At 68.9% G+C, this 52,776-nt stretch carries 61 protein-coding genes, 1 other RNA gene and 2 pseudogenes (1 of these 64 only partly in view); 27 read left to right on the forward strand and 37 right to left on the reverse strand.

All coding sequences use genetic code 11. The features are described from left to right. Window positions 1–780: pseudogene (locus ACK4K7_RS14840) on the forward strand (coproporphyrinogen III oxidase); the annotation flags it as partial. A gap of 261 nt (window positions 781–1,041) precedes the next feature. Next, window positions 1,042–1,215: pseudogene (locus ACK4K7_RS14845) on the forward strand (5-aminolevulinate synthase); the annotation flags it as partial. 198 nt (window positions 1,216–1,413) lie between these two features. Here the strand turns inward: ACK4K7_RS14845 and ACK4K7_RS14850 are convergent. Then, window positions 1,414–3,093 carry a hypothetical protein gene (locus tag ACK4K7_RS14850; RefSeq protein WP_431867185.1) on the reverse strand — a complete coding sequence of 560 codons (1,680 nt, stop codon included), beginning with the start codon at window positions 3,091–3,093 and terminating at the stop codon, window positions 1,414–1,416. A 161-nt stretch (window positions 3,094–3,254) separates the two neighbouring features. Here ACK4K7_RS14850 and ACK4K7_RS14855 point away from each other — a divergent pair, with 161 nt between their 5' ends. Continuing rightward, window positions 3,255–3,752: a GNAT family N-acetyltransferase gene (locus ACK4K7_RS14855; RefSeq protein WP_431867187.1), complete on the forward strand. Its 498-nt coding sequence runs from the start codon at window positions 3,255–3,257 to the stop codon at window positions 3,750–3,752. Between the two features lie 2 nt (window positions 3,753–3,754). On the opposite strand, the gene ACK4K7_RS14860 is transcribed toward ACK4K7_RS14855, so the two are convergent. After that, window positions 3,755–4,039: a hypothetical protein gene (locus ACK4K7_RS14860; RefSeq protein ID WP_431867188.1), complete on the reverse strand. Its 285-nt coding sequence runs from the start codon at window positions 4,037–4,039 to the stop codon at window positions 3,755–3,757. Window positions 4,040–4,111: 72 nt separating this feature from the next. Then, window positions 4,112–4,454: a transfer-messenger RNA gene (ssrA, locus tag ACK4K7_RS14865) on the reverse strand. An 81-nt stretch (window positions 4,455–4,535) separates the two neighbouring features. Between ssrA and ACK4K7_RS14870 the strand changes: the two genes are divergently transcribed. The 4 genes from ACK4K7_RS14870 to ACK4K7_RS14885 are packed head-to-tail and all read left to right on the forward strand — an operon-like array spanning window position 4,536 to window position 7,197. After that, window positions 4,536–5,126: a LemA family protein gene (locus ACK4K7_RS14870; RefSeq protein ID WP_431867190.1), complete on the forward strand. Its 591-nt coding sequence runs from the start codon at window positions 4,536–4,538 to the stop codon at window positions 5,124–5,126. 13 nt (window positions 5,127–5,139) lie between these two features. Further along, window positions 5,140–5,985 (forward strand): TPM domain-containing protein, encoded by an 846-nt coding sequence (locus ACK4K7_RS14875; RefSeq protein WP_431867192.1) that lies wholly within the window; start codon window positions 5,140–5,142, stop codon window positions 5,983–5,985. A gap of 1 nt (window position 5,986) precedes the next feature. Further along, window positions 5,987–6,658, forward strand: a complete 672-nt coding sequence (locus ACK4K7_RS14880; protein ID WP_431867193.1) for a TPM domain-containing protein — start codon at window positions 5,987–5,989, stop codon at window positions 6,656–6,658. Beyond that, window positions 6,655–7,197 carry an NUDIX hydrolase gene (locus ACK4K7_RS14885; protein ID WP_431867194.1) on the forward strand — a complete coding sequence of 181 codons (543 nt, stop codon included), beginning with the start codon at window positions 6,655–6,657 and terminating at the stop codon, window positions 7,195–7,197. Before ACK4K7_RS14880 ends, ACK4K7_RS14885 begins: the two co-directional genes overlap by 4 nt. Before the next feature lie 55 nt (window positions 7,198–7,252). On the opposite strand, the gene metK is transcribed toward ACK4K7_RS14885, so the two are convergent. Together metK and lnt are read right to left on the reverse strand one after the other, a co-directional pair. Continuing rightward, window positions 7,253–8,428 (reverse strand): methionine adenosyltransferase, encoded by a 1,176-nt coding sequence (gene metK / locus ACK4K7_RS14890; RefSeq protein ID WP_431867195.1) that lies wholly within the window; start codon window positions 8,426–8,428, stop codon window positions 7,253–7,255. A gap of 58 nt (window positions 8,429–8,486) precedes the next feature. After that, window positions 8,487–10,034: an apolipoprotein N-acyltransferase gene (lnt, locus tag ACK4K7_RS14895; protein ID WP_431867196.1), complete on the reverse strand. Its 1,548-nt coding sequence runs from the start codon at window positions 10,032–10,034 to the stop codon at window positions 8,487–8,489. Window positions 10,035–10,212: 178 nt separating this feature from the next. Here lnt and ACK4K7_RS14900 point away from each other — a divergent pair, with 178 nt between their 5' ends. The 3 genes from ACK4K7_RS14900 to gltX all read left to right on the forward strand — a co-directional run bounded on the left by ACK4K7_RS14900 (window position 10,213) and on the right by gltX (window position 14,907). Further along, window positions 10,213–13,044, forward strand: coding sequence for a putative bifunctional diguanylate cyclase/phosphodiesterase (locus ACK4K7_RS14900; protein WP_431867197.1), 2,832 nt, complete (start codon window positions 10,213–10,215; stop codon window positions 13,042–13,044). 39 nt (window positions 13,045–13,083) lie between these two features. Beyond that, window positions 13,084–13,503 (forward strand): VOC family protein, encoded by a 420-nt coding sequence (locus ACK4K7_RS14905; RefSeq protein ID WP_431867198.1) that lies wholly within the window; start codon window positions 13,084–13,086, stop codon window positions 13,501–13,503. Window positions 13,504–13,566: 63 nt separating this feature from the next. Next, window positions 13,567–14,907, forward strand: a complete 1,341-nt coding sequence (gene gltX / locus ACK4K7_RS14910; protein ID WP_431867294.1) for a glutamate--tRNA ligase — start codon at window positions 13,567–13,569, stop codon at window positions 14,905–14,907. A gap of 189 nt (window positions 14,908–15,096) precedes the next feature. On the opposite strand, the gene ACK4K7_RS14915 is transcribed toward gltX, so the two are convergent. The 16 genes from ACK4K7_RS14915 to ACK4K7_RS14990 all read right to left on the reverse strand — a co-directional run bounded on the left by ACK4K7_RS14915 (window position 15,097) and on the right by ACK4K7_RS14990 (window position 27,974). Continuing rightward, a complete protein-coding gene (locus ACK4K7_RS14915; protein ID WP_431867199.1) occupies window positions 15,097–15,276 on the reverse strand; it encodes a hypothetical protein in 180 nt (59 codons plus the stop codon). Between the two features lie 34 nt (window positions 15,277–15,310). Then, window positions 15,311–15,520, reverse strand: coding sequence for a hypothetical protein (locus ACK4K7_RS14920; RefSeq protein ID WP_431867201.1), 210 nt, complete (start codon window positions 15,518–15,520; stop codon window positions 15,311–15,313). A gap of 65 nt (window positions 15,521–15,585) precedes the next feature. Continuing rightward, window positions 15,586–15,849: a translation initiation factor IF-1 gene (gene infA, locus ACK4K7_RS14925; RefSeq protein WP_431867202.1), complete on the reverse strand. Its 264-nt coding sequence runs from the start codon at window positions 15,847–15,849 to the stop codon at window positions 15,586–15,588. A 434-nt stretch (window positions 15,850–16,283) separates the two neighbouring features. Beyond that, window positions 16,284–18,659 carry a polyribonucleotide nucleotidyltransferase gene (gene pnp / locus ACK4K7_RS14930; protein ID WP_431867203.1) on the reverse strand — a complete coding sequence of 792 codons (2,376 nt, stop codon included), beginning with the start codon at window positions 18,657–18,659 and terminating at the stop codon, window positions 16,284–16,286. Between the two features lie 145 nt (window positions 18,660–18,804). Beyond that, window positions 18,805–19,074 carry a 30S ribosomal protein S15 gene (gene rpsO / locus ACK4K7_RS14935; protein WP_431867204.1) on the reverse strand — a complete coding sequence of 90 codons (270 nt, stop codon included), beginning with the start codon at window positions 19,072–19,074 and terminating at the stop codon, window positions 18,805–18,807. Between the two features lie 14 nt (window positions 19,075–19,088). Further along, entirely contained in the window at window positions 19,089–20,072 is a 984-nt protein-coding gene (gene truB, locus ACK4K7_RS14940; RefSeq protein WP_431867206.1) for a tRNA pseudouridine(55) synthase TruB, read from the reverse strand. Window positions 20,073–20,086: 14 nt separating this feature from the next. Beyond that, window positions 20,087–20,710 carry a thymidine kinase gene (locus tag ACK4K7_RS14945; RefSeq protein ID WP_431867207.1) on the reverse strand — a complete coding sequence of 208 codons (624 nt, stop codon included), beginning with the start codon at window positions 20,708–20,710 and terminating at the stop codon, window positions 20,087–20,089. Window positions 20,711–20,733: 23 nt separating this feature from the next. Further along, window positions 20,734–21,288, reverse strand: a complete 555-nt coding sequence (locus ACK4K7_RS14950) for a GNAT family N-acetyltransferase (RefSeq protein WP_431867208.1) — start codon at window positions 21,286–21,288, stop codon at window positions 20,734–20,736. Continuing rightward, window positions 21,285–21,680, reverse strand: coding sequence for a 30S ribosome-binding factor RbfA (gene rbfA, locus ACK4K7_RS14955; protein WP_431867209.1), 396 nt, complete (start codon window positions 21,678–21,680; stop codon window positions 21,285–21,287). Before rbfA ends, ACK4K7_RS14950 begins: the two co-directional genes overlap by 4 nt. A 1-nt stretch (window position 21,681) precedes the next feature. Beyond that, complete coding sequence (locus tag ACK4K7_RS14960) at window positions 21,682–21,810, reverse strand: hypothetical protein (protein WP_431867211.1); 129 nt, start codon at window positions 21,808–21,810, stop codon at window positions 21,682–21,684. Beyond that, entirely contained in the window at window positions 21,807–24,338 is a 2,532-nt protein-coding gene (gene infB, locus ACK4K7_RS14965) for a translation initiation factor IF-2 (protein ID WP_431867213.1), read from the reverse strand. The genes ACK4K7_RS14960 and infB overlap by 4 nt, the downstream gene beginning before the upstream one ends. A gap of 1 nt (window position 24,339) precedes the next feature. Further along, window positions 24,340–25,071: a DUF448 domain-containing protein gene (locus tag ACK4K7_RS14970; RefSeq protein WP_431867214.1), complete on the reverse strand. Its 732-nt coding sequence runs from the start codon at window positions 25,069–25,071 to the stop codon at window positions 24,340–24,342. A gap of 52 nt (window positions 25,072–25,123) precedes the next feature. Then, window positions 25,124–26,737 (reverse strand): transcription termination factor NusA, encoded by a 1,614-nt coding sequence (nusA, locus tag ACK4K7_RS14975; RefSeq protein WP_431867216.1) that lies wholly within the window; start codon window positions 26,735–26,737, stop codon window positions 25,124–25,126. Window positions 26,738–26,742: 5 nt separating this feature from the next. Next, entirely contained in the window at window positions 26,743–27,252 is a 510-nt protein-coding gene (gene rimP / locus ACK4K7_RS14980) for a ribosome maturation protein RimP (RefSeq protein WP_431867296.1), read from the reverse strand. 159 nt (window positions 27,253–27,411) lie between these two features. Further along, on the reverse strand, window positions 27,412–27,738 hold the full coding sequence (locus ACK4K7_RS14985; RefSeq protein ID WP_431867218.1) for a type II toxin-antitoxin system RelE/ParE family toxin: 327 nt from the start codon (window positions 27,736–27,738) through the stop codon (window positions 27,412–27,414). Next, window positions 27,735–27,974 (reverse strand): ribbon-helix-helix domain-containing protein, encoded by a 240-nt coding sequence (locus tag ACK4K7_RS14990; RefSeq protein ID WP_431867220.1) that lies wholly within the window; start codon window positions 27,972–27,974, stop codon window positions 27,735–27,737. Before ACK4K7_RS14990 ends, ACK4K7_RS14985 begins: the two co-directional genes overlap by 4 nt. A 93-nt stretch (window positions 27,975–28,067) precedes the next feature. Here ACK4K7_RS14990 and ACK4K7_RS14995 point away from each other — a divergent pair, with 93 nt between their 5' ends. Continuing rightward, on the forward strand, window positions 28,068–28,499 hold the full coding sequence (locus ACK4K7_RS14995; RefSeq protein WP_431867222.1) for a rhodanese-like domain-containing protein: 432 nt from the start codon (window positions 28,068–28,070) through the stop codon (window positions 28,497–28,499). A 7-nt stretch (window positions 28,500–28,506) separates the two neighbouring features. Here the strand turns inward: ACK4K7_RS14995 and ACK4K7_RS15000 are convergent, their stop codons facing one another. From ACK4K7_RS15000 to ACK4K7_RS15025, 6 genes are all read right to left on the reverse strand, one after another. Further along, complete coding sequence (locus ACK4K7_RS15000; protein WP_431867224.1) at window positions 28,507–28,698, reverse strand: hypothetical protein; 192 nt, start codon at window positions 28,696–28,698, stop codon at window positions 28,507–28,509. Between the two features lie 73 nt (window positions 28,699–28,771). Then, entirely contained in the window at window positions 28,772–29,497 is a 726-nt protein-coding gene (locus tag ACK4K7_RS15005; RefSeq protein WP_431867226.1) for a Crp/Fnr family transcriptional regulator, read from the reverse strand. After that, complete coding sequence (locus ACK4K7_RS15010; protein ID WP_431867228.1) at window positions 29,494–29,751, reverse strand: DUF6894 family protein; 258 nt, start codon at window positions 29,749–29,751, stop codon at window positions 29,494–29,496. The genes ACK4K7_RS15005 and ACK4K7_RS15010 overlap by 4 nt, the downstream gene beginning before the upstream one ends. A gap of 88 nt (window positions 29,752–29,839) precedes the next feature. Continuing rightward, window positions 29,840–30,424: a hypothetical protein gene (locus ACK4K7_RS15015; protein ID WP_431867230.1), complete on the reverse strand. Its 585-nt coding sequence runs from the start codon at window positions 30,422–30,424 to the stop codon at window positions 29,840–29,842. A 27-nt stretch (window positions 30,425–30,451) separates the two neighbouring features. Then, window positions 30,452–30,940, reverse strand: coding sequence for an isoprenylcysteine carboxyl methyltransferase family protein (locus ACK4K7_RS15020; RefSeq protein ID WP_431867231.1), 489 nt, complete (start codon window positions 30,938–30,940; stop codon window positions 30,452–30,454). Continuing rightward, a complete protein-coding gene (locus tag ACK4K7_RS15025; protein WP_431867233.1) occupies window positions 30,937–31,968 on the reverse strand; it encodes a type III polyketide synthase in 1,032 nt (343 codons plus the stop codon). Before ACK4K7_RS15025 ends, ACK4K7_RS15020 begins: the two co-directional genes overlap by 4 nt. Window positions 31,969–32,082: 114 nt before the next feature. On the opposite strand from ACK4K7_RS15025, the gene ACK4K7_RS15030 reads away from it, so the two are divergent. Beyond that, on the forward strand, window positions 32,083–33,282 hold the full coding sequence (locus ACK4K7_RS15030) for a PQQ-dependent sugar dehydrogenase (RefSeq protein WP_431867235.1): 1,200 nt from the start codon (window positions 32,083–32,085) through the stop codon (window positions 33,280–33,282). Between the two features lie 13 nt (window positions 33,283–33,295). Here ACK4K7_RS15030 and trmB read toward each other — a convergent pair whose 3' ends face one another. Further along, window positions 33,296–33,991 (reverse strand): tRNA (guanine(46)-N(7))-methyltransferase TrmB, encoded by a 696-nt coding sequence (trmB, locus tag ACK4K7_RS15035; protein ID WP_431867237.1) that lies wholly within the window; start codon window positions 33,989–33,991, stop codon window positions 33,296–33,298. Window positions 33,992–34,070: 79 nt separating this feature from the next. Between trmB and ACK4K7_RS15040 the strand changes: the two genes are divergently transcribed. Next, the gene (locus ACK4K7_RS15040; RefSeq protein ID WP_431867239.1) at window positions 34,071–34,451 is read left to right on the forward strand and encodes a hypothetical protein; all 381 of its coding nucleotides are present in this window, start codon (window positions 34,071–34,073) and stop codon (window positions 34,449–34,451) included. 6 nt (window positions 34,452–34,457) lie between these two features. On the opposite strand, the gene ACK4K7_RS15045 is transcribed toward ACK4K7_RS15040, so the two are convergent. After that, on the reverse strand, window positions 34,458–34,739 hold the full coding sequence (locus ACK4K7_RS15045; RefSeq protein WP_431867241.1) for an ETC complex I subunit: 282 nt from the start codon (window positions 34,737–34,739) through the stop codon (window positions 34,458–34,460). A 103-nt stretch (window positions 34,740–34,842) separates the two neighbouring features. On the opposite strand from ACK4K7_RS15045, the gene ACK4K7_RS15050 reads away from it, so the two are divergent. Further along, window positions 34,843–36,432 carry a lysine--tRNA ligase gene (locus tag ACK4K7_RS15050; RefSeq protein WP_431867297.1) on the forward strand — a complete coding sequence of 530 codons (1,590 nt, stop codon included), beginning with the start codon at window positions 34,843–34,845 and terminating at the stop codon, window positions 36,430–36,432. Between the two features lie 145 nt (window positions 36,433–36,577). Here the strand turns inward: ACK4K7_RS15050 and ACK4K7_RS15055 are convergent, their stop codons facing one another. The 4 genes from ACK4K7_RS15055 to ACK4K7_RS15070 form a co-directional block, all read right to left on the reverse strand. Beyond that, window positions 36,578–38,410: a DUF885 domain-containing protein gene (locus ACK4K7_RS15055; RefSeq protein WP_431867243.1), complete on the reverse strand. Its 1,833-nt coding sequence runs from the start codon at window positions 38,408–38,410 to the stop codon at window positions 36,578–36,580. Window positions 38,411–38,444: 34 nt separating this feature from the next. Then, on the reverse strand, window positions 38,445–39,146 hold the full coding sequence (locus tag ACK4K7_RS15060) for a prolyl hydroxylase family protein (RefSeq protein WP_431867245.1): 702 nt from the start codon (window positions 39,144–39,146) through the stop codon (window positions 38,445–38,447). Between the two features lie 82 nt (window positions 39,147–39,228). Further along, on the reverse strand, window positions 39,229–40,065 hold the full coding sequence (locus ACK4K7_RS15065; RefSeq protein WP_431867247.1) for an RcnB family protein: 837 nt from the start codon (window positions 40,063–40,065) through the stop codon (window positions 39,229–39,231). A 128-nt stretch (window positions 40,066–40,193) separates the two neighbouring features. Next, entirely contained in the window at window positions 40,194–40,763 is a 570-nt protein-coding gene (locus tag ACK4K7_RS15070) for a (2Fe-2S)-binding protein (protein ID WP_431867249.1), read from the reverse strand. Window positions 40,764–40,792: 29 nt separating this feature from the next. Between ACK4K7_RS15070 and ACK4K7_RS15075 the strand changes: the two genes are divergently transcribed. The 4 genes from ACK4K7_RS15075 (at window position 40,793) to ACK4K7_RS15090 (ending at window position 42,911) form a co-directional block, all read left to right on the forward strand. Continuing rightward, the gene (locus ACK4K7_RS15075; RefSeq protein ID WP_431867251.1) at window positions 40,793–41,608 is read left to right on the forward strand and encodes a crotonase/enoyl-CoA hydratase family protein; all 816 of its coding nucleotides are present in this window, start codon (window positions 40,793–40,795) and stop codon (window positions 41,606–41,608) included. Window positions 41,609–41,793: 185 nt separating this feature from the next. Beyond that, window positions 41,794–42,000, forward strand: a complete 207-nt coding sequence (gene rpsU, locus ACK4K7_RS15080; RefSeq protein ID WP_107967830.1) for a 30S ribosomal protein S21 — start codon at window positions 41,794–41,796, stop codon at window positions 41,998–42,000. 70 nt (window positions 42,001–42,070) lie between these two features. Then, on the forward strand, window positions 42,071–42,661 hold the full coding sequence (locus ACK4K7_RS15085) for an FKBP-type peptidyl-prolyl cis-trans isomerase (protein WP_431867253.1): 591 nt from the start codon (window positions 42,071–42,073) through the stop codon (window positions 42,659–42,661). Window positions 42,662–42,758: 97 nt separating this feature from the next. Beyond that, complete coding sequence (locus tag ACK4K7_RS15090) at window positions 42,759–42,911, forward strand: DUF3309 family protein (protein ID WP_431867255.1); 153 nt, start codon at window positions 42,759–42,761, stop codon at window positions 42,909–42,911. Window positions 42,912–42,941: 30 nt separating this feature from the next. On the opposite strand, the gene lepB is transcribed toward ACK4K7_RS15090, so the two are convergent. From lepB to pyrE, 4 genes are all read right to left on the reverse strand, one after another. Then, on the reverse strand, window positions 42,942–43,871 hold the full coding sequence (lepB, locus tag ACK4K7_RS15095; protein WP_431867257.1) for a signal peptidase I: 930 nt from the start codon (window positions 43,869–43,871) through the stop codon (window positions 42,942–42,944). Between the two features lie 18 nt (window positions 43,872–43,889). Then, window positions 43,890–44,309 carry a holo-ACP synthase gene (gene acpS, locus ACK4K7_RS15100; RefSeq protein ID WP_431867259.1) on the reverse strand — a complete coding sequence of 140 codons (420 nt, stop codon included), beginning with the start codon at window positions 44,307–44,309 and terminating at the stop codon, window positions 43,890–43,892. 157 nt (window positions 44,310–44,466) lie between these two features. Further along, window positions 44,467–45,198, reverse strand: coding sequence for a pyridoxine 5'-phosphate synthase (locus ACK4K7_RS15105; RefSeq protein WP_431867261.1), 732 nt, complete (start codon window positions 45,196–45,198; stop codon window positions 44,467–44,469). Then, window positions 45,195–45,803, reverse strand: coding sequence for an orotate phosphoribosyltransferase (gene pyrE, locus ACK4K7_RS15110; protein ID WP_431867262.1), 609 nt, complete (start codon window positions 45,801–45,803; stop codon window positions 45,195–45,197). The genes ACK4K7_RS15105 and pyrE overlap by 4 nt, the downstream gene beginning before the upstream one ends. Before the next feature lie 181 nt (window positions 45,804–45,984). On the opposite strand from pyrE, the gene coxB reads away from it, so the two are divergent. The 9 genes from coxB to ACK4K7_RS15155 form a co-directional block, all read left to right on the forward strand. After that, a complete protein-coding gene (coxB, locus tag ACK4K7_RS15115; protein ID WP_431867264.1) occupies window positions 45,985–47,097 on the forward strand; it encodes a cytochrome c oxidase subunit II in 1,113 nt (370 codons plus the stop codon). After that, entirely contained in the window at window positions 47,097–48,776 is a 1,680-nt protein-coding gene (gene ctaD, locus ACK4K7_RS15120) for a cytochrome c oxidase subunit I (RefSeq protein WP_431867266.1), read from the forward strand. Before coxB ends, ctaD begins: the two co-directional genes overlap by 1 nt. 42 nt (window positions 48,777–48,818) lie before the next feature. Then, window positions 48,819–49,733, forward strand: coding sequence for a heme o synthase (locus tag ACK4K7_RS15125; RefSeq protein WP_431867268.1), 915 nt, complete (start codon window positions 48,819–48,821; stop codon window positions 49,731–49,733). Then, window positions 49,730–49,873, forward strand: coding sequence for a hypothetical protein (locus tag ACK4K7_RS15130; RefSeq protein WP_431867270.1), 144 nt, complete (start codon window positions 49,730–49,732; stop codon window positions 49,871–49,873). Before ACK4K7_RS15125 ends, ACK4K7_RS15130 begins: the two co-directional genes overlap by 4 nt. Then, complete coding sequence (locus ACK4K7_RS15135) at window positions 49,870–50,421, forward strand: cytochrome c oxidase assembly protein (protein WP_431867271.1); 552 nt, start codon at window positions 49,870–49,872, stop codon at window positions 50,419–50,421. Before ACK4K7_RS15130 ends, ACK4K7_RS15135 begins: the two co-directional genes overlap by 4 nt. A 95-nt stretch (window positions 50,422–50,516) precedes the next feature. Next, entirely contained in the window at window positions 50,517–51,341 is an 825-nt protein-coding gene (locus ACK4K7_RS15140) for a cytochrome c oxidase subunit 3 (RefSeq protein ID WP_431867273.1), read from the forward strand. 216 nt (window positions 51,342–51,557) lie between these two features. Then, window positions 51,558–51,935: a DUF983 domain-containing protein gene (locus ACK4K7_RS15145; protein WP_431867275.1), complete on the forward strand. Its 378-nt coding sequence runs from the start codon at window positions 51,558–51,560 to the stop codon at window positions 51,933–51,935. Window positions 51,936–51,945: 10 nt separating this feature from the next. Continuing rightward, window positions 51,946–52,563, forward strand: a complete 618-nt coding sequence (locus ACK4K7_RS15150; RefSeq protein WP_431867277.1) for an SURF1 family protein — start codon at window positions 51,946–51,948, stop codon at window positions 52,561–52,563. 12 nt (window positions 52,564–52,575) lie between these two features. After that, window positions 52,576–52,776, forward strand: the 5' end (the start) of a protein-coding gene (locus ACK4K7_RS15155) for a M16 family metallopeptidase (protein WP_431867278.1). It continues 1,026 nt past the right edge of the window; 201 of the gene's 1,227 nt are visible here — the first part of the coding sequence; its start codon is at window positions 52,576–52,578; its stop codon lies off the right edge, out of view.

Below are 52,776 nucleotides of genomic sequence, written 5' to 3' on the forward strand. Positions count from 1 at the left end.
TGGGATGGGTTCAACCCCGCTGCGGCGGGGCTGCGCCGCGCGAGCGTCGCCTCGCTCAATTTCGACCTGATGTACGGCCTTCCGGGCCAGACCCGTGCCGACCTCGAAGCGACGCTCGCGGCGGCGATCGTGATGCGGCCGGACCGGATCGCCCTGTTCGGCTATGCCCATGTCCCGCATCTCATCCCGCGCCAGCGCCGCATCGAGGCTACGCTGCTGCCGCCGCCCGACGAGCGCTTCCTCAGCGCCGAGCGGGGGTTCGAGATTCTGACCGCCGCCGGCTACATGCCCGTCGGCTTCGATCATTTCGCGCTGCCCGGCGATCCGCTCGCCCGCGCCGCCGCCGAAGGGCGCCTGCGCCGCAACTTCCAGGGCTTCACCGACGATCCGGCCGAGATTTCGATCGGCCTTGGCGCCAGCGCCATCTCGGCCTTTCCCGCCTTCCTGCTCCAGAACGAGAAGAATGCCGGCCGCTACCGCATGCTGGTCTCCGCCGGGGCGCTGCCGGTCGCGCGCGGCCTGATGCGCAGCGCCGAGGACCGGACGCGGGCCGCCCTCATCGAATCGATCCTCTGCCGCGGCGACGCCGACATCTCCCGGCTCGACGACCGGGAGGAGGTCTTCTGGCGGCTCCTTCCCTACGAGGAACGCGGCCTCGTCGGCTGGGACGGATTCACCCTGAGGCTCGCCGACGAGGCCCGTCCCTATGCCCGCGGCATCGCCGCCGCGCTCGACCGCTATCGCCGGCCCGCGGCGCGGCGTTTCAGCAGTGCGATCTGACCGGCCCCTGGCCCTCCTTGCCGCGGCCGCTTGGCTGTTCGCGGCGCCCGCTCCTGCGGCATCCGGCGGCCAATGGCTCCCGACCTGCTCCGGCACGCGTGTCTGGCTCGACCTCCCCCCACCACCCCTGCCCGAGCCGCCCGACCAAGCCGCCTGCCACGGAGGCGCGCTCTGCAGCCGCCGTGAAGCGACTAAGGGGGAATCCCTATAGGTGCCCGCAGGTTCGCTTAGGACGCTCTTCAGGAGCACCGGGAGCTTTAGGTGGGCGATCACCGCATCTTCGCGCAGGCGATCGACCGGCTTCATGCCGAGGGGCGCTACCGCGTGTTCATCGACATATTGCGCAACAAGGGCGCCTTCCCGAACGCCCGTTGCTTCGCCGGCCACAACGGTCCCAAGCCGATCACCGTCTGGTGCTCGAATGACTGTCTCGCAGCTCATACCTAGGCAGCTCAATGCCTGCCCGGAGCGCGCTGCTAGTTCCAAAAGCGCGAGCTGGTTTCGGTCGCTCCAGGACGCATCCGAAGGCGATCCGATGGGCGGGTCGGTCCTGTGGGGCGTTCCATTGCCGTCATTGTCCAGCAAGTCGCCGCTTTTCCTGGCCCATGGACTTGCAGGCGAGGGAGCCTGCGATCACGGTTTTCGCGAGCGGCGAGGTTCGTACCAGATCGGACGATCGCGTTCGCCGAGCGACAGCGAATGGCCGATCGCGATGTCCTGCGCGCCCCGTTTCTCGAAAAAGTCCCGCCAGAAATCCTGATGTGCCTCACCCTGCGTCTTCAGCCCGCGTCGGCGGACATATTGAACGCGTATCGCGGCTTCCGACATGTCGGCCTGTGCATCCGCTTCCCCGTCCAGCGCCCCGGCGCCCCGCCGGAGGTGCGCGACACCACGGCCATAATGGCTGAGCAAGTCGCTGTGCTGCATCATGTCGGAGAGGAGGACGAGACGACGCTCGGTTATCTGGCGGTCGAAATCATCTCGCTGGAAGCGGGTCAGATCGGCTCCGAAGTCGCCTCTCCGGTAATCGTCCGGCTTGGGGAAAACCGCGAAATAAGCAGGTGCGGGATTCGAGCCACGAACCTCCTGATTGATGTCGCGGTAGGTTCGGAGAAGCTGCGTTCCACCGGCGACCCATTCCCGCTCGCTGTCGCGTACTTCCTGTTCCCTCTGGCCGACGAGGTTGAGCAGATCCGAGATGGCGTTCGCGTCTCGCCGGCCCTGGTCGGCGAGACGCTGGGCTTCGCGGACGACCGTTTCGGCCGCAGCACGCGCATCGGCCCGCATTGCCACGGACGCATTTTCGAAATCAATCTCTGCTTGCTTGGCCCGACGATCATACTTGGCATAGTCCGGGTACCGGTCACCGATGTCGTCCCATCCCTCGCGAGCGGCGAAGAGGTGGATCAACATGCCCAGGCCGAACAATGCCCAAGCGAAGATCGTGCTGAGGCCGAACCATCCGTTCGTCGTCATTTGCGTGGCGGCCGCGTCGGCAAGGGCCAGCGGATCGAAATCGTAGAGCGGGTCCCGTGCCGCGGCTTCGGCGACTTCTCGAAAATGCGCGACCAGGAGGTTCCAGTAGAGCGCGGCGCCGTGCAGGACCACCGAGCCGATCCAACCGATCACACGTTTCAGCAGCAGGACGTGGCCGGCATAGCTCCAGCACAACCCCGCGGCGACGCCGAAGCCGACATTGAGGATGCTCACCAGCAGCGCCAGCTGAACGCCTTGCAACCAGCCGCCACGGACGATGTCTCGGAACAGGACGCCATTGGCCGCGGATTCGATGACGAGCAACGCCAGGATGATGCCGACGACGAGCACGCCCGATTCCTTGTAGGTCGCGGTGCGGGTCAGATTGTTGGCATTTCGGAAAAAGCGGAGGTTCAGGCCCGCTTCCATCTGCTGGCGCCGCGCCTGTCTCAGCGGCCCCCGATGATCGGCGAAAGCCGTTCTCGCTTCGATCGACACCCTTTGGCGCAGGTCGTCTTCGCGAAGCTTCTCCGGCAGCCGCCGCCGCGCGCCATCCAGCGCTGCGCCCATTTGCTCCGCCAGAAACTGGTTGAGCATCAGGATGCCGGCGAAAACCCGATTGCAGATATCCAGCTGCGTTTCGTTCAGCACCGTGTCGTCGGAAGCGGGCTGCAGCAGATAGGCGTCCGTCCGCGCGCGCTCTTCCAGCCTCATGTCCTTCTTCAGCCGGTCGATACGGACCCGGTGCTCTTCGGAGATCTCGGGAATCCAAATCCTGGACTCCTTGGTCCAGCGCGACCCTCCGGCAAACTGACCCACAGCTTTCGGCAGCTTCATGGACGCCCCTCCTCCACGACTGCAGGAAACCACCCAAAGATCAGCGCGAGAAGATGGAACATCCTCCAAAACGGATGATCATTGATCCAACTTGGCGGTGGCAATGCACCATTTTCCAGTGCCGAGTGGCGGATCATGCGGACGGCGGCTAGAAAGCGGGAATGGTGGAGATCCGGACCGAGAGGCTGTTGCTGCGTGCCGCGCGGGAGAGCGATCTGGACGACTTCCATGCCGTGCTGGGCGACGCGCGGGCGATGGCCTACTGGTCCAGCCTGCCGCACCGCGACCGCGGCGAGACCGCCGCCTGGCTGGCGGAGACAATCGCCATTCCGCCGGGCGAGGGCGAGGATTTCGCCGTGGAATTTGAGGGCCGGGTGATCGGCAAGGCGGGGCTGCACCGTTTCCCGGTCGTCGGATTCATCTTCCATCCCGACGTCTGGGGCCGCGGGCTGGCGGCGGAGGCGCTGCGGCCGGTGCTGCGGCGCGCGTTCGAGGTGCATCGGCTGGCTTATGTGGAAGCGGACGTCGATCCGCGCAACGCGGCCTCGCTGCGGCTGCTGGAACGGCTCGGCTTTCGCGAGGTGCGGCGCGCGGCGCGGACCTGGCAAATCGGCGGCGTCTGGGCCGACAGCGTCTATCTCAGGATCGAGGCCGGCTGAGCCTATTCGGCGGCGTTCGCCGCCTCGGCCTCGTTGCCGGCTTCGGCGCGGTTCTGCTCCGCCTGGTTGCGCAGCGCCTCGAACTCGGCATCGAGCCGCGCCTCGATGCCGGCGGCGGCATTCTCGGCCTGCGCCTCGAGCAGGCGGGCGCGCTCCTCGATCTCGGCGGCGCGCTGTTCGAACTGGTTTTCGATCGATTGCGCTTCCGGCGCCTCGCGCGCGCCGCAGCCGGCAAGGGCGAGAGCGGCGAGGCTGGCGGCGGCGGCGAAGGAGAGGCGGAGGGGCATGGCGGCTCGCCGGCACGAGAGGGGACGAAAAGGTCCAGGGGGTTCTGTTGCCCGGCCCCCCTGGCGGCCGCTGGTCTCCCTTTCTGTTGCCCGGCAGGGTCCAAGCCGCGCTTTTGTCTGATGTAACCTAAACCGTGAGGTCCGGGTTACGCAGCAATCGCAAGAGCCTCGTTATCGTTGGCACTTGTGTGATGGGCCGTTGCGGTGGTCCCATTCCGGGCGAAGGCAGCGCTTTTCAACACACGTCGATCCTGGTTCGGCCCCATCAGAAGTCCCGCACGTGACGGGAGATTTGGTGGAGCCGCCGGGTACTGCCCCCGGGTCCGCTGTGCCTATGACACGCCACGATTTATCGCCATAGCCGGGCAAGCCCGGCACCAACGGATATAGCGCGCCCGCCGCGAAATTAAAGGGGCCGGTCCGGGTCGTGGCCGTTGCGGAGCCGGACCGAAGCCCCTACCTCAGGTGCCGACGTTTCGAAGAGGGAGGGGAGAGGATGACCCGCTTTCGCCTGATCGCCGCCTTGGCGCCGGCGCTGCTGATGCTTTCCGCCTGCGGAATCAACACCATCCCCGCCGCCGAAGAGGAGGCGAAGGCCGCCTGGGCCAATGTCGAGAACCAGTATCAGCGGCGCGCCGATCTGGTGCCCAACCTCGTCCGCACCGTGCAGGGTTTCGCCACCCAGGAGCGCGAGGTGCTGACGCAGGTGACGGAGGCCCGGGCCCGCGCGACGCAGGTGACCGTCGATCCGTCCAACCCCCAGGCGATGCAGCAATTCGCCGCCGCCCAGGGCGAGCTCGGTTCGGCGCTGAGCCGCCTGCTGGTGACGGTGGAGCGCTATCCCGAGCTGCGGTCCAGCCAGCTGTTCGCCGACCTTCAGCAGCAGCTCGAAGGCACCGAGAACCGCATCGCCATCGCCCGCAGCGACTATAACGAGGCGGTGCGCGCCTATAACACCCGCATCCGCACCTTCCCGGACATGGTGGGCGCCCGCATCATCTACGGGGCCGAGCCGATGGTGCCGTTCGAGGCGACGACGCCGGGGGCCGAACAGGCGCCGACCGTCGATTTCGGCAACCGGCCCTAGGGCGCGGCAGGCCGTGCCCCGCGCCTGGCTGACGATCGCGGCGGCTTTGCTCGTCGTACTGTTCGCGGCGGCGCCCGGCCTTGCGCAGAACTTCCCGGCGCTGAGCGGCCGCGTGGTCGACGAGGCGGGGCTGCTGCCGCCCGCCGAGGCGGCGGAACTCGCGGCGCGGCTGGAGCAGCTGGAAGCCGCGACCACGCGCCAGCTGGTGGTCGCCACCGTGTCCGACCTTCAGGGCTATGACATACGCGATTACGGCTACCGGCTCGGTCGCCATTGGGGGATCGGGCAGGAACGGGCGAACAACGGCATCATCCTGCTGGTCGCGCCCAATGCCCGGCGGGTGGCGATCGAGGTCGGCTACGGGCTCGAGCCGATCGTCACGGACGCGCTCGCGAACCGGATCATCGACGAGCAGATCCTTCCCCGCTTTCGCGCGGGCGACATGGCGGGCGGCATCATGGCGGGGGCGGGCGCGCTGATCGATCAGCTGCAGGCACCGCCCGAAGTCGCCGAGCAGCGCATCCTGGAGGCGAGCCAGGCGCGGCAGGCGCGCGGCGGCCGCGACGGCAATTCCATCTTCCCGCTGATCTTCTGGGGCGTCGTGCTGGTCTTCATCGTCATCCCGATGCTGCGCAACGGGCTGGGCGGCGGCCGGCGCTACGATGCGCGCGGACGGCGGCGCCGGCGGCGGCGCGGCATGCCGATCGTGATCTGGGGGCCCGGCATGGGCGGCGGCTGGGGCGGCGGTTCGTCGTCCGGCTGGGGCGGTGGCGGCGGCGGGTTCGGCGGCTTCGGCGGCGGCGGTTTCGGCGGCGGCGGCGGATCGTTCGGCGGCGGCGGCGCGTCGGGAGGGTGGTGAGATGCTGCTGAGCCCGGAGGATCATGCGCTCGTCACCGCCGCGGTCACCCGCGCCGAGCGGGAAAGCGACGGCGAGATCGTTACCATCGTCGCGGCCCAGTCCGACGCCTATCACGACGTCGCCCTTCATTATGCCGTGCTGGCGATGTTGCTGGTGCCCGGCCTGTTGGCGGCTTTGCCCCAGTCCGCTATTCACTGGGTGGAGGGTCTCTTCTTCGGCTGGAACGCGGCCTTCACGCGCGGCGGGCTGATGCTGGCGCTGTTCACCGTGTTGACGCTGGTCTTCCTGATCGTCCGGCTGACGCTCGCTTATCTGCCGCTTCGGATGGCGCTGACGCCGGGATCGACCAAGACGCGGCGGGTCCACCGCCGCGCGATCCAGCTGTTCCGCACCGGCTGCGAATTGAAGACACGCGGCCGCACTGGCATCCTCCTTTACCTGTCGCTCGCCGAGCACCGGGCGGAGATCGTCGCCGACCGCGCCATCCACGAGCAGGTGGAGCCGGAGGTGTGGGGCGAGGCGATGGCGGCTTTGGTGGAGGAAGTGAAGGCCGGCCGGCCCGGTGCCGGCATGGCCGCGGCGGTGGAGCGGATCGGCGCCGTCCTGGCCGAGATCCTCCCCAAGACGCTCGACAATCCCAACGAGCTGCCGGACAGGCTGGTCGAGCTGTGACGGCGGATGCCGACGCGCCCGTCGAGACCGTCTGGGAAGGGCGGTTCATCGCCGCCAAGCGTCGCGGCCGCTGGGAATATGTGTCGCGCACCCGCGGGGTGAGCGCCGCCGTGATCCTCGCGGTGGACGACGGCCACGTCATCCTGGTCGAGCAATATCGGGTGCCGGTCGGCGCCCAGTGTCTCGAGCTTCCCGCCGGCCTGGTCGGCGACGAGGAGGAAGGCGAGGACGCGCACAGGGCGGCGGTCCGCGAGCTGGAGGAGGAGACCGGCTACCGCGCCGGCCGGATGGTCGAGATCGGCCGCTTCCACGCCTCGCCCGGCATGTCGTCGGAAGGCTTCACCCTGCTGCGGGCGGAGGAGCTGGAAAAGGTGGGCGAGGGCGGCGGCGTCGAGGGCGAGGACATCAAGGTCCACCGCGTGCACCTGGCCGACGTGCCCGATTTCGTCGCCGCCAGGCGGGCCGAAGGCTGCGCGGTCGACGTGAAAATGCTGCTGCTGCTCGGGCCCGCCCTGTTCGAGCCTGTCCCGCGCGGCTGAGCGAAAGGCGCCGCTCCCCCGGCCGTGGCCGGGAGAGCGGGCGCCCCTCATCGCATCAGATCGCCTGGCGCAGCGCGTCGACCAGGTCGGTCTTTTCCCAGGTGAAGAAGTCGTTCGCCGGCTGCCGGCCGAAATGGCCGTAGGCGGCGGTCGGCAGGTAGATGGCCTTGTTGAGGCCGAGATGGGTGCGGATGCCCTTCGGCGTCAGGCGGACGAGTTCCGGCAGGACCTCCTCCAGCCGCGCCTCGGTGACGCCGTCGGCCTGGGTGCCGTGGAGATCGACGTAGAGCGACAGCGGCTCGGCGACGCCGATCGCATAGCTGAGCTGGATCGTGCAGCGCCGGGCGAGCTCGGCCGCGACGATGTTCTTGGCGAGATAGCGGGTGATGTAGGCCGCCGACCGGTCGACCTTGGTCGGATCCTTGCCGGAGAAGGCGCCGCCGCCGTGGGGCGACGCGCCGCCATAGGTGTCGACGATGATCTTGCGGCCGGTGAGGCCGGCGTCGCCGTCTGGGCCGCCGATCTCGAACAGGCCGGTCGGATTGACGAAGATCGCGTCCTCGTCGTTCGGCATCCAGCCTTCGGGCAGGACGTCGTTGAACACGCCCTTCACATAGTCGCGCAGCTTGCCCTGGTCGTAGCCCTTGGCGTGCTGGGTCGAAACGACCAGCTTCACCGCGCGGACCGGGCGGCCGTTCTCATATTGCAGCGTCACCTGGCTCTTCGAATCGGGCTCGAGGAACGGAGCGTCGCCGGAATGGCGGTCGTTGGCCAGCCGCTCCAGGATGCGGTGCGAATAATGGATGGTGGCCGGCATCAGCTCCGGCGTCTCGTCGCAGGCGAAGCCGAACATGATGCCCTGGTCGCCCGCGCCCTCGTCCTTGTTGCCCGCTTCGTCGACGCCGACGGCGATGTCGGCCGACTGGCCGTGCAGGTGGCAGGCGAAATCCGCATATTGCCAGTGGAAGCCGTGCTGTTCGTAGCCGATCTTCTTCACCGTCTCGCGGGCGACCTTCTCGATCTCCTCGATCGTCGGGGTCACGTCCTCGCGGCAGCGGACCTCGCCGGCCAGCACGATCCGGTTGGTGGTGACCAAGGTCTCGCAGGCGACGCGCGCCTCGGGATCGCGGCCGATGAAGAGATCGACCACCGCGTCGGAAATCTGGTCGGACACCTTGTCCGGATGGCCTTCCGACACCGATTCGGACGTGAAGAGATAGTTGCTGCGCATCGTGAACCTTCTGTTCCGGGGAGAATATGCGGATATAAAGATATCCTTATATCTACCCCTAACGCGCTTTCCCTTCCTCTGCAATGGGGTGCCGCCGGCGCATCGCGGCCGCGCCGGCCGCGACCAGAGCGAGCGCGAACAGGAAGGGAAGGAGGTTGCCGACCCTCGCAAACAGGGTCGGCGGGGCGGGGCGCGGCAGCCGGGCGTCGATCACCCCCGCCTCGCGCCAGCCGAGGCGGGCGAGGATGCGGCCTTCGGAGTCGATCACGGCCGAAATGCCGGTCGGCGTCGAGCGCAGCACCGGCAGGCCTTCCTCGATCGCCCGCAGCCGCGCCTGGGCGAGATGCTGGGGCGGGCCCCAGGCGCCGAACCAGGCGTCGTTGGAGGGGTTGAAGAGGAAGTTCGGGCGGTTGGCGCGGTCCACCACGTCGCCCGAGAAGATGATCTCGTAGCAAAGCTGGAAGCCGACCAGGCCGAGCTGCGGCAAGGGGAAGCTGCGCGGCCCGGGGCCGGGCACGAAGTCGATCGCGCCGGGAACGAGCCGGGACAGGCCGATCGGCTCCAGCAGCCGCCGCATCGGCAGATATTCGCCATAGGGGACGAGATGGGCCTTGTCGTAGCGGGCGTGGATCCGCCCGCCATCGTCCATGATGTAGACGCTGTTGGTCGCACCGGAGACGCGCAGCCCGTCGTCGGACAGAAGCGAGACGCCGCCGGTCAGCAGTACGTCGTCCGGCCCGATCGAGCGGCCGATCGCCCGGCGCAGATTGGCGGCGTAAGCCCGGGCGAGCGGATCGCGCCGTTCGTCCTCCAGCGGATCGATCACCGCCGCTTCCGGCCAGAGGATGAGGCGCGGCTGCCCTTCCGGACCCGGCCCGCCGGTGAGGGCGTGCAGCCGCTCGAAATTTCGGTCGGCGAAATCGGGATGATATTTGTATTCCTGGCCGATGTTCGGCTGGACGATGCGCAGCGCGACCCCGGGCCGGGTGTCGGCGGGCGAATGGCCGAGATGGACGAGGATCCCGCCGGCCACCACCGCGCCGGCGACGGCCGCGGCGCGCGTCCAGTGCCGGCGGGCGGCGAGGTAGAGCGTGCCGGCGAGCAGCACGGCCGTGCCGGAAAGGCCGTAGGTGCCGTAGAGGGTGGAGAGCTTGGCCGCGGGGGTTCCGACCAGGGTCACGCCGATCGGGTTCCAGGCGAAGCCGGTGAACATGGTCGCGCGCAGCCATTCGGTGACGATCCAGGCGGCGGCGAGGAAGAGGACGAGCGTCAGGCGGTTCGCGCGTCCCCAGCGCCAGGCAAGCCCCGCCGCCATCGCCGGATAGACGGCGAGATAGAGCGACAGCAGCACCACCGCGATCCAGCCGAGCCAGGCCGGCATCGCCGACTGGTAGGTGAAGGCGGTCGCGATCCAGTTCAGCCCGAGGGTGAAGTTGCCGAGACCGAACCACCAGCCGCGCGCCAGCGCCGAGCGGAGGCTGGGCGCCGTTTCGACGAGCGCGAGCAGCCCCGCGAACGCGAGCAAAGTGAGCGGCCAGAGCGACAGCGGTTCGAAACCGGCCGCGGCGACGAGGCCGGCGAGGAAGGCCAGGGCGAGAGAGGTCATCCGGTGAGGCATATCGGGCTTCGCGGTCGGCGGATCAATGCACCGCCGGTGAAGGAAAAGCTGCCCGGCGCGACCGGCCATATGCGGGGGCGACTTTAAAGCATTGCAAAGAATTGCCGTCCTAAGCCTGGAGGCGAGGGGGGTGCGGATGAGCGTTGCGACTGCGGGGGATGGAGCCTTGGCGCGCTTCGCCGCGCGAATCGCGCATGTCCGCCGCGCCGCCGCCGCCATGCGGGCCGAAGCCCTGGTGCTTGCGCTCGCGCTCGCCACCTCGATCGCCATCCATCACGAACGCGACATCCTGGAACGGCGCACCGTCTTCACGCCGTCCCACACTGCCGACTACCGGACCTACGCCTATGGCGACGAAGCCGTCGGCGGCGGCGCCAAGGTGCGGGAGAACGACGCGGAGCCGCTCAGCTGGACCTGCCGGCTCGCCGAGGGGCATCCCCATCCCTTCTGCGGCTACGGCCTCCAGTTCGACCTCGCCGGCGCCGGCGCGGGGATCGACATGTCGCGGGTCGACGAGATCCGCCTCGACGTCGCGTATGAAGGCTCCGCCGGCACGCTGAAGATCGTCGTCAAGAACCGCGACCGGCGCGCCGGCCGCGCGGCGGCACGCGACAAGGTGAACGGCGCCGAATTCCCGGCGAGGCAGGGGCGACAGCTGATCAGTTTCGGGCCGGACGCCTTCGCCGTGCCGCAATGGTGGGCGGCGGGCAACGGCGTCGCGCCGGGCCTCGCGCGGCCGCAATTCGACAATGTCGTCGCCTTCGAGATCCAGACGGGGTCGGACGCGATGGCCGGCGATCACCGGTTCCGGATCCACGGCATCGAACTGCGCTCCCGGCTGGTGCCGCGGGGGCTGTTCTACGGCGGGCTCACCGCCTTGTGGCTGTTGCTCGCGGCGGTGTTCGTCTCCGGCCGGCGCCTGCAGGCGGAGGCGCAGCGCCGCAGCCACGCCGCCGAATGGCGCAAGACGCTCGACACCATTCCGCAGATGGTCTGGACGGTCTCGGCCGACGGCAGCGAATATTTCAACCGCCAGTGGGAGGAGTTCACCGGCACGCGGGTGCTCTCCATCGCCGACATGGGCCGTTACGACCTCGTCCACCCCGACGACCGCGCGACCTCGCTTCAGCGTTGGTCGGACAGCTTGCGCACTGGCGTTGCCTACGAGACGGAATATCGGGTGCGGCACCGGTCGGGCGAATATCGCTGGATGCTGAGCCGCGGCTTCGCCGAGCGGGACGAAAATGGCAGCGTCTGCCGCTGGTACGGCACCTGCACCGACATTCACGACCGGGTGCTGGCGCAGCAGCATCTGACCCGCAGCCGCAACTTCACGCGCCAGCTGGTCGAAGCGACGCCCGACATCGTGCTCGTGATCGAAGGCAGTGGCCGCATCGTCTTCGCCAATCCGGCCGCGCGCCAGAGCCTCGGCACGGCGGCGGAGGAGGACCTTGCCGGCAAGTCGTGGATCCGGCTGGTCGGCCCCGACGTGCGCCGCGCAGCGCGCCAGGCGCTGCGCTCCGCCCAGGGCGGAGCGCCGCAGCATTTCACCACGCAGGGGAACGCGCGGGGCGGCGGGCGCGACTGGTGGGACGTGGTGATCACGCCTTTGTCCGGGCCCGCCGAGCTCGGCCAGTTCCTCGTCATTTCGCGCAACATCAGCCACCAGAAGCGCGCCGAGGAGCGGGCGCATTGGGCGGCGAAGCACGACGCGCTGACCGGCCTTCCCAACCGCGTGCTGCTCCAGCAAGAGCTGGAGACGCTGACGGCGACGCGGGACGCCGGCTTTGCCCTGCTGGTCCTCGACGTGGACGAGTTCAAGAAGATCAACGACACGCTCGGCCACGATGCCGGCGACGCGATCCTGTGCACCTTTTCCGAGCGGCTGCGGCGCGCGGCGCGGAGCGAGGACATGGTCGCGCGCCTCGCCGGCGACGAATTCGCCATCCTGCTGCGCGGCGTGCGCGACGAAGCGGAAGTGGAAGCGGCCGCCGCCAAGATCTTCGCCGGCCTGCGCGCGCCGCACGTCCACCAGGGCAAGATCCTCGACTGCAGCACCAGCATCGGCGCGAGCCTGTTTCCCAAGCACGGCCGCACCAAGGCGGAGCTGCTGAAGAATGCCGACGTCGCGCTCTACGTCGCCAAATCGTCCGGACGGCGCAACCTCAAGATCTTCAACGCCGCGATGCGTTCGGAGCTGGAGGACCGCAACGCGATGATCGGCCGGGCGCGGGGCGCGCTGGCCGACGATCTCATCCTTCCCTTCTACCAGCCCAAGGTGGAGCTCGGCACCGGCCGCGTCTCGGGCTTCGAGGCGCTGCTGCGCTGGCGCGACCCGCGGCTCGGCCTGCAGACGCCCGACACCATCATGGCCGCGTTCGAGGACCTGTCGCTCGCCGCCGAGATCAGCGACCGGATCGTTGGCCGGATGATCGCCGACATGCAAAGCTGGATGGAGCGCGGCTGGGATTTCGGCCATGTCGCCTTCAACGCCGCCGCCGCCGAGCTGCGCGCCGCCGACTTCGCCGAGCGACTGCTCGACCGGCTCTGCCAGGCGCGCATCCCCACCGCCTGCGTGCAGATGGAAGTGACGGAGACGGTGTTCCTCGGGCGCGGCGCCGAATATGTCGAACGCTCGCTCCGCCTGCTGAGCGCCAATGGCGTGCGCATCGCGCTCGACGATTTCGGCACCGGCTACGCCTCGCTCACCCACCTCAAGGAGTTTCCGGTGGATCTCCTCAAGATCGACCGCTCCTTCGTGAAGGACCTGCAATCGGACGCGGACGCCGGCGCGATCGTCGACGCGGTGATCGGCCTCGGCAAGAGCCTGAGGATCGACGTCGTCGCCGAAGGAATCGAGACGCGGGCGCAGCACGACACCCTGCTCGCGCTCGGATGCCGCTACGGGCAGGGCTTCCTCTATTCGCCGGCGGTGGCGGCCGACGAGATCGGCGAGACGTTCCTGCGCGCGGCCGGGGCACGGTCGCTCGCCGCCTGAGGCTTCCCCAAGGCGCGGCGGAAAGCTAGAGCGGCCGCCATGGCCCTTCCCCCGTTCCACCTCGCCTTTCCCGTCCACGACCTCGCCGCCGCGCGCCATTTCTACGGCACCCTGCTCGGCTGCCCGGAGGGCCGCAGCTGCGACCAGTGGATCGATTTCGACTTCTTCGGCCACCAGATCGTCGCCCATCTCCAGCCCGGTCGCGCCGCGCCAGACCACCACAATCCGGTGGACGGCCACGACGTGCCGGTCCCGCATTTCGGCGCGGTGCTGGACATGGCCGAATGGGAGGCGCTGGCGGCCCGCCTCGAGGCGGCGGGCACCGCCTTCGTGATCGCGCCCACCGTGCGCTTCCGCGGCCAGCCCGGCGAGCAGGCGACGATGTTCTTCCTCGATCCGTCGGGCAATGCGCTGGAGTTCAAGGCGATGCGCGATCCGGCCAATCTGTTCGCCGCCTGAGCGAGCGGGGCAGCGCCGCGATTGCCCGCACCGGCCGCGGTGCCTAAAGCGCGCGCCATGAACATGGTCGTCACCCGCTTCGCGCCGTCGCCCACCGGGCGGCTTCACGTCGGCAATATCCGCACCGCGCTCCACAACTGGCTGTGGGCGCGGCGGCATGGCGGGCGCTTCGTCCTGCGGCTCGACGATACCGACCGCGAACGCTCCGACGAAGCCTTCGTCCACGCGATCCGCGCCGATCTCGGCTGGCTCGGCCTCGCGCCCGACGAAGAGCATCGCCAGTCGGCGCGCTTCGCCGCTTATGAGGCGGCGCTGGAGCGGCTGGCGGCGGCCGGCCGCGCCTATCCCGCCTACGAGACCGCGCAGGAGCTGGAGCTGAAGCGCAAGGTGCAGCTCGGCCGCGGCCTGCCGCCGGTCTACGACCGCGCGGCGCTGCAGCTCACCCCGGAGGAGCGGTCGCGCCTGGAGGCGGACGGGCGCCGGCCGCATTGGCGGTTCAGGCTCGATCACGACGCGCCGATCGTGTGGGACGATCTCGTCCGCGGCCGCCAGCAGCTGGACCCCGCGCTGCTGTCCGATCCGGTGATCCGGCGCGCCGATGGCAGCTGGCTCTACATGCTGCCGAGCGCGGTCGACGATATCGACATGGGCGTCACCCATGTCGTGCGGGGCGAGGACCATGTCACGAATACCGGCCTCCAGCTCCAGATGTTCGCGGCGCTCGGAGCGCCCGCGCCCGCCTTCGCGCACGAAGCCCTTCTCACCGGATCGGAAGGCAAATTGTCGAAGCGCCTCGGCTCGACCGGCGTGGAGGAGATGCGCGCCGAGGGCATCGAGCCCGAGGCGATCGTCGCCAAGCTCGCCCGCCTCGGCACGAGCCTTCCCGTCGAACCCTTCGCCGATCGCGCGCCTCTGATCGAAAGCTTCGACTTCGCGACCTTCGGCCGGGCGCCGGCGCGGTTCGACATGGAGGAACTGGCGGCGCTCAATGCCCGCATCGTCCACCAGCTTCCCTTCGACCGCGTCGCCGCGCGCCTGCCGGACGGCATGACCGCCGCCGACTGGGACGCGATCCGGCCCAATCTTCGCAACGTCGCCGAGGCGGCGGACTGGTGGGACATTCTCCACGGCCATGTCGAGCGCCCGGCCGAGCCCGAGGACCGGGCGTTCCTCGCCGAAGCGGCCGGGGCGGCGGAGGAGATTGCGTGGGACGCGGACGCCTGGCGGGCGCTTACCGCCGCGATCAAGGCGCGCACCGGCCGGTCGGGCAAGGCCCTGTTCCTGCCTTTGCGCCGGGCGCTCACCGGCCGGGATAGCGGCCCGGAAATGGCGGCGCTGCTGCCTCTGATCGGCCGCGACGAAGCCCTCCGCCGCCTCCGCGCGGCGGCGGGGGCGCCTTCCTGAGGCTGGGCGCGTAGTCCGGCTGCCAGCCAGGCTTCCAGACACCAACACCCGTTCGGCCTGAGCCTGTCGAAGGCCGCCCCTTCTTTCTTCCCCGGCCATGGAAGACAAGAAAGGAGCGGCCTTCGACAAGCTCAGGCCGAACGGGTGTGGGGGGTGCGGGGGCGGGGACGCCGACGCGCGCCTGCCTTTTCAGCGCAGCTTTGCGATCTTGATGCCGTCGGCGCGGGCGCGGTCCTGGACCGATTCCTCGCTGCGGGTGAGCGCCTTGGCGATCGCCTTCAGGCCCATGCCCTTGCCGGCCAGCAGGCGAAGCTTCGCCGCTTCCTCGGGCTTCCAGGGCTGGCGGTGACGGACGAAATCGCCGGCCATCAGCTCGGCCCCGCTCCGGTCTGCCCGCGCCCGTTCATTTGGACGCGAACTGGCCCGGCTCGGCGCCGAAATGCTGCTTGGCGTAAGCGCGCGCGGCGGCGGCGGTCTTGAAGCTTTCCTCGACCGGGATGCTGGTCACCAGCGGATAGCCCTGGCTGTTGTAGCGGGTCTCGCGGACCGTCAGGCGGACGTCGCCGTCGTCCTGCTTGGCGATCAGGAACGGGCGGATCTTTTCTCTCGACATGTCTTGTCTCCTTGGGCGGCGCTGCTCTCGGGCGGCGCGCATGAGGTTCGCTGGGCTGGCGCCGTTCAGCGCCGGAACGACCGACCCGCGCGGCCCGGCCCCTGGCCCGGCGTGCGTTCGCGGAACACGATCCTGCCCTTGGACAGATCGTAGGGCGTCATTTCGACATGGACGCGGTCGCCGACCACGGACCGGATGCGGAACTTGCGCATCTTGCCGGCGGTGTAGGCGATGATGCGGTGGGTGTTGTCCAGCATCACGCCGAACCGGCCGTCGGGCAGGATCTCGTCGATCTGGCCTTCCATGGTGAGCAATTCTTCTTTGGCCATGCGGGCTCCTTCGCTTTGCAAATGATGACGGGCGCGGGGGCACCGCGCGCGGGAGGCGTGGAAGCATGGAAGGAAGAAGAGCGCCCAAAGGCGCATTTCCGTCGCAGGCGACGTCAGCTCCCTTCATGTAGGGGCTCAGGCGTCTGTTTTCAAATGGGACCTCCGGGGGGGGCGGCGTGGCGGGGCACGCACGTCCCTCGGGGACCCACCGGCGTCACCCTGAACTTGGTTCAGGGTCCTGGGTGGGGGCGGCAGGAAGGGGGCGTCGTGGCGCGGGCGCCTCCGCCGCCGTGCGCCCTGCCGCGCTCAGTGCCGCGTCGGGGCTGGATGCTGAAACGAGTTCAGCATGACCTCTCTTCTTCGCGCCTTCGCGTGCACAAAGAAAAAGGCCCCGCGGTCGCCCGCGAGGCCCTTTCCCTGTTCAGCAGATCCGGTCAGTCGTCGTCACGGACCAGGAAGGCGGGGGCGAATTCGGGTTCGCCGCCTTCGTCGTCGCGCTTCGGACGGTCGTCGCGGTCGCGGCGGCGATTGTCGCCCCGGTCGCCGCGCTCGTTCCGGTCGCCGCGCTCGCCGCCGCGTCCGCCGCGATCGCCGCGGTCGCGTCCGCCGCGGCCCTCGCCGTCACGCCGACGGCCACGGTCGCCGCGGTCGCCGCGCTCGCCACGGTCACGGTCGCCGCCTTCGCGCGGCTCGCGCTTGGGACGGGTGTCCTCCAGCTCGGCGCCGGTCTCCTGGTCGACGACACGCATCGACAGGCGCACCTTGCCGCGCTGGTCGATCTCCAGCACCTTCACCTTGACTTCCTGGCCCTCGGACAAAGCGTCCGCCACCTTCTCGACCCGCTCGTTGCGGATCTCGGAGACGTGGACCAGGCCGTCGCGGCCGCCCATGAAGTTCACGAACGCGCCGAAATCGACGATGTTGACGACCTTGCCGTTGTAGATCTTGCCGACTTCCGGCTCCTCGACGATCCCCTCGATCCAGCGGCGCGCCGCCTCGATCTGTTTGACGTCGGACGAGCTGATCTTGATCACGCCCTCGTCGTCGATGTCGACCTTGGCGCCGGTCTCCGCGACGATCTCGCGGATCACCTTGCCGCCGGTGCCGATGACGTCGCGGATCTTCGACTTGTCGATCTGCATCGTCTCGATGCGCGGCGCGTGCGCGGAAAGCTCCTGGCGGGTGGCGCCGAGCGCCTTGGCCATTTCGCCGAGGATGTGGGCACGGCCTTCGCTGGCCTGCGCCAGCGCGACCTTCATGATCTCCTCGGTGATGCCGGCGATCTTGATGTCCATTTGGAGCGAGGTGATGCCCTTCTCCGTGCCGGCCACCTTGAAGTCCATGTCGCCGAGATGGTCCTCGTCGCCCAGGATGTCGGAGATGACCGCGAAGTCGTCGCCTTCCTTGATGAGGCCCATCGCGATGCCCGACACCGGCCGCTTGAGCGGGACACCGGCATCCATCATCGCGAGGCTGCCGCCGCACACCGTCGCCATCGACGACGAGCCGTTGGACTCGGTGATGTCGGCGAGGACGCGGATCGTGTAGGGGAATTCGTCATGGCTCGGCAGCACGGCGTGGAGCGCGCGCCAGGCGAGCTTGCCATGGCCCACTTCACGCCGGCCCGGAGCCCCGAACCGCCCGACTTCACCGACCGAATAAGGCGGGAAATTGTAGTGGAGCATGAAGCGCTCGTAGGACAGGCCGGTCAGGCCGTCGATCATCTGCTCGCTGTCCTTGGTGCCCAGCGTCGTCGTGCAGATCGCCTGGGTCTCGCCGCGGGTGAACAGGGCCGAGCCGTGGGTGCGCGGCAGGAAGCCGACCATCGCGTCGATCGGGCGGACCGTCTTCGTGTCGCGGCCGTCGATGCGGCGGCCGTCCTTGAGGATGGCGCCGCGCACGATCTCGGCCTCGAGCTTCTTGACCAGCTTGCCGGCGACCAGCTGCTGCTGCGGATCCGCTTCGGCAAAGGCTTCCTTCGCCTTGTCGCGGGCCGCGTTCAGCATCGCGGAGCGCTCGGACTTGGAGGTCGTCTTGTAGGCGGCGGCGATGTCGTCGCCGATCAGGTCGCGAAGCTTCTGCTTCACTTCCGACGTGTCGGTCGCCTCGGCGAGCTCCCAGGGCTCCTTGGCGGCCTGTTCGGCGAGCTTGATGATCGCCTCGATCACCTTCTGGCATTCGCGGTGGGCGTACATGACCGCGCCGAGCATGACGTCCTCCGAAAGCTCCTTGGCTTCGGATTCGACCATCATCACGGCATTGTGGGTACCCGCGACCATCAGGTCGAGATCGCCCTCGCGGATCTGCTCGAGCGTCGGGTTCAGAATATAGTCGCCGTCCTGATAGCCCACGCGCGCGGCGGCGATCGGGCCCATGAACGGGATGCCGGACAAAGTGAGCGCGGCGGAGGCCGCGATCATCGCCAGCACGTCGGGCTCGTTCTCGCCGTCATAGGACATGACGTGGGCGATCACGAGGACCTCGTTGTAGAAGCCTTCCGGGAAGAGCGGGCGGATCGGCCGGTCGATGAGCCGGCTGGTGAGCGTTTCCTTTTCGGTCGCTCCGCGCTCGCGCTTGAAGAAGCCGCCCGGGATGCGCCCGGCGGCCGAGAATTTTTCCTGATAGTGAACGGTGAGCGGGAAGAAGTCCTGCCCCGGCTTCACGTTCTTGGCGGCGGTGACGGCGCACAGCACCACGGTTTCGCCGAGGGTCGCGAGCACCGCGCCGTCGGCCTGGCGGGCGACGCGGCCCGTTTCGAGCGTGAGGGTCTTGCCGCCCCACTCGATTTCCACTTTCTTCATGTCGAACATTTGATTTCCTTCCGTCCGGCCGCCCCATGCGGCCGGGGCCTGTGATCCGGGCATCCGGCCCGGCTTTGGGTCCAGTCGACCCGCCTGGCTCCGCCGGATTGCGGACGCCAGATGTGCGAAGCGGCCCCGCAGGGCCGCCTCGACTTTACTTGCGAAGGCCGAGCTTCGCGATGAGATCGGTGTAGCGGCTTTCGTCCTTGCCCTTCAGATAATCGAGCAGCGAACGGCGCTTGTTGACGAGCATCAAAAGGCCGCGGCGGGAATGGTTGTCCTTGGCGTGGCTCTTGAAGTGCTCGGTGAGATTGGTGATGCGCTCGGTGAGGATCGCGACCTGCACTTCGGGCGAACCGGTGTCGCCGGTGCCGCGGCTGTGTTCGGTGATCAGTTCCTGCTTGCGCTCAGCGGTGATCGACATCGTCTTCCTTTCATCTAGAGGTTGAAGCCGCGCACCACCCGGAGCTCCGGGCCTTCGGCTTCCACCAGCGCGACCGGCACATCCTGGTCGATCGCGAGATGGAGCCCCGGCTTTGCGGCGATCCCGATCAGTCTTCGCCCCTGGCGGAGCGCCCTTGCCTGATCGGGGGAGACGGAGAGAGCCGGGATGTCGTCCAGCCCCGCCGTCAGCGGCAAGAGTGCGTTTTCAAGCCGCCGGTCCCTAGCGAGTTCCGCCAATTTGTCCAGCGAAATCGCCTGTTCCAGCGTGAACGGCCCGGCCTTCACCCGCCGCAGCATGGCGACATGGCCGACCGTCCCCACCGCCCGGGCGATGTCCCGCGCCAGCGAACGGATATAGGTGCCCTTCGAGACGCGGGCGAACAGGGTGATCTCGTCCAGCTCCTCCCCTGCAAGGGGAGGGGGACCAGCCGAAGGCTGGTGGAGGGGGGGCGGAGCGTGGCACGACCCCCCCTCCACCACGCTGCGCGCGGTCCCCCTCCCCGTTCCGGGGAGGATATGGAGGTCGTGCACCGTCACGCGCCGGGCCTGCATTTCCACCGCCGCGCCTTCGCGGGCGAGGTCGTAGGCGCGGCGGCCGTCCACTTTCAGCGCCGAAAAAGCGGGCGGGATCTGTTCGATCTCGCCGGTGAAGCGGGGCAGGGCCGCCTCCAGCGCCGAGACGGTGGGACGCGCCCCGGAGCGGGCCGCCACCTGGCCTTCCGCGTCAAGCGTGTCGGTCTCCTCGCCGAAGCGGATGGTGAACGCATAGGCCTTGTCGGCGTCCAGCATCCGTCCGCTGAGCTTGGTCGCCTCGCCGAGCGCCACCGGGAGCACGCCCGAGGCGAGCGGGTCGAGCGTCCCGCCATGGCCGACCTTGACCTTGGGATAGCCACCCTCGCGCAGCGCCCGCTTCACCGCGGACACGATCTGCGTCGAGCCCGGCCCCACCGGCTTGTCGATCACCAGCCAACCGTGCACGGATCAGCCTTTCTTTAACCCGCCCGCCGGGGCAACGAGAGGCGGAGTTGGCGTTGCTCGGCTTCGCGCAGACGTTCGACGAAGTGGCGGCGGCACAAGGCGACGTAGCGGTCGTTGCCGCCGATCTCGGTCTGCTCGCCGGCCGCCAGCGCGTGGCCGTCCTCGTCGACGCGCAGGTTCATGGTCGCCTTGCGGCCGCATTCGCAGATCGCCTTCAGCTCCACCAGCGCGTCGGCGAGCGCGAGCAGGTTGGCGCTGCCGGGAAAGAGATTCGCCTGGAAGTCGGTGCGCAGCCCGTAGGCGAGCACCGGTATGTCGAGATCGTCGCAGACGGAGGCGAGCTGCATCACCTGCGCCCGCGAGAGGAACTGCGCTTCGTCGACCAGCACGCAGTCCACCCGGCGCTTCTTCAGCTCCTCCTCGATCGCGCGGCGCAGGTCGGTCTCCGGTTCGAAGGCGTGCGCCTCGGCGGTGAGGCCGATGCGGGAGGCGATGGTGCCGACGCCGGCGCGATGATCGAGCGCCGCCGTCCACAACATGGTCGCCATGCCGCGCTCGCGATAGTTGAAGTCCGCCTGCAGAAGCGTGGTCGATTTCCCCGCATTCATCGAGGCGTAGTAGAAATAGAGCTTGGCCACCGTCGCACCCCCGTCTTCCGGTGCTACCGCCCGGCCGCGCGCCCCTCAAGCCATTCGTCGCGAAGGATCGAGAAGAGCACGGTGTCGCGGACATGGCCGGTCCATGTGATCCGGTCCTGCCGGATCACGCCCTCGCGCACCCCGCCGATCTTCGCCATCGCCGCCTGGCTGCGGGCGTTGCGGGCGTCGACCCGGAACTCGACCCTGCGTACGCCGCAGTCGAAGGCGCGCGCCAGCATCATGTCCTTGGCGCGTCGGTTGAAGCCGGTGCCGCGCAGATGCGGCCGATAATAGGTGTTGCCGATCTCCAGCACCTGTCGCTCCGGATCGATGCCGAGGAAGGCGCTCATGCCGGCGAAGGCATCGCCGTCGAACAGCACGAACAGCAACCGGTCCGGCCGGGAGAGCAGCCGGTCGAGCGTGTCGTCGAACCGCGCGGGATCGAAGCTCCAGGCATAGATCGGCCAGATGTCGAGGTCCTCCGCGCAGGCGGCGCGCAGGGCTTCGCGATGCGCTTCGGAATAGGGCTCGGCCCGGCAGCCCTCGCCGGTCATCGGCCGCGCCAGCGCCTCGATCATTCCTCGCCGAGATCCTGCGCGACGTGGGGCGCGCGGAGCAGGCGGTCGATGTGGCTGCCCTCGTCGAAGCTTTCGTCCGCCACGAACTTCAGCATGGCGGCATATTTGGTGTTGACGCGCCTCGCGACCTCGCCGCGCAGATAGCGCACGTTGCGCTTCAGCGCGCCGATCACCTCGGCCTCGTCGGCGCCGAGCAAAGGCTTCACGAACACGGTCGCGTGTCGCAGGTCCGGCGACATCCGGACTTCGGTCACCGATACGCTGTGGCTGGCGAGCACGTCGTCGTGAACGTCGCCGCGCGTCAGGATGTCGGACAGCGCATGGCGCACCTGCTCGCCGACGCGAAGCAGGCGGACCGAGCGGCCTTCGGGCGTTTCGTTGTGGCGTGCCATCTCAGATCACCAGCGCCAAGGGCAGGAGCAGGACGGCAAACACCGGGATGCAGCCGACCAGCCAGCCGGAAGCCTTGTCGGCCTTGCGGTCGAACTCCGCCTGCTCGCGTTCCTCCTCCTCGCGTGTCACAGCGTGCGCGCGCGCTCCTCGACTTCGAAGACTTCGAGATGGTCGCCCGCCTTGATGTCGTTCGTGTCCGCCAGCAGCACGCCGCATTCCAGGCCGGCGCGGACTTCCGCCACGTCGTCCTTGAAGCGCCGGAGCGAGGAGATGGTCGTCTTGGAGACGATGACGTCCTCGCGGGTGAGGCGGGCGTGGAGGCCCTTGCGGATGACGCCTTCCAGCACGAGGAGGCCCGCGGCCTTGTCCCTCTTGCCGGCCGGGAAGACCTCCTTGACCTCGGCGCGGCCGAGCACGGTCTCGACGATCTCCGGACCGAGTTCGCCCGCCATCGCCTGCTTCACCCAGTCGGTGAGGTGGTAGATGACGTCGTAATAGCGGAACTCGACGCCGGTGCGCTCGGCGATCTCGCGCGCCTTCGCGTTGGGCCGGACGTTGAAGCCGATGATCGGCGCGCTGGACGCGCTCGCCAGCGTCACGTCGCTCTCGGTGATCGCGCCGACCGCCGAATGCAGCACGCGCACCCGGATCTCGTCGGTCGAGATGCGATTGAGCGCGTTGACGATCGCCTCGACCGATCCCTGCACGTCGCCCTTGACGACCATCGGGAATTCCTTGGTCATGCTCGCCTTCGAAGCGAACATGTTCTCGAGGCTGACCGGCGCGGCGGTGGTCCGCTTGCGGTCCAGCAGGCCCTGGCGATAGGCGGCGACCTCGCGGGCGCGGGCCTCGTTCTCGACCACGGTCAGGACGTCGCCCGCCGACGGCACGCCGGACAGGCCGAGCACCTCGACCGGAACGGACGGACCGGCTTCCTTCACCTGGCGGCCCTTGTCGTCGATCATCGCGCGGACCTTGCCGGCGATCGGCCCGGCGACGAACACGTCGCCGACCTTCAGCGTGCCGCGCTGGACGAGGACGGTCGCGACCGGGCCGCGGCCCTTGTCGAGCTTGGCCTCGACGACGGCGCCTTCGGCGGCGCGGTCCGGGTTCGCCTTCAGCTCCAGGATCTCGGCCTGGAGATTGATCGCGTCGAGCAGGCCGTCGAGATTGGTCTTCTTGAGCGCCGACACTTCGACGTCCTGGACGTCGCCGCCCATCTGTTCGACCACGATCTCGTGCTGCAGCAGCTCCTCGCGGACCTTCTGCGGATTGGCGCCGGGCTTGTCGATCTTGTTGATCGCCACGATCATCGGGACGCCGGCCGCCTTGGTGTGGTTGATCGCCTCCACCGTCTGCGGCCGCAGCCCGTCGTCGGCCGCGACCACCAGCACCACGATGTCGGTCACGTTGGCGCCGCGCTGCCGCATCTCCGTGAACGCCTCGTGGCCCGGCGTGTCGAGGAAGGCGACCCGGGACTTGTCCTTCAGCGTCACCTGATAGGCGCCGATATGCTGGGTGATGCCGCCCGCCTCGCCCGACACGACGTCGGCGCCGCGGATCGCGTCCAGCAGGCTGGTCTTGCCGTGATCGACATGGCCCATGATGGTGACCACCGGCGGACGCGTGACCAGCGTTTCCGGCGCATCTTCCTCGCCGCCGATGCCGATTTCGACGTCGGCCTCGCTCACGCGCTTGATGTTGTGGCCGAACTCGGTGACCAGCAACTCGGCCGTGTCCTGGTCGATCGTCTGGTTGACGGTGACGACCATGCCCATCTTGAACAGCGCCTTCACCAGGTCGGCGCCGCGCTCGGCCATGCGGTTGGCGAGCTCGCCGACGGTGATCGCTTCCGGCACCACCACGTCGCGCACCTGCTTGGCGGACGGGCCGGATTGCATGTGCGAACGCTTTTCCTTCTCGCGCGCGCGGCGCAGCGCCGCGAGGCTACGGGCGCGGGCGTCGCCCTCGTCGCCCAGCGCGCGGGTGACGGTGAGCTTGCCCGACTGGCGACGGTCGTCGCGGCCGCGCGCCGGACGAGCGGGTTCGGGACGCTTCGGAGCGGGGGCGTGATGCTTCGGGCGCGCGGGCGCGCGGCGCTCGGCGGCGTCGGCCGTCGGCCCGGCGGTCGCGGCCGGCGCCGCTTCGGGCTCCGGAGCCGCGGCGGCGCGTTCGGCCTCCTCGCGGGCGCGGCGCTCGGCCTCCTCGGCCTGCTGGCGGGCCTCTTCCTCGGCGCGGCGATTCTCTTCGGCGCGGCGCTTCTCGTCCTCGGTCGCGGCCTGGGCTTCGCGATCCTCGCGGCGGCGCGCTTCCTCCAGCGCGTTCAGCCGGGCCTCCTCGGCCTCACGCAGCAGCCGCTCCTGCAGCTCGCGCCGGGCCTGGGCGTCGTTCAGCGGCGGCCGGACGACCGGCTTGGGCGCGGCCGGCGGCGGAGCCTTCGCTGCGGGCGCGGGGGCGGGAGCGGGCGCGGCCTGCTCGGGCTTCGGCGCCTCGGCTTCGCCGGGCCGGCCGAGGATGCGGCGCTTCTTCACCTCCACGACGACGGTGTTGGACCGGCCGTGGCTGAAGCTCTGCTTCACCTTGCCGGTTTCCACCGTGCGCTTGAGGCCCAGCGGCGCGCGCGCTCCGAGTTTCGGCTTGTCAGTCGTCTCGCTCATACTATCCTTCATTCACATCCACAGCCGATACAGCCGCCGCATCCGCAGTCGCGGCGCTTAGCCCAGCATCACGTCCGATAAAAGCGGCCCACCGACCGAGCGCGAGGCGCACCCTCTGGGCGGCGGCCCGGTCTATGATTGCGGCATGTACCACATTCTGGCGCCCCAGCGCCAATGACAATATGGTTCTATCCTCCGGAAAAACCACCCCTCGCCGGTCGCCGTCCCCGGCGCGCAAGGCCTGGTCGAGCTTGCGACGGCCGTCCTCGGCGGCGTCGGCGGCGTGGATCAGGAGGTGGACCTCGCCCCGCCGGGCGGCGGTCTCGACCTTTTCCGAGCCGCTGATCAGCGTCCCGGCCTTGGCCTCGAGGCCGAGCCGGTCGAGTGCCGCCTGGCGCAGCGCGGCCTCGATCCGGTCGGAAAGATCGTCGGGCGCGCGGACGGCGCCGGACTTGAAGGCGCGGGCGAGCGCGGCCTTCAGCCGCCCCTTCGCCAGCGCCGCTTCGAGTTCGCCGCGGCCGACGCCGATCCAGGCGCCACGGCCCGGCGCCTTGCCGCGGACGTCGGGCAGCACTTCGCCGTCCGGCGACAAAGCGAGCCGCACCAGCGTCTCCGGCGTGCCGTGCGTCCGCGTCAGGATGCAGGTGCGTTCGGGGGCGTGGGAGCCCCTCCTTTTGGGCGAGGCGGGTTCGGTGCCGGCATCGGCGGGAGAGTGCCCTTCTACCGGCTCCACACCCAGCCCCTCCCCCGAAGGAGAGGGGCTTCGCTTCAGTCGTCCCGGCCGATCATTGTGGGGTTTCCGCAACCGCGTCCTCCCCCTCATCCTCGAACCAGTGCGCGCGGGCGGCCATGATGATCTCGTTGCCCTGCTCGTCGCTGAGGCCATATTCGGCGAGCACGCCGCCTTTGTCCTCCGGCCGGTTCGATTCGCGCTGGCGGCGCTGCTCGGGCCGCTTCTTGGCGACCAGCTCGTCGGTGGCGAGATCGGCGAGATCGTCCAGCGTCTTGATGCCCGCCTTGCCCAGCGTCACCAGCATCTGCTCGGTGAGATAGGGCATCTCGGCCAGCGCATCCTCGACCCCCAGCGCGCGACGCTCTTCGCGGGCCGCTTCCTCGCGCCGCTCCAGCGCCTCGGCGGCGCGGCTCTGCAGCTCGGCCGCCAGCTCGTCGTCGAAGCCCTCGATCGAGGCGATCTCGTCCGCCTCGACATAGGCCACTTCCTCGAGCGCGCCGAAGCCTTCGGCAACCAGCAGCTGCGCCAGCGTCTCGTCGACGTCCAGCTCCTCCTGGAACATGGTCGAACGCTCGATGAATTCGCGCTGGCGCTTCTCGGAGGCGTCGGCCTCGGTCATGATGTCGATCGCCTTGGCGGTGAGCTGGCTGGCGAGGCGGACATTCTGGCCGCGGCGGCCGATGGCGAGGCTGAGCTGATCGTCGGGGACCACCACCTCGATCCGGTCCTCTTCCTCGTCGATCACGACGCGGGCGACGGTCGCCGGCTGCAGCGCGTTGACGACGAAGGTCGCAAGGTCGGGCGACCAGGGGATGATGTCGATCTTCTCGCCCTGCATCTCCTGAACCACCGCCTGGACGCGGCTGCCCTTCATGCCGACGCAGGCGCCGACCGGATCGATCGAGCTGTCGTGGGACAGGACGCCGATCTTGGCGCGGCTGCCCGGATCGCGCGCGGCGGCCTTGATCTCGATGATGCCGTCGTAGATTTCCGGCACTTCCTGCGCGAACAGCTTCTTCATGAAATCGGGATGCGCGCGGGAAAGGAAGATCTGCGGGCCGCGGTTTTCGCGGCGGACGTTGAGGATCAGCGAGCGGACCCGGTCGCCGACGCGCACCACTTCGCGCGGGATCTGCTGGTCCCGGCGGATGACGCCTTCGGCGCGGCCGAGATCGACCACCACGTGGCCGAACTCCACCCGCTTCACGACGCCGGTGATGATCTCGCCGACCCGGTCCTTGAACTCCTCGAACTGGCGCTCGCGCTCGGCGTCGCGGACCTTCTGGAAGATGACCTGCTTGGCGGCCTGGGCCGCGATCCGGCCGAACTCGATCGGCGGCAGCGGATCGACGATGAAGTCGCCGACATTGGCGCCCGGCTGCAGCTTCTGCGCGTCCTTGAGGCTGACCTGCTTGAAATAATCTTCGACGTCCTCGACCACCTCGACGACGCGCCACAGGCGGAGGTCGCCGCTCGTGGGGTCGAGCTTGGCGCGGATGTCGTTCTCGGCGCCGTAGCGGGCACGGGCGGCGCGCTGGATCGCGTCCTCCATCGCCTCGATGACGATGGTGCGGTCGATCAGCTTCTCGCGCGCGACCGAATCGGCGATGGCGATCAGCTCCGCCTTGTTGGCGGACACGGCGCCGGGAGCTGCGGTGGTGGCCATGGTGGTTAGTCCTCTACCTTGATGGAATCGGCGCCATCCGCGCTGAGCGGGGCGGTCGCCGCGATGAGTTTGTCGGTCATGACGAGCTTGGCGGAATGGATCGCGGCGAAGGGGAGGGCGGCCGCGCCCAGGCCCGGCACGTCGATAAGGACGTCCGCGCCTTCCGTTCCGCGCAGCTCGCCGTTGAACTGCTTGCGCCCCTCGAGCTTCTCGGCGAGCGTGATGCGGGCCTCGTGGCCCGTCCAGTCGTCGAAATCCTTGAGGCGGGTCAGTGGCCGGTCGATGCCGGGGGAGGAGACTTCCAGCCGGTAGGAGCCCGGAATCGGATCCCGGCCTTCCTCTTCCAGCCGGTCGAGCAGGTCGGACAGGCGCCGCGACAGCTCCGCGCAATCCTCTAGGCTGAGCTGGCGGGTGTCAGGCCGCTCCGCCATCACCTGCAGCGTCGGGTCGGACGTGCCGCCCATCATCTTGACGCGCACCAGGTCGAAGCCGAGCGCCTTGGCCTCCGGCTCCATCAGTTCGTGAATCTGGGCGATGTCCGCCACGCGCGCTCCAACAGCAAAAGCTTCCCGCCGCCGGCCCCGACCCCCGGGACCAGCCTCAACGATCTGACGATGTCGAGAAAGGCACCGCGCATATAGGCTGGCCGGCGCATGGGAGCAAGTCCGAAAGGCTCAGTCCTCACCGGTGCCGAGAATTCCCGCAAGGTCGCGCTTGGTGTGCAGGACGCGTACGATTTCTACCCGATCGCCACTTTCCTCATAGAAGATCAGGTACGGAAAACGGTCGACGGGACGGCTGCGCAGTCGCGGCATTCCGAGCGCCTCTCCCAGCCGCGGAGAGCCGGCGCCAGGCCGTTCGCCTAATTTTCCGATCGCCTCTTCCACCGCGCCCAAGAAGCGGCGAGCGATGTCGGCTCCAGCCTCGTCTTCGTAATGATCGGATGCTGCGATGATGTCGTTTCGGGCGGCACGACGGCGCAGGACCGGCTTTGCGGTCAATTCGCTCCCCGACGCCCGATCCGGTCGCGCAATCCGTCGAAGAACTCCTTGTCGGCCGGCCCCTCCAGCGGCGAGGCGAGGCCTTCGAGCAGCAGGTTGCGCACGCGTGCCCGGTCATGCTCGCGCCGCACCAGGTCGCGCAGAAATTCGTCGCTGGAGCCGAAACCGCGGTCGGCGGCCTCCGCTTCGAGGAAGGCGGCGAGCGAGTCGGGCAAGGTGACGCTGACCGTGGCCATGGCCGGAGAATGGGCCTTTCCGGAGCGCTTCGCAAGCCGGGTGCTTGACTTCGGCGGGCGAGGAAGGTGGGGTCGGGGGAAGGAGAACCGACGATGCAGCTTTCCCTGATCCTCGCCCTGGCCGCGCTCGATCCGGCCGCTTCCGTGCTCCCCGCGCCGCCGCCGCCCGCCGCGGCGAGCGAGGCGGAAATGCCGCGGATCGGAGTGGAGGAGGCGCGGCGGCTGATCGCCGAAGAGGGGGCGCTGCTGCTCGACGTGCGCGAGGCGCAGGAACTGGCCGAGCAGGGCAAGCTGAGAGGCGCCGTCCACGTGCCGCGCGCCCGCGTGGCCGAGCGGGCGGATCCCGCGCATCCGGACTTCCTTCCGGAATTCCGGACCGACCGGCCGATCGTCGTCTATTGCGGCACCGGGCGCAGGGCGGCGATGGCGGGAGCGGTGCTGCTCGGCCTCGGCTATCAGCGCCTCTACAATCTCGGCGGGTTCCGCGAGGCCGCGGCGGCGGGATTCGAGACGGAGGCGAACTGAGCGGCGCCTATTCGGCGGCTTGTTCGGCCGCGCTCTTGATCAAGGTGTTGATCTGGCGGCTGGTGAAGCTGCCGCCGAGATGTTCGGGGATGCGGGTATAGCCTTCCTGCTTCAGCCGCACCTGCAGATCGCGCATGTCCCGGCAATCGCCCGAGCCCGCCAGTTCGAAGGCGCGCTCCATGATGTTCTTTTCGTTCATGCCGCCCGTCTAACAGGTTTCGGCCGATGGCGCCAATCGGGGCGGCCGCGGGTGCCCGCGAGGGTCCGCCGCCTCAGTCCTCGCGCGGCCGGCGGCCGAGATAGAGATAGGAGGGGTCGAACTCGCCGGCCCGGGCGAGGCCCTCCCAATCGAGGATCGCGACCCGACGGTCCCGGAATTCGACCAGCCCCTCCTCGCGCAGCTGCTTCAGCATGCGGTTCACATGGACCGGGGTGAGGCCCATGCATTCGGCGATGTCGCCCTGCGTCACCGCGAGGTCGTAGCCGTCCCCGTCCGCGAGGCCGACCAGCTCCAATCGCGCCCGAAGCTCGCAGAACAAGTGGGCGATGCGCGCATAAGCGGTGCGGCGGCCGAGCGACAGCTCCCATTCGCGGTGGATGGCGGCGTCGAGATTGGTGCCGAACCAGTAGAGCCGGGCGAGGTGCGGAAACGCCTCGGTGATCTCCCGCAGCCGCGCGTGCGGCACGCTCGCGACCCGGCAGTCGGTGAGCGTGATCAGATTGTGGTCGAGCTGCTTCAACGTGAAGCCGTGGACGTCCACGAAGTCGCCGGCGACATTGAGTTCGCTGATCTGGCGCTCGCCGTTGCGCAGATCCTTGGCGCGGCACATGATCCCGTCGAGCAGCAGGGTCGCGGCGGTGAGCGGGTCTCCGGCCCGGACGTAGACCTGGTCCGCGCTCACCTCCTTCACGTCGGCGACGGCGGACCGGATCGCCTGCTCCTCCTCGTCGGTCAGATCGTCCCGGGCGCGCAGCTTCATCAGATGCCGCTCGATCATGGCCGCGCCTCTTCGCGCCGGCGGACCTGGATCGCCTCGTCATACTGGACGGTGAAGAGGACGCCCCCGTCGCCGCCGGCCACGTCCAGCCGGCCGCGCAGGTCGACCTCGCCGCTCTGCGCCTCCTCGCTGACGATGGAGCGGATGCCGCGCAAGGCTTCCCTGCGCGCGGCGTGGATGTCGGGGAGCTCCTGTCCTTCTTCGTCGAAGCTGGACCCGGAGCCGTTATGGGTATGGAAGTAATAGCGGGGCATGGCGGGCTCAACGCCGCTCAGCCGCCTCGGCTCCGCTGCTTGGCCGATCTTCCGCGCCTGTTCACCGAAACCCGCGCCCGCCGCGGGCTCAGCGGTGGCCCCAGGGGGCAGGCGGCGGCGCGATCGGGCGGGTGAGATCGAAGTCGACCCGGAAGAAGCGGCCCGGGCGGCGCAGCTCATAGGCGAACAGCCGGCCCGGCTCGACCTCCATCGCCCAGACGTTGGGGACTGACTGCGGGATGTTCTGCCGGATGAACATTTCCCGGGAGAAAGCGTCGGCGGGGAATTCCTGGCGCCGGGCGGTGCCGTGATCGGCGGTGTCGCCGCCATATTGGGTGAGCGCGTCCTCGCTGCCGTCCTCGTGGCGATGATCGTGCTTCAGCCGCAGCCCCTCGCGGGTGCGGGTGATCACCCAGGTGCGCGACCGGTCCTCGCCGACATGAAAGGGGATCTTCACCTCGTCGCGGCTGCATTCGCGGACATGCATCACGAGCCGCCGACCGGCGAAGGCGGCGTCCGCTTCCACCGGCGGGCTGGCGATGCGCCCTTCGAAGGCCTGTCCGCACAAGGCGTTGAGCCGCGCCATGAACTGAGCCTGCGGGTCGGGCGGCGGGACGGTGGCGCAACTGGCGAGCGCCAGCGCGGCGGCTATGGGGGCGGCGATCCTGGTCATGACGTCAGCTTAGGCGCAAAGCCGCGATCAGTTCCAGCCCCGCAGCGCCCTTTCCTCGGCGCGGATGCGGACGAACAGCACCGCCGCGTTGAGGACCGAGAAGAGGATGGCGATGTCGACCAGCCCGAAGGCGAGCGGCAGCAGCGCGATTTCGCCCGCGACGATCCAGTAGTTCGGATGGCGCACCAGCCGGTACGGGCCGCGCGCGACCAGCGGCGCGCCCGGGAGCACGATGATCCGCGTCGTCCAGCGATCGCCGAGCGTCGCGAGCACCCACAGGCGCGCGAGCTGAAGGAGGACGAACAGGGCCACCGGGAGCCAGGCGACGTCCCGCCCCGGCGCCAGCAGCCACAGCGCCGCCAGCCAGCCGGCATGGACGAGCACGATCAGCGGGTAGTGGCCCGGCGCATGCTCCTGTGCCCCTTTCGCCAGCAGCCGCCTGGTGTTGCGCCGCGACAGGACGAGCTCGCCGAGCCGCTGCAGCGTCACGAAAGCGAGGATGAGGACGGCGGTCACCGCACCGGCTCCAGCATCAGACCGCTCAGGGTGAAGCCGGGGCCGAGCGCGAGCATCAGCGTCGGCGCCGAAAGGCCGCGCGCGAGCAGGCGTTCGAGGACGAAGAGCACGGTCGGCGCCGACATGTTGCCATGGTCGCGCAGCACCGCCCGCTCGTCGGCCAGCGTGCAGGCCGCGAGGCCGAGGCTCGCCTCCAGCGCCTCGATCACCTTGGCGCCGCCCGGGTGGCAGCACCACGCCCGCGCCTCGCCGACCTTGTCCTCGATGGCGCGAACGCCTTCGGCCAGATGGGCTTCGATGAACGGCGGGATGGCCCGGTCGAAGACGACGCCCAGGCCCGGATCCTCGACGTCCCAGCCCATGATGCCGAGCGTCCCCGGCCACAGCCGTTCCGCGCCGGCGCCGATCCGCGCCAGTCCGCCGCCCTCGCCGCTCCGCACCAGCGCCGCTGCCGCGCCGTCGCCGAACAGAGCGGTGGCGACGATGTTGGCCTTGCTGAGCTTGTCGAGCCGCATCGCGACCGAGCAGAGCTCGACGGTGACGAAGAGCACCGTCTTGCCCGGCCGCTCCGCCGCCAGCCGGGCGGCGAGAGCGAGGCCGGTCACGCCGCCCGCGCAGCCGAGGCCGAAGACCGGCACCCGCTCGGCATCGGCGCGAAAGCCCATCCGCGCCGCCGCCCGCGCCTCGAGGCTGGGCGTCGCGATGCCGGTGGTGGAGACGGTGACGAGGCAATCGACCGCGTCCGCCGCCACGCCCGCCGCGGCGAGCGCCTTCCCCGCCGCTTCGGCATAGAGCGTGTCGGCGGCGTCCAGATAGGCCGCGTTGCGCGCCTCCCAGCCACGTTCGGTCTCATACCATTCGGGCGGGCGGATCAGGTGGCGCGCGCCGATGCCGGCATTGTCGAACACGCCGGACAGGCGGTCGAACAAGGCGGTGCGTCCGCCGAACAGGCGTGCGGCGACCTGTTTGGCTTCCTCCTGTCCGATCCGGTGGGGCGGCAAAGCGGTCGCGAGGGAGAGAAGCACCATCGGCGCGGCTCTAGTCGGTTTCAAGACGGGTTCCGATACGGCAGATGGTCGATCTTGACGAACAGACGCCGGGTCCCGAGAGTCGTTCCGACATCCACAGCATCGGAGACCGCCATGCGCTTCCTACGCCACGCCGCCTTGCCCGCCCTCGCTCTTGCCGGCTGCAACGGCGCCGGAGAAAGCGTGGCCGCGAACAATGCGGCGACGGCGCAGGGCGGGCAGGCGACCCGCACCCAGGTGGTGGCGCCCGAACCGACGCAGAACCTGCCGTTCGAGGTGCAGGAGATCGCGCGCTTCTCGCAGCCCTGGGCCATGGCCTTCATCCCGGACAGCCCCTACGCCTTGATAACCGAAAGAGGCGGCGCGCTGAAGCTGTGGCAGCCGGACGGGGAAGTGATGGACGTGGCCGGGGTGCCGGCCGTCCAGGTCGGCGGCCAGGGCGGGCTCGGCGACGTCGTCCTCCATCCCCAGTTCGGGACCAACAATATCGTCTATCTGAGCTATGCCGAACCCGGGCCGAACGGGACCAGCGGCGCGGCGGTCGGTCGCGCGCGGCTGAATCTGGAGGGCGATCAGCCGCGGCTGGACGGGTTCCAGGTGATCTGGCGCCAGCATCCGAAGATGGAGGCGCGGCTCGGCCATCTCGGTCATCGCCTCGCTTTCTCGCCGGACGGGCAGCATCTGTTCATCACCAACGGCGACCGGCAATCCTTCGACCCGGCGCAGGACAACAGTCAGCATCTCGGCACCATCGTGCGGATCACGCCGGACGGCGGCACCCCGTCCGACAATCCGTTCGCGGGCCAGGGCGAGGTCGCCTCGCAGATCTGGAGCTACGGCCACCGCAACCCGCTCGGCCTCGCCTTCGACACCGCCGGCAATCTGTGGAGCCACGAAATGGGTCCGCGCCACGGCGACGAGTTCAACCTCATCCTGCCGGGCCGCAATTACGGCTATCCGGTCGTCTCCTGGGGCGATCATTATGACGGCGCCCGCATCCCCAATCCCGACACGCGGCCGGAGTTCGAACAGGCGAAGATCGCCTGGGTCCCGGCGATCTCGCCGGCGGGGATGATCGTCTATCGCGGCGACCTGTTCCCGCAGTGGCGCAACAGCGCCTTCTTGGGCGGCCTGTCCGGCCGGGTATTGGTCCGGGTCGCGCTGCAGGGCACCGAGGCGCGGGTCGCCGACACCTGGGACATGGGCCAGCGCATCCGCGAAGTGGAGGAAGGGCCGGACGGCGCGATCTACGTGCTGGAGGACGAGCGCAACAACCAGGGCGGGCGCCTGCTCAGGCTGACGCCGCGCGGCTAGCGGGCCGCGCCCATCAGGCGCGGCGGTAGCGGAAGTACCAGACTTCGTGGCCCTTGCGGCGGGCCTTGGCTTCGTAGCGCGTCTCCGGCCAGCCGCCGGGGCGCGTCAGGAAGTCGCGGGCACTTTCCGCCAGCCATTCGAAGTCGCGGCGCTGGTTCATGATCATCATCGACCAGCGGCAATAGGTCGGATCGTCGGTGCCCAGCCGGAATTCGCCGCCGGGCTGCAGCTTGGCGGCGATGACGTCGAGCGGGCCATGATTGACCATGCGCCGCTTGGCATGCCGCGCCTTCGGCCAGGGATCGGGGTGGAGCAGGTAGACGAAGCGCAGGCTCGCGTCGGGCAGCCGCTCCAGCACGTCGAGCGCGTCGCCCATGTGGAGCCGGACGTTGGCGAGCCGCCGCTCGCGGATGTGGGCGAGCGCGCCGACCACGCCGTTCAGGAACGGCTCGGCGCCGATGAAGCCGTGATCGGGCAGCAGGTCGGCGCGGTAGGCGAGATGCTCGCCGGAGCCGAAGCCGATCTCGAAATGGAGCGGCCGGTCCTCGCCGAACAGGGTGCGCGAATCGATCGGCCCTTCCTCGGGGACGCTCAAGGCCGGGAGCAGCCGCTCGACCAACTCGGCCTGGCCCTGGCGGAGCTTGTGGCCGGAGCGGCGGCCGTAAAGGCGGCGGATGGTGGACGGGTCGGAGCGTTCGGGGGCGGACATGGCGGCCCCTATCGCCGCAATCGCGCGTTCAGCCAAGCGCCTCTAGCTTCGTCGGCGCCGATCCAAGGGAGACCGGTCGATGATCCGCCACCTCCTCGCCCTTCCGCTGCTCCTCGCCGCCGCGCCGGCCGCGGCGACCGCCGGCTGGTCCTGCCGCGCGACCGCGCCGGTCGGCGTCACGCTCGACATCGTCGCGGGCACCGGCTCCCCGGGCGGGCTCGTCGGGGCGACGCTGCGCGACGGCGCGGTCCGCCGCTCCACCTTCGACGGCGGGCTGCGGATCGGCCAGAGCTGGATCGACGAGCACAGCCTGCTGCTCGACCTGCTGGACGGCGCGGGCGGCGAGCGGGTGGCGCGGCTGCGCGTCACCGTCCGGGGCGAACTCGGCCGCCGGGCGCCTGCCGGATCGCTGGAATATGGCGGGCGCATCCACCGGATCGCCTGCGTGCCCGAAGGCTGAGGCCGCTTACTTGAACTTGTCGGCGTAGGCCTGCAGCCGCAGCCTGGGTTCGGCGGCGGGGACGACATGATAGTCGATGCCCTCGCGTTCGGCGTAACGCTGTGCGTCTTCCAGCGTGTCGAAGCCGATCGACACCTGCGCCTGCGTGTCCGCGCCGCCGGACCAGCCGGTCAGCGGATCGGGCCGCTTCGGGCTCGTCGATTCGAATTCCAGCACCCAGGTGCCCGCGCGGGCGCGGCCCGACTGCATGGCATTTTTCGCCCGCTGGTAGATACGTGCCGGCATCATTGGCTCCTTCGCCGCCGCCGATGCCCAAAAGCCGGTGCGGAATCAAGCGTCCCACGGACGCGCTGTCTTGCGCGACACGGCCGAAGCGGCGAAGAGGCCGTTCATGCCCGATCCGCAGATCCCCGCCGCCCTGCGCGAAGCCGCGCTCGTCTCCAAGGCCTGGCCCTATGAGGAGGCGCGCAAGCTCCTGAAACGCTACCCGGACGGTCCGGGCGACAAGGGCGTCCTGTTCGAAACCGGCTACGGCCCGTCGGGCCTGCCGCATCTCGGCACTTTCCAGGAAGTGGCCCGCACGCTGATGGTGCGCCGCGCGCTGAAGGAGATGGCGGACTGGCCGAGCCGCCTCATCGCCTTTTCCGACGACATGGACGGCATGCGCAAGGTGCCGCCGGGCGTGCCGCACCAGGATATGATGCACGCGCATCTCGACCAGCCCTTGTCGAGCGTGCCGGATCCGTTCGGCTGCGGCCATGCGAGCTACGCGGATCACAACAACAATCTGCTGAAGGAATTCCTCGACCGCTTCGGTTTCGACTATGAATTCCTCGCCGCGTCCGACTGCTACCGTTCGGGACGGTTCGACGAGACGCTGCGCCAGGTGCTGCGGCGCTACGACCAGATCATGGACGTGATGCTCCCGACGCTGCGGGAGGAGCGGCGCAAGACCTATTCGCCCGTGCTTCCGATCAGCCGGACCAGCGGCAAGGTGCTGCAGGTCCCGGTCGAGGTGGTGGACGCCGAGGCGGGGACGGTGCGCTACACCGATCCGGAGAGCGGCGAGACGGTGGAGCAGTCGATCCTGTCCGGCGGCGCCAAGCTCCAGTGGAAGGTCGACTGGGCGATGCGCTGGGTCGCGCTCGGCGTCGATTACGAAATGGCGGGCAAGGACCTCATCGACTCGGTCATCCAATCGTCCAAGATCGCCCGCATCCTCGGCGCCCGCCCGCCGGAAGGCTTCAACTACGAGCTGTTCCTCGACGAGAATGGCGAGAAGATTTCGAAGACCAAGGGCAACGGCGTCACAATCGACGAATGGCTGACCTACGCGCCGCAGGAGAGCCTCAGTTTCTACATCTACCGCGAGCCGAAGAAGGCGAAGCAGCTGTCCTTCGGCATCATTCCCAAGGCGGTGGACGAATATCACCAGTTCCTGGCCGCCTATCCGGCACAGGAATGGGACAAGCGGCTCGGCAATCCGGTCCACCACATTCACGCCGGCAACGTGCCCGAGGCGCGGCTTCCGATCAGCTTCGCGCTTCTCCTCAACCTCGTCGCCGTCGCCTCTAGCGACGACAAAGACCTCTTGTGGGGTTTCGTCGAGCGCTACCGGCCGGGCGTCACCCGCGCGGCCTATCCGGAGCTCGACGCGCTGATCGACCATGCGCTGATCTACTTCCGCGACTTCATCGCCGGCTCGCTCCGCCGCCGCGCGCCGGACGCGAAGGAGACGGAGGCGCTGCGCGATCTCGACGCGCGCCTCGCCGCGCTGCCCGCCGGCGCCGATGCTGAGGCGATCCAGTTCGAAGTCTATGAAACCGGCAAGGCGCACGGCTTCGAAAATCTGCGCGACTGGTTCAGGGCGCTCTACGAAACCCTGCTCGGCTCCAGCCAGGGCCCGCGCATGGGCAGCTTCATCGCCCTCTACGGAATCGACAACAGTCGGCGGCTGATCGCCGAGGCGCTGGATTCATAGTTCAGTCCTCCCTGTCGCCGCAGGCGATGGGGAGGGGGACCGCACGAAGTGCGGTGGAGGGGCTTTCCGGCGCTGCTTGCCCCTCCACCGGGCTGCGCCCGGTCCCCCTCCCCATGGAGCATCGCTCCACAGGGAGGATTGAGTATCAGCCGCGTTTCCCCGCGATCCAGTCGTTGATCTTGGCTTCGAGCACGGTGAGCGGCAGGGCGCCGGTGCCCAGCACCTGCTCGTGGAACTCGCGAATGTCGAAGCGGTCGCCGAGCGCCTCGCGGGCGCGGGCGCGCAGTTCCAGGATCTTGAGCTGCCCGATCTTATAGGCGAGCGCCTGGCCCGGAATGGCGATGTAGCGCTCCACTTCGGCGGTCGCGTCGGTGCGGCCCATCGCGCTGTTCGACAGCATATATTCGATCGCCTGGTCGCGGCTCCAGCCCTTGGCGTGGAGACCGCTGTCGACCACCAGCCGCATCGCCCGCAGCATCTCGTCGTCGAGATGGCCGAAGCGCTGATAGGGATCGGTGAACAGGCCGAGCTCGGGCCCGAGCTTTTCGGCATAGAGCGCCCAGCCTTCGACGAAGGCGGTGTTGCCGCCGAAGCGCATGAAATTGGGAAGCGCCTCATTCTCCTGGGCGAGGCTCACCTGGAAATGGTGCCCCGGCGCGGCTTCGTGGAGATAGAGCGTCTCCATGATCGTGGTGATGCGCGAGGGCAGGTCGTAGGTGTTGAAGTAGAAGACGCCGGGCCGCGAGCCGTCCGGCGCGCCCTGCTGGTACGAGGCGCCGGCCGCGGTCGGGGCGATGAAGTCGGGATAGGGCCGGATTTCCAGCGGCGTGCGCGGCAGGGTGCGGAACAGGGTGCCGATGCGCTGATCGACCTTGCGGCCGATCTCGTAATAGCCCTGCGTCAGCGCCTCCGCCGATTCCGGCTTGAACCGCGGATCGGTGCGAATGTGTTCGAAGAAGGCGGCGAGATCGCCCTGGAAGCCCACTTCCTGCCGGATCGCGTCCATTTCGCCGCGGATGCGCGCCACTTCGCTAAGGCCGAGCTGGTGCACGTAATCGGCGGTGAGCGGCAGGGTGGTCGAGCTTTCGATCGCCATGTCGTAGAGCATCGCGCCGCCCGGCATCTGCGTCAGCCCGACGCTCTCGCGCGCCGCCGGCAGATATTCATCGCGCAGGAAGTCGCGCAGCCGGATGAAGGCCGGGTTGACCTTGCCGCCGATCGCGTCGCGATAGGCCTGCTCCAGCCGCGGCCGTTCGCTGGCCGGCACGCCTTCGGGGAAGTTGCGGACCGGGAGGAACATCGGCGATCCCTCGACCCCGTCCGCCGTCAGCGTGTCGAGCTGCCGCACGACGTTCGCGACCACCAGGCGCGGGTGGGTGACGCCGCGCGCCATGCCCTCGCGGAAGCGTTCGACGGCGCGGTCGATCTGCGCCGCGAAGCCGTCCATCCGCTTCAGATTGTTCTCGTAATCGGCCAGCGACCGGAACGGCGCGGCGCCGCGGCCGGACACCATCTGCGGATAGAAGGTGTGCATGCCGGTGAAATGGTTGATCGGCCGGACGACGCTCAGCGCCACGACCTCGGGCCGGAGGCCTTTGAGCGCCTGCTCCTTGTTGCGGCGGAACACGTCATAGGCGATGCGGTCGGTGGGCGAGAGGGCGGCGCGGTCGATGCTCAGCAGCTCGCGAAGCTCCGCCTCATGCGCGGCGCGCTCGGCTTCGAAATAGGCGTCCTCAAGATAATTGCCGAACCGGTCGGCATTGCGCATGTCGCCGCGGGCGAGCGCCTGGAGCGGATTGCGGTCGAGCGCGGCGTCGTCGCTGCGAGCGAACAAGGCAGGGAGGCGCTGGGTCGCCTCGCTCTGCGACATGGCCGGCGCCGGCGGCGCGGCGGGAGCGGGGGCGGGCGCCGGGGCGGCGGCGCAGGCGGCCAGAAGCAAAGCGGCGGCGGAGGCGAGCAGGACGGACTTGGCGATCATCTGGGTTCCCCCCGTTTCGAGCTGTGTTGGCGCTCTATGACGGCTCGCCGGACGGGGCAAGCGGTTCGCGCGCCTCCTCCGCGCCGTCGATCACGATGCCCCAGGGGCGCTCGCGATACCATTTGGTGATCACATATTTCGCGCCCTCGATCACCGGCATCCCCTGGTGCAGCGAATAGGTGTTGGGCTCGCCCTCGTCGTTGAGATTGTTCCAGGTGAGGAGGTTGCCGGCCCGCGGCGTGACCCGCACACCGGCATGTTCGAAGAAGGTCTGCCCGCCGGCCTTCGGCTCGTTGAGGAAGATCATCGCCGTCCAGGTGCGCTGGCCGCCCACCCGGTCCATCGCCTCCCAATAGGGCTGGCCGATGTAGAAATAATCGTGGTGCGGCTTGAACTGCTGGCCGACGTCGTAGCGCTGCCCCTGCATCGCCTCGCCATGTTCGGGCTGGATGCCGAGCAGCTGGTTGATGCGCGCGTTGATGCCGCCGACGAACGGCTTGGTGTGATCGACGTCGCAGCTGCGGCTGGTGCGGAATTCGGGATCGCCGACGTCGGCGAGCAGCTCGGAAGGGCGCAGGCCGGTGTCGATCTCCCGCATCATCGCCGCGCATTCGTCGGGAGTCATGAAGCTCTTGGCGAGGAAGATGTCGAGCCCCTTGGCGGGCAGCTTCATCACGCCCGGCGTGCGGGTCAGGCGGTCGCGGACATAGGCGCCGATCGCGGCTCGATAGGTCATGGCGCTCCGATTGCGTCAGCGTGTCGCCGCTGACAAGCGAAAAGCCCGGGGCGTTTTCCGCCCCGGGCCCGTCGGTGATCGCTTACCAGAAGAAGTTGTAGATCACGTCCACCACTTCGCCGGTCCAGGTGTCGACCAGGATCACGTCGTTGTAATAACGCACCCACTGGTAGCCGTAGGGGGCGTGCGGCAGGCGGTACTGCCACGGATCGCTGATCCAGTAGCGCTGATGGAACAAAGGCTGGCCCAGGAACAGGCCGATCGAGAAGCGCGTGTAGCGATGGCCCCTGTACGGCGCGTAATAAGCCGGCATGCGATAGAGGTGCCGGTTGGCGTAGCGGTAACGCTCCCAGTCGTAGCGGTTGTTGTACCGCCACTGCCGGTCCCAGGCCTGGCGCTGGCGCTGCCGTTCCCATTCGCGCCGCTGCTGCTCGCGCTGGATGTGCTGGCGGTGGTCGGCGTCGCGGCCGTAGCGCTGCTCGTTCTGGTTGGCGCGGCGCTGGTAGCGCTCGAACGCCTCGCGCTGGCGCGGGTCGTTGAGATCGCCCTGCCATTCGCGGGCGGCCTGGTCGCGGCGCTGCTGTTCGTGCTGGCGCTGGAGCTCGGCCTGGCGCTGGCGCTCACGCTGCAGGTCGCCGCGATTGTCGCGGCCCTGCCAGCCGCCGCGCTGACCCTGGCCCTGCCAGTCGCCGCGCTGCTGCTGTTGCTGCTGAGGCTGAGGCTGAGCGCGCTCGGCACCCCAGTCGCGGGCGCGTTCCTGGCGCGGGGCACGCTCCTGCCGCTCGACCTGCCGGTCCTGGCCGCGGCCGTACCGCTCCTGGTTCTGGCGCTCGAGCCGCTCGTAGCGCTCGGCGGCGCGCGCGCGGGCATCCTGCGCCTGGGCCGCGACGGGCGTGATCGCCGTCGCCGCGAGAATCATTCCAATCAACGCCTTTCGCATCGAATACTCCATCACTGCGGCCGGCGAAGATCGCGGGGCCGATGGACGGCATGTGCACCAAACAGGCTGACTTGTTGCTGAACTGGCCGGACATGTGACCGCAAGCTTTACTCCCGGATCGGCGCTCCGGGGGCGGGGGGAAGGGTGCCGCGCAGCGCGGGTACTTCGTTGGCCGCGTCCTCCGGGTCGATGCCCGGCGGCGGGGCGGCGGCGATCTCCTCGCGGCCGGCGCGCACCCGCACCGCCCGTCGCACCGCCTCGCGCAGCCGCGGATAGACGCCGCAGCGGCACAGATTGGTGAGCGCCGAGTCGATCTCCGCGTCGGTCGGGCTCGCATTGCGCTCCACCAAAGCGGCGGCGGCCATGATCATGCCGGGGATGCAGAAGCCGCATTGCGGCACCTGTTCGGCGGCGAAGGCCTGCTGCACCGGATGCGAACGGTCCCGCGACAGCCCCTCGATGGTGGTGACGAAGCTGCCTTCGATGTCGGCGATCCTGACCAGGCAGCTGCGCGCGGCTTGCCCGTCGACATGGACGATGCAGGCGCCGCAATGCCCCGTCCCGCAGCCATATTTGGCGCCGGTGAGGTTGGACGCGTCGCGCAGCGCCCACAGAAGCGGCGTGTCCGGATCCATGCGATAGTGGACGGCCTGTCCGTTGACGGTAAATCGGGGCATGGATCGGGTTTAGAAGGGAAGGCCGGGGAATGGAAAGCGAAAGGATCGCGGTCGCCGTCGAAGGCGGAGTCGCCCATGTCGAGCTGGCGCGCGGGGACAAGTTCAACGCGATGGACAAAGAGATGTTCGCCGCGATCGGCGACACGTTCCGCCGGCTGGGCGCCGATCCGTCGGTGCGGGCGATCCTGCTGTCGGGGCGGGGGCGGCATTTCACCGCCGGGCTCGACCTCCATTATGCCGGCAGCCAGTTCCCGCCGTCAGACGATCCCGGCCGGTCGGCCGAGGCGCGTCTGCGGCATATCCAGTGGCTGCAGGACGCCTTCACCGCGGTGGAGGCGGCGCGAGTGCCGGTGGTGGCGGCGATCCATGGCGGCTGCATCGGCGCGGGCGTCGACCTCGCCAGCGCGTGCGACCTGCGCGTGGCGAGCCGCGACGCCTTCTTCCAGGTCGCCGAAGTGGATGTCGCGATCACGGCCGATCTCGGCACGCTCCAGCGCCTGTCCTTCCTCATTCCCCAGGGAATCGTGCGGGAGCTCACCTATACCGGCCGCCGGATGGATGCCGAGGAAGCCGCCCGCTACGGCCTCGTCAACCGAATCGTCGACGACCGCGAGGCGGCGGTCGCGGCGGGCATGGAGATCGCCCGCACGATCGCGGCCAAATCGCCGCTCGCGGTCGCGGGCGCGAAGCTGTCGCTGAACTACAGCCGCGGCCGGCCGGTGGAGGAAGGGCTGCGCCACGTCGGCATGTGGAACGCGGCGACCCTGGTCAGCGCCGACCTCACCGAGGCGATCCGGGCTCGGCTCGGCAAGGCCGAACCGACGTTCGGGCCGCTCGCCGACTGAGGCGGGGGGCGCCGGTCCGAGTCCGTTCGCGCTTGAAAACGCCGCCCCGCTTTGCTAACGGCCGCCACGCGCTCGCTGCGGGAACCGTCTCGCGGCGTTCTTATTTTATGCTATTGTAAGGGTTTGGAGGTCGGCTCCGATCGGGCCGCCGGATCAACCTTTTGAACGGAGAGTGACGGGTCTTTATGCAAATCATCGTCCGCGACAACAATGTCGACCAGGCGCTGCGCGCGCTGAAGAAGAAGCTGCAGCGTGAGGGCGTCTATCGCGAGATGAAGCTGCGCCGTCATTACGAGAAGCCGTCCGAGAAGCGCGCCCGCGAGCGCGCCGCCGCCATCCGCCGGGCCCGCAAGCTCGAGCGCAAGCGGCTGGAGCGCGACGGCGTCCGCTAAGCGGCGCATCGCCTGACCAAAGACGGGGCGGCGGACAGGCGCCGCCCTTCTCGCATCCGGGGAAGCTTCCATGTCCGTGACCGCCGTTCCGATTCGTCCGCTCAAGAAGGGCTCGGTCGCGAAGCTCTGGATCGGCATCGCCGCTTTGACGCTGGCCGCCGGCGCGGTCGCCTGGGCGGGAACCGCTTCCCACGTCGCTGCCGATCCTTCGAGCTATCTTGCCCGCAACGCGGCGCGCGACGGCGTCCAGACCACCGCGTCGGGCCTGCAGTTCGAAGTGCTGCAGCCCGGCACCGGCGACCGGCCGGGCAACGACGATCTCGTCCTCGTGGAATATGAGGGCCGGCTGATCGACGGCACGGTGTTCGATTCGTCCGAACGGCAGGGCGGGCCCACGCCGCTTCCCGTCGCCGGCCTCATCCCCGGCTTCACCGAGGCGCTGCAGATGATGCAGAAGGGCGGCCGCTACAAGATCGTGATCCCGCCCGCGCTCGGCTATGGCGAAAGCGTGCCGCCGAACGGGCCGATTCCGCCCAACGCAGTCCTCGAATTCGACGTCACCCTGGTCGATATCGCTCCGGGCGCCGCGCTGCAGATGATGCAGGGCATGCCCCCGGGCGCGGGCGACGGCGCCGAGCCGCAGGCGCCCCAGGGCCGCTGAGGCGGACGGCGGTCGTTCCGCCGCCGCAACCCAACCCGCGAAGCTGCGTTGACGCGTCGGGAGCATGTTCGCTCCCTGCGTTCAAGGGAGGTGCTTCGTGAGCACGATTCTGATCATCATCCTCGTCCTGCTGCTGGTCGGCGCGCTGCCGACCTGGGGGCATAGCCGCAGCTGGGGCTACGGCCCGTCCGGCCTGCTCGGCCTGCTGCTCATCATCCTCATCGTGCTCGCGCTGATGGGACGGCTCTGACGGCCTGACGGATCGGGCTGCGCAGCGGCCTTATTCGGCCGCCGGCTGCGCCTGCACCCGTTCCGGATGGAGCGAGGTGCCGGCGCGGCCGCCGCGCATCGCGGTGAACCAGCTGATCGGGTTCCAATATTGCGATGTGCCGTCCAGCGAGAAGGTGATGAATTCGGCGCGGCCGCCGATATTCTGCCACGGCACCGGTCCGCCCAGCCCCTGCTCGGCGATCGCCACGCGGCTGTCGGCCGACCGGTCGCGATTGTCGCCCAGCAGCCAGACATGGCCTTCCGGGACGATCAGCGGCGCCACGTCGTCGACATTGGAATGGCCCATGTCGATCGTGTCGTAGGCGCGGCCGTTGGGCAAGGTCTCGCGCACCAGCGGCAGCTCGCAATACAGCTGCCCGTCGTCGCCCATCACCCGCGTCTCGCCGAAGGCGTCGGTGCAGGGCAGGTTAGGATCGACCGGGAAGCGCACCGGCGGAAGGATCTGGCGCGGAACCGCCACGCCGTTGATGAACACCTGGCCGTCGATCATCTCCACCCGGTCGCCGGGCAGGCCGATCACCCGCTTGATATAGTCGGCGCGGGCGCCCGGCGGGGTCACGATGACGATGTCGCCGCGCTCCGGCAGCCGGCCGAACAGGCGGCCGGGCGTTTCGGGCATGATGTGGAAGGAGGGCGACACCCACGACCAGCCGTAGGGATATTTGCTGACCACCAGCCGGTCGCCCTTCACCAGCCCGGGCATCATCGATTCGGACGGGATGTAGAAGGGCTTGGCGATGAAGCTGTGAAAGGCGAGGACGGCGAGGATCAGCCAGAACAGGCCCTTGATCTCGCCCCACCAGTCGGTGCCTTCCTTGTCCGCGGCCTTGCCTTTCCCCTTGTCGGTCGCGGCCGGGGGCGTGTCGGCGCGGCCGGGGCCGGCATCGGAAATCTGGGTCGGTTCGCGATAATCGGTCATGGCATAAGCGGCGCCGGCTCACGCGCGGCTCCGGGACTCCTCGGGAACGGCGACGATGACGACGAACGCCTGGGCGAAAGGATGATCGTCGGTCATGGTCAGGTGAACATTGGCGGCGTGGCCCGCGGGGGTGATGGCGTCAAGCCTTTCCCTGGCCCCGCCGGTGAGGTGAAGGGTCGGCTCGCCCGACGCTTTATTGACGACACCTATATCCTTCATGAACACGCCGCGCCGGAAGCCGGTGCCGACCGCCTTGGAAAAGGCTTCCTTGGCGGCGAAGCGCTTGGCGTAGGTGGCGGCGCGGGTGAGGGTGCGGCGCTCCGCTTTCTCCTTTTCCGCGTCGGTGAACACCCGGTCGACGAAGCGGGCGCCGAAGCGGTCGAGCGAGTTCTGGATCCGCTCGATGTTGCACAGGTCCGAACCGATGCCGATGATCATGAAACTCCTCCCCGGAACGGGGAGGGGGACCGCGTCGCGAAGCGGCGTGGTGGAGGGGGCGCGAGCGCGAGCGAGCGTGGGGACGCCGGGCCCCCTCCACCATGTTGCGCATGGTTCCCCTCCCCGTTCCGGGGAGGAGTGCGGAACGCCCTCCCGTTCATCCCCGCGCCTCGTCCATCAGGCCGCGCATGCGGGCGACGCTGGCCTCGAGCCCGGTGAAGATCGCCTCGCCCACCAGGAAATGGCCGATGTTGAGCTCGGCGAGCTGCGGGATGGCGGCGATCGGCACGACATTGTCGAAGGTGAGGCCGTGGCCGGCATGCGGCTCGATCCCGTTCTTGGCGGCGAGCGCCGCCGCGTCGGCGATCCGCTTCAATTCGTCCGCGCGCGCTTCTTCGTCGAGATGGGCGTAGCGGCCGGTATGAAATTCCACCACCGGCGCCCGCAGCCGGATCGCCGCCTCGACCTGCGCCGGATCGGGCTCGATGAACAGGCTGACGCGGATGCCGGCGCCGCCGAGCCGCTCCACGAAATAAGCGAGCTGGTTGTGCTGGCCGGCGGCGTCGAGGCCGCCCTCGGTGGTGCGCTCCTCGCGCTTTTCGGGAACGATGCAGGCGGCGTGGGGGCGGTGGCGCAGCGCGATGTCCAGCATCTCCTCGGTCGCCGCCATCTCCAGGTTGAGCGGGATGGTGAGCCGCTCCATCAGCCGGTGGATGTCGTCGTCGGTGATGTGGCGCCGGTCCTCGCGCAGATGGGCGGTGATGCCGTCGGCGCCCGCCGCCGCCGCGGCGAAGGCCGCGCGCACCGGATCCGGATGGTCGCCGCCGCGCGCGTTCCGGATGGTCGCGACATGGTCGATATTGACCCCGAGGCGCAGGCGCCCGGTCACGCGTGCACGGCCTCGTCCGCCGCCGGCGCCTTGCGGCTGCCCGGCTTTTCGGCGGGAAGGGCGGCGAGCTCCGGGGGAAGGGCGTCGGCCGAATAGCTCGGCACGTCGAGGCGGATCAGCGGGAAGAAGGGCACGCCGAGATCGGCGGCGCCGTTCGACCGGTCGACCAGAGCGGCGGCGGCGATGACGTCGCCGCCCGCGGCGCGCACCGCGGCAATCGCCTCGCGCGAGGACAGGCCGGTGGTGACCACGTCCTCCATCAGCAGCACCTTCTGCCCGGGCGCGAGGCGGAAGCCGCGCCGCAGTTCGAACGTGCCGGTCGGGCGCTCCACGAACATCGCGTCGACGCCGAGCGCGCGGCCCATCTCGTGCCCGGCGATCACGCCGCCCATTGCGGGGGCGACCACCGCCTCGATCCGGCCGCGAAGATCGGCGGGGATCGCGGCGGCCAGCGCCTCGGCGAGCCGCGCCGCGCGCCGCGGGTCCATCAGCACGCGCGCGCATTGCAGATAGCGCGGGCTGTGGAGCCCGGAAGAAAGGATGAAATGGCCCTCCAGCAGCGCCTCGGCGGCGCGGAATTCCGCCAGAATCTCGTCTTCGGTCATCGCGCTCCCCAGGGCCGCCGCAGGCTTTGCGGAGATAGGCGCAAGGGGGGACGCCATCAAGCGTTCCGAATTTCGGTCTAGGCGCTTGAGAGAGCCGACGCCCCTGCCTATAAGGCGCCGCGACGCGCCCACCCGGGTGCCCGAATCCATGCCCGCTTTTCGGCGGGCCTAAGGGGTTTAGATGAAGACTCTGCTCAAAATCGCCGCCGTCGCCGCCGCGATCGGCCTTGCGCCCGTCGCGGTCGCGCAGGATGCGCCGCCGGCCGAGCCGCTGCCGGCGCAGCCCGCCGTCGAGCTGCCGGCCCAGCCCGCCGATTCCTCGGCGCCGCCGCTCGCCAGCGGGGGCGAGGCGCCGTCCGACGCCACCGTCGCCGAGACCACCTTCTCGAGCGGCCTCGTTCCGGAAGTCGGCGTGGGGCAGCCGGACGGCCGCATGGGCCTCCAGGACCAGTTCACGCCGATCGGCGAGGAAGCGGCCTGGTTCCACAACGCCATCCTGATGCCGGCGATCACGATGATCTCGCTGTTCGTCCTGATCCTGCTTGCCTATGTGGTGATCCGCTACCGCCGCGCGGCGCATCCGGTGCCGTCGCGGACCACGCACAACACCATGCTGGAAGTGGTGTGGACTTTGGTCCCGGTGCTGATCCTGGTCGTGATCGCAGTGCCGTCGATCAAGCTTCTGGCCCGCCAATATTCGCCGCCGGCGGCCGATCTCACCGTCAAGGTGATCGGCAACCAGTGGTACTGGACCTATGAATATCCGGACCACGGCATCGAGCTCATCTCCAACATGCTGTCCGACGAGGAAGCCGCCGCCGCCGGCGAGCCGCGCCAGCTCGCGGTCGACGAGCGGCTGGTGGTGCCGGCCGGCGCGACGGTGAAGCTGATCGTCACCTCCGCCGACGTGATCCACAGCTTCGGCGTGCCCGCTTTCTGGGTGAAGATGGACGCCGTTCCGGGCCGCCTCAACGAGACCTGGTTCAAGACCGACCGTCCCGGCATCTATTACGGCCAGTGCTACGAGCTGTGCGGTGCCCGCCACGCTTACATGCCGATCGCCGTCGAGGTCGTCCCGGCCGCGCAGTTCGCCGCCTGGGTCTCGTCCAAGGGCGGTCAGCTGCCGGGCGCCGAGCCGCCGGCGGCTCCGCCGGCGCAGCCCGCCGTCGAGGGCCTTCAGGTCACCGATCCGCAGGAGGTCGCCCCGGCCGCGCCGGGCGCCGTCCAGGGCACCGAGCAGCCGCCCGTCTCCACGCAGGGCGCCACCGACATGAGAAGGTCCGGGAACCAGTAATGACCGACACCACCGCCAACGCCGCGCACTTCCAGGCCCACGAGACCCATGGGGCGCATCACGACGCGGACCACAAGCCGGGATTCTTCGCGCGCTGGTTCATGTCGACCAACCACAAGGACATCGGTACGCTGTACCTGATCTTCGCGATCATCGCGGGGATCATCGGCGGCGCGATCTCCGGCCTGATGCGGATGGAGCTGGCGGAGCCCGGCATCCAATATCTTCCCGCCTGGGCCTCGATGCTCGCCGGCGCAGAGGCGACGTTCGACGAGGGTCTGCACCTGTGGAACGTGCTGATCACCGCCCATGGCCTCATCATGGTCTTCTTCATGGTGATGCCGGCGATGATCGGCGGGTTCGGCAACTGGTTCGTGCCGATCATGATCGGCGCGCCGGACATGGCCTTCCCGCGGATGAACAACATCTCCTTCTGGCTGCTTCCGCCCGCCTTCATCCTGCTGCTCGGATCGGCCTTCGTGCCGGGCGGCACGGGCCTCGGCGCGGGCGTGGGCTGGACGGTCTATCCGACGCTGTCGACCACCGGCGCCACCGGCCCGGCCGTCGACATGGCGATCTTCTCGCTCCACGTCGCGGGCGCGAGCTCGATCCTGGGCGCGATCAACTTCATCACCACCATCTTCAACATGCGCGCGCCGGGCATGACCCTGCACAAAATGCCGCTGTTCGTCTGGTCGGTGCTGGTCACCGCCTTCCTCCTGCTGCTCGCGCTTCCGGTGCTCGCCGGCGCGATCACGATGCTGCTCACCGACCGCAACTTCGGAACGAGCTTCTTCGATCCGCAGGGCGGCGGCGATCCGCTCCTCTACCAGCACCTGTTCTGGTTCTTCGGCCACCCCGAAGTGTACATCATGATCCTGCCGGGCTTCGGCATCATCAGTCAGGTGGTCGCGACCTTCAGCCGCAAGCCGGTGTTCGGCTATCTCGGCATGGCCTATGCCATGGTCGCGATCGGCGTGATCGGCTTCGTCGTGTGGGCGCACCACATGTTCGCGGTCGGCCTCACCGTGAACACCAAGATGTACTTCACGGCGGCGACGCTGGTGATCGCGGTGCCCACGGGCATCAAGATCTTCAGCTGGATCGCGACCATGTGGGGCGGTTCCATCACCTTCCAGACGCCGATGCTCTGGGCGATGGGCTTCATCTTCATGTTCACGGTCGGCGGCGTGACCGGCATCGTGCTCGCCAACGGCGGCGTCGATCTCTACATGCACGACACCTATTACGTGGTGGCGCACTTCCACTACGTGCTGTCGCTGGGCGCCGTGTTCGCGCTCTTCGCGGGCTGGTATTACTGGTTCGGGAAGATGTTCGGGCGCGACTATAGCGAACTGCTCGGCCAGCTCCATTTCTGGGTGTTCTTCATCGGCGTGAACGTGCTGTTCTTCCCGATGCACTTCCTGGGCCTGGACGGCATGCCGCGCCGCTATCCCGACTATCCGGACGCCTTCTCGCACTACAACAACATCGCCTCGATCGGTTATATGATCATGGCGGTGGGCATGGTGTTCTTCTTCGTGAACATCGTGTGGTCGCTGATCGCGGGTCGGAAGACGGCGGACAATCCGTGGGGCGAAGGCGCGACGACGCTGGAATGGACCCTGTCCAGCCCGCCGCCGTTCCACCAGTTCGAAACCCTGCCCAAGGTCGACTGACCTGATCCCCCCTCCCGCGAGGGAGGGGAGCGAGACGAGACGATGACGAGTTCGGTTGCGAAACAGCATGCACATGGAGTGCCGGCGGACTGGCGCGATTTCCTCGCGCTGACGAAGCCGCGGGTGATGACGCTCGTCGTCTTCACCGGCCTGTGCGGCCTGCTGGTCGCGCCGGTTCCGTTGCATCCGGTGTTGGGCTTCACCGCCATCCTGTGCATCGCGCTGGGCGCGGGCGCGGCGGCGGCGCTCAACCAGTGGTACGAGGCCGATCTCGACGCGCGGATGAAGCGGACCGCCAACCGGCCGCTGCCCGCCGGGCGCATGGACCGTCAGTCGGCGCTCCATTTCGGCGTCGGCCTGTCCTTCTTCTCGGTCGTGCTGATGGGCGTGGCGACCAACTGGTTCGCGGCCGCCGTGCTCGCCGCCTCGATCCTGTTCTACGTCCTCGTCTACACGGTCTGGCTGAAGCGGCGGACTCCGCAGAACATCGTCATCGGCGGCGCGGCCGGCGCCTTTCCGCCGCTGATCGGCTGGGCCGCGGCGACCGGCGACGCCAGCCTGCTCCCGCTCCTCCTGTTCGCGATCATCTTCCTGTGGACGCCGCCCCACTTCTGGGCGCTGTCGCTGTTCGTGAAGACCGATTACGCCAATGCCGGCGTGCCGATGCTGCCGGTCGTCTCCGGCTTCACCGTCACCCGCCAGCAGATCGCGCTCTACACGCTGCCGATGGCGGCGGCGGCGATCGCGCCCTGGCCGCTCGGCCTCGCCGGCGCCCTCTACGGCGCCGCGGCCGTTGCGCTCAACCTCGCCTTCCTCGTGCTGGCGCTGCAGGTGCTCGCCAACAAGGCGACCGAGCCGTCGGGCATGAAGCCCGAGAAGCGGCTGTTCGCCTTCTCGATCCTCTACCTCTTCGCGCTGTTCGGCGCGCTGGTGGCCGACGCATGGATCGTGCCGTGACCGATCCCGACCGCGACCCGCGCCGGCAGGACGAGGTCCGCGCCCGTCAACGCGGGCGCGCGATCGTGATGGCGCTGTTCCTCGCCGCCTTCGTGGTCCTCATGTATTTCATCACCATTGCCAGGATGTCGGGCGAATGAGCGCGGTTGCCCAGAAGAACGGCCGCACCGCCGCGATGATGGCGCTGATCGTGCTCGCCATGATCGGCCTCGCCTTCGCGAGCGTGCCGCTCTACCGTCTGTTCTGCCAGGTGACGGGCTTCGGCGGCACCACCCGCATGGCGATGGGGACCGAGGCTCCCGGCGCGGTCGGCGAACGCGTGTCGGTGCGCTTCGACGCCACTACCGCGCCTGCGCTGCCGTGGCGCTTCCGTCCGGAAGAGACCAGCCGCACGGTGGTGATCGGCGAGCGCAACATCGCCTTCTACACCGCCAAGAACCTGACCGCCCGGCCGGTCGCCGGCACCGCGACGTTCAACGTGACGCCGGTGAGCGCGGGCAAATATTTCTCCAAGATCCAGTGCTTCTGCTTCACCGAGCAGGTGCTTCAGCCCGGCGAGGAGATGCGCATGCCCGTCATCTTCTACGTCGATCCGAAGCTGCTCGACGACGCGGACACCAAGGCGATCAGCGAGATCACCTTGAGCTACACCTTTTACCCGATGGACCAGCAGCCTTCGGGAAGCTAGAGACCCACGTCGCCCCGGCTCGCCGCCGGGGCCCTTCACGGGATCCCGGTCAGGGCCGGGATGGCGGCTGAAAGACGAAAGACGAGAGACCGAACATGGCCGGAGCGAAGAACCACCCCTACCATATCCTGCCGCCGAGCATCTGGCCGTTCATCGGCTCGATGTCGGCCCTGGTGATGTTCTTCGGCGTCGTGATGTGGATGCACCCGGGCTTCTTCGGCGAATCCGGTCCCTATGTGTTCGGCGCCGGCCTGATCGGCGTGCTGTTCACGATGTTCAGCTGGTGGGTCGATGTGGTGCGCGAGGCCCATGCCGGCGATCACACGCCGGTGGTGCAGCTGCACCTGCGCTACGGCATGATCCTGTTCATCGCGTCCGAAGTGATGTTCTTCGTCGCCTGGTTCTGGGCCTATTTCAACGCCGCCTTGTTCCCGCCGGTGGTGGACGCGGTCGGCGGCGTCTGGCCGCCCGAAGGCATGGTCGTCATGGACCCCTTCGCCTGGCCGCTGCTCAACACCCTCATCCTGCTCTGCTCGGGCACGACGGTCACCTGGGCGCACCACGCAGTGATCAACGGCGACCGCGACGGGCTGATCAAGGGCCTGTGGGCGACGATCGCGCTCGGCGTCATCTTCTCGGGCGTGCAGGCCTATGAATATATGCACGCGCCGTTCAGCTTCGCCGACAACATCTACACCTCCGCCTTCTTCATGGCGACGGGCTTCCACGGCTTCCACGTCATCGTCGGCACCATCTTCCTGCTCGTCTGCGTGATCCGGGCGCACAAGGGCCACTTCACCCGCGAGCAGCATTTCGGCTTCGAGGCGGCCGCCTGGTACTGGCACTTCGTCGACGTGGTGTGGCTGTTCCTGTTCATCTCCATCTACGTCTGGGGCGGCTGGGGCGCCGAGTGGCACTAGGCTGATCCGCTATATGTCCTCCCTTTCCGCGAAGCGGATGGGGAGGGGGACCAGCCGCAGGCTGGTGGAGGGGCAAGCCGAAGGCTCCGGCTTCGCCTCCGCAGCCCCTCCACCGCACTTCGTGCGGTCCCCCTCCCCACGAGCTTCGCTCGCACGGAGGATTGATTGTGTCGTGGCACTGGTTTCAGGCGGCCCGGCACCCCATGTGCCGGGCGCATGAACGTCTCCGAACCCAGCGCCGTCCAATCCTCGCTTCGCGGCCTGTGTCCGCGCTGCGGCGCCGTCACCCTGTTCGACGGCATCGCGACCTTCGCGCCGAAATGCCGCGCCTGCGGGCTCGATTATTCGAGCTTCAACGTGGGCGACGGGCCGGCGGCCTTCCTGACCCTGCTCGTCGGCGGCCTGATCACCGGTCTCGCCATCGCGTTCGAGCTCATGGTGACGCCGCCCTTCTGGCTCCACATCCTGCTGTGGGTCCCGCTCACCGCCGCGGCCGTCATCTTCGCGTTGCGCTACGCCAAGGCGGGCCTCCTCGTCCTTGAATATAAGAACCGCGCCCGCGAGGGGCGGATCACCCTCGACGAAGGCGACTGAGCGGCGGGAAATGCGGGCGGTTCCGATCCTTCCCACTTTGGTGGTCGCGGCGGCGGTCGCGGTGATGGTGGCGCTCGGCTTCTGGCAGATGGACCGCGCCGCCTGGAAAGCGGAGCTGCTCCAGGACCTGCGCGAGGCGCGAACGCTGCCGCCGATCGATCTCGACGCCGCGCCGCTGAACGCCGCCCGCGGGCACCCGTTCCGCCGCGCCGAGGTGACCTGCGTCTACGGCCCGGCGATGCCGCAGCCCCAGGCCGGGCGCAACCGCCAGGGCGCGACCGGCTACCGCTACCTCGTCCCCTGCCACCCGGCGCCGCACGGCGCGCCGCCGCTGCTCGTCGATATCGGTTTCGCGCGCAGCCCCGATGCGCTGCGCGAGGTCAGGATCGCGGGCCGCTTCGAAGGAACGCTGTCGAGCGGCACCGGCGAGGGTCCGATGTTCCTCACCGCCGATCGGCCGCAGCCGCCGCTGGAGCCGAGCGCGCCGCCGTCGCCGGACGAAATACCCGACAATCACATGATGTATGCCGGCCAATGGTTCTTCTTCGCGCTGGTCGCGGTCGTCATCTACATCCTCGCCTTGCTCCGCCGCCGTCCCAAACTTGTGGATCGGGACCCAAAGGCCTAAATCGGGCCGCTCATGATGCAGCTTACCATTCTTCCGTCCGGCCTCCGGGTCGCGACTCGCCGCATGCCCGGGATCGAGACCGCCGCCGTCGGCCTCTACGCCGACACGGGCTCCCGCCACGAACCGGCGCCGCTCAACGGCATCGCCCACCTGTTCGAACATATGGTGTTCAAGGGCGCCGCCGGCCGCTCGGCGCGCGAAATCTCAGAAGCG

This window comes from Allosphingosinicella sp. (genome assembly GCF_046295735.1).
Classification (GTDB): domain Bacteria; phylum Pseudomonadota; class Alphaproteobacteria; order Sphingomonadales; family Sphingomonadaceae; genus Allosphingosinicella.

Excerpts from the sequence above, each read along its gene's own strand:
- ACK4K7_RS15040 (WP_431867239.1), top strand. The coding sequence starts at position 34,071 with ATGATCCGCCACCTCCTCGCCCTTCCGCTGCTCCTCGCCGCCGCGCCG.
- metK (WP_431867195.1), bottom strand. The coding sequence starts at position 8,428 with ATGCGCAGCAACTATCTCTTCACGTCCGAATCGGTGTCGGAAGGCCAT.
- pnp (WP_431867203.1), bottom strand. The coding sequence starts at position 18,659 with ATGTTCGACATGAAGAAAGTGGAAATCGAGTGGGGCGGCAAGACCCTC.
- ACK4K7_RS15145 (WP_431867275.1), top strand. The coding sequence starts at position 51,558 with ATGAACGTCTCCGAACCCAGCGCCGTCCAATCCTCGCTTCGCGGCCTG.
- lepB (WP_431867257.1), bottom strand. The coding sequence starts at position 43,871 with ATGACCGATTATCGCGAACCGACCCAGATTTCCGATGCCGGCCCCGGC.
- ACK4K7_RS15140 (WP_431867273.1), top strand. The coding sequence starts at position 50,517 with ATGGCCGGAGCGAAGAACCACCCCTACCATATCCTGCCGCCGAGCATC.
- ACK4K7_RS14950 (WP_431867208.1), bottom strand. The coding sequence starts at position 21,288 with ATGATCGAGGCGCTGGCGCGGCCGATGACCGGCGAGGGCTGCCGGGCC.
- rpsU (WP_107967830.1), top strand. The coding sequence starts at position 41,794 with ATGCAAATCATCGTCCGCGACAACAATGTCGACCAGGCGCTGCGCGCG.
- ACK4K7_RS15070 (WP_431867249.1), bottom strand. The coding sequence starts at position 40,763 with ATGCCCCGATTTACCGTCAACGGACAGGCCGTCCACTATCGCATGGAT.
- lnt (WP_431867196.1), bottom strand. The coding sequence starts at position 10,034 with ATGACCTCTCTCGCCCTGGCCTTCCTCGCCGGCCTCGTCGCCGCGGCC.
- trmB (WP_431867237.1), bottom strand. The coding sequence starts at position 33,991 with ATGTCCGCCCCCGAACGCTCCGACCCGTCCACCATCCGCCGCCTTTAC.
- pyrE (WP_431867262.1), bottom strand. The coding sequence starts at position 45,803 with ATGACCGAAGACGAGATTCTGGCGGAATTCCGCGCCGCCGAGGCGCTG.
- ACK4K7_RS14915 (WP_431867199.1), bottom strand. The coding sequence starts at position 15,276 with ATGGCCGGCGATTTCGTCCGTCACCGCCAGCCCTGGAAGCCCGAGGAA.
- ACK4K7_RS15060 (WP_431867245.1), bottom strand. The coding sequence starts at position 39,146 with ATGACCTATCGAGCCGCGATCGGCGCCTATGTCCGCGACCGCCTGACC.
- ACK4K7_RS15030 (WP_431867235.1), top strand. The coding sequence starts at position 32,083 with ATGCGCTTCCTACGCCACGCCGCCTTGCCCGCCCTCGCTCTTGCCGGC.
- infA (WP_431867202.1), bottom strand. The coding sequence starts at position 15,849 with ATGGCCAAAGAAGAATTGCTCACCATGGAAGGCCAGATCGACGAGATC.
- ACK4K7_RS15010 (WP_431867228.1), bottom strand. The coding sequence starts at position 29,751 with ATGCCCCGCTATTACTTCCATACCCATAACGGCTCCGGGTCCAGCTTC.
- ACK4K7_RS15135 (WP_431867271.1), top strand. The coding sequence starts at position 49,870 with ATGAGCGCGGTTGCCCAGAAGAACGGCCGCACCGCCGCGATGATGGCG.
- ACK4K7_RS15025 (WP_431867233.1), bottom strand. The coding sequence starts at position 31,968 with ATGGTGCTTCTCTCCCTCGCGACCGCTTTGCCGCCCCACCGGATCGGA.
- ACK4K7_RS14870 (WP_431867190.1), top strand. The coding sequence starts at position 4,536 with ATGACCCGCTTTCGCCTGATCGCCGCCTTGGCGCCGGCGCTGCTGATG.
- coxB (WP_431867264.1), top strand. The coding sequence starts at position 45,985 with ATGAAGACTCTGCTCAAAATCGCCGCCGTCGCCGCCGCGATCGGCCTT.
- nusA (WP_431867216.1), bottom strand. The coding sequence starts at position 26,737 with ATGGCCACCACCGCAGCTCCCGGCGCCGTGTCCGCCAACAAGGCGGAG.
- ACK4K7_RS14855 (WP_431867187.1), top strand. The coding sequence starts at position 3,255 with ATGGTGGAGATCCGGACCGAGAGGCTGTTGCTGCGTGCCGCGCGGGAG.
- ACK4K7_RS15015 (WP_431867230.1), bottom strand. The coding sequence starts at position 30,424 with ATGACCAGGATCGCCGCCCCCATAGCCGCCGCGCTGGCGCTCGCCAGT.
- ACK4K7_RS15065 (WP_431867247.1), bottom strand. The coding sequence starts at position 40,065 with ATGATTCTCGCGGCGACGGCGATCACGCCCGTCGCGGCCCAGGCGCAG.
- ACK4K7_RS14995 (WP_431867222.1), top strand. The coding sequence starts at position 28,068 with ATGCAGCTTTCCCTGATCCTCGCCCTGGCCGCGCTCGATCCGGCCGCT.
- ACK4K7_RS14905 (WP_431867198.1), top strand. The coding sequence starts at position 13,084 with ATGGCCCTTCCCCCGTTCCACCTCGCCTTTCCCGTCCACGACCTCGCC.
- gltX (WP_431867294.1), top strand. The coding sequence starts at position 13,567 with ATGGTCGTCACCCGCTTCGCGCCGTCGCCCACCGGGCGGCTTCACGTC.
- acpS (WP_431867259.1), bottom strand. The coding sequence starts at position 44,309 with ATGATCATCGGCATCGGTTCGGACCTGTGCAACATCGAGCGGATCCAG.
- ACK4K7_RS15055 (WP_431867243.1), bottom strand. The coding sequence starts at position 38,410 with ATGATCGCCAAGTCCGTCCTGCTCGCCTCCGCCGCCGCTTTGCTTCTG.
- rbfA (WP_431867209.1), bottom strand. The coding sequence starts at position 21,680 with ATGGCACGCCACAACGAAACGCCCGAAGGCCGCTCGGTCCGCCTGCTT.
- ACK4K7_RS15125 (WP_431867268.1), top strand. The coding sequence starts at position 48,819 with ATGACGAGTTCGGTTGCGAAACAGCATGCACATGGAGTGCCGGCGGAC.
- ACK4K7_RS15150 (WP_431867277.1), top strand. The coding sequence starts at position 51,946 with ATGCGGGCGGTTCCGATCCTTCCCACTTTGGTGGTCGCGGCGGCGGTC.
- ACK4K7_RS14990 (WP_431867220.1), bottom strand. The coding sequence starts at position 27,974 with ATGGCCACGGTCAGCGTCACCTTGCCCGACTCGCTCGCCGCCTTCCTC.
- ACK4K7_RS15085 (WP_431867253.1), top strand. The coding sequence starts at position 42,071 with ATGTCCGTGACCGCCGTTCCGATTCGTCCGCTCAAGAAGGGCTCGGTC.
- rpsO (WP_431867204.1), bottom strand. The coding sequence starts at position 19,074 with ATGTCGATCACCGCTGAGCGCAAGCAGGAACTGATCACCGAACACAGC.
- ACK4K7_RS15000 (WP_431867224.1), bottom strand. The coding sequence starts at position 28,698 with ATGAACGAAAAGAACATCATGGAGCGCGCCTTCGAACTGGCGGGCTCG.
- ACK4K7_RS14920 (WP_431867201.1), bottom strand. The coding sequence starts at position 15,520 with ATGTCGAGAGAAAAGATCCGCCCGTTCCTGATCGCCAAGCAGGACGAC.
- rimP (WP_431867296.1), bottom strand. The coding sequence starts at position 27,252 with ATGGAGCCGGAGGCCAAGGCGCTCGGCTTCGACCTGGTGCGCGTCAAG.
- ctaD (WP_431867266.1), top strand. The coding sequence starts at position 47,097 with ATGACCGACACCACCGCCAACGCCGCGCACTTCCAGGCCCACGAGACC.
- ACK4K7_RS15050 (WP_431867297.1), top strand. The coding sequence starts at position 34,843 with ATGCCCGATCCGCAGATCCCCGCCGCCCTGCGCGAAGCCGCGCTCGTC.
- ACK4K7_RS15075 (WP_431867251.1), top strand. The coding sequence starts at position 40,793 with ATGGAAAGCGAAAGGATCGCGGTCGCCGTCGAAGGCGGAGTCGCCCAT.
- ACK4K7_RS15005 (WP_431867226.1), bottom strand. The coding sequence starts at position 29,497 with ATGATCGAGCGGCATCTGATGAAGCTGCGCGCCCGGGACGATCTGACC.
- ACK4K7_RS14880 (WP_431867193.1), top strand. The coding sequence starts at position 5,987 with ATGCTGCTGAGCCCGGAGGATCATGCGCTCGTCACCGCCGCGGTCACC.
- ACK4K7_RS14860 (WP_431867188.1), bottom strand. The coding sequence starts at position 4,039 with ATGCCCCTCCGCCTCTCCTTCGCCGCCGCCGCCAGCCTCGCCGCTCTC.
- ACK4K7_RS14850 (WP_431867185.1), bottom strand. The coding sequence starts at position 3,093 with ATGAAGCTGCCGAAAGCTGTGGGTCAGTTTGCCGGAGGGTCGCGCTGG.
- ACK4K7_RS15045 (WP_431867241.1), bottom strand. The coding sequence starts at position 34,739 with ATGATGCCGGCACGTATCTACCAGCGGGCGAAAAATGCCATGCAGTCG.
- infB (WP_431867213.1), bottom strand. The coding sequence starts at position 24,338 with ATGAGCGAGACGACTGACAAGCCGAAACTCGGAGCGCGCGCGCCGCTG.